The organism is Janthinobacterium glycogeni, from assembly GCF_051380725.1.
Lineage (GTDB): Bacteria > Pseudomonadota > Gammaproteobacteria > Burkholderiales > Burkholderiaceae_D > Janthinobacterium.
Window position 1 is genome coordinate 1 of sequence record NZ_JBNYXP010000009.1, and the last position, 56033, is coordinate 56033.

Annotated in this window: 53 protein-coding genes and 1 pseudogene (1 of these 54 running past the window's edge); 27 read left to right on the forward strand and 27 right to left on the reverse strand. The window is 64.3% G+C overall.

The genetic code is table 11. The annotated features are described in order from the left end of the window. Nucleotides 1–53 precede the first annotated feature (53 nt). Nucleotides 54–1010 carry a transposase gene (locus ACQ4W4_RS20125; RefSeq protein WP_436543450.1) on the reverse strand — a complete coding sequence of 319 codons (957 nt, stop codon included), beginning with the start codon at nt 1008–1010 and terminating at the stop codon, nt 54–56. A 97-nt stretch (nt 1011–1107) separates the two neighbouring features. Between ACQ4W4_RS20125 and ACQ4W4_RS20130 the strand changes: the two genes are divergently transcribed. Beyond that, the gene (locus ACQ4W4_RS20130; RefSeq protein ID WP_436543451.1) at nt 1108–1476 is read left to right on the forward strand and encodes a hypothetical protein; all 369 of its coding nucleotides are present in this window, start codon (nt 1108–1110) and stop codon (nt 1474–1476) included. Between the two features lie 716 nt (nt 1477–2192). Here ACQ4W4_RS20130 and ACQ4W4_RS20135 read toward each other — a convergent pair. Next, nucleotides 2193–2414 (reverse strand): annotated as a pseudogene (locus ACQ4W4_RS20135) (transposase); the annotation flags it as partial. Nucleotides 2415–2549: 135 nt separating this feature from the next. Next, on the reverse strand, nt 2550–4019 hold the full coding sequence (locus ACQ4W4_RS20140; protein WP_436543452.1) for an FAD-dependent oxidoreductase: 1470 nt from the start codon (nt 4017–4019) through the stop codon (nt 2550–2552). Nucleotides 4020–4102: 83 nt separating this feature from the next. On the opposite strand from ACQ4W4_RS20140, the gene ACQ4W4_RS20145 reads away from it, so the two are divergent. Further along, on the forward strand, nt 4103–4780 hold the full coding sequence (locus tag ACQ4W4_RS20145; protein WP_436543453.1) for a TetR/AcrR family transcriptional regulator C-terminal domain-containing protein: 678 nt from the start codon (nt 4103–4105) through the stop codon (nt 4778–4780). Between the two features lie 409 nt (nt 4781–5189). Here ACQ4W4_RS20145 and ACQ4W4_RS20150 read toward each other — a convergent pair whose 3' ends face one another. From ACQ4W4_RS20150 to ACQ4W4_RS20160, 3 genes are all read right to left on the reverse strand, one after another. After that, nucleotides 5190–5723 carry an ankyrin repeat domain-containing protein gene (locus ACQ4W4_RS20150; RefSeq protein ID WP_436543454.1) on the reverse strand — a complete coding sequence of 178 codons (534 nt, stop codon included), beginning with the start codon at nt 5721–5723 and terminating at the stop codon, nt 5190–5192. Nucleotides 5724–5851: 128 nt separating this feature from the next. Beyond that, entirely contained in the window at nt 5852–6454 is a 603-nt protein-coding gene (locus ACQ4W4_RS20155; protein ID WP_436543455.1) for a DUF4291 domain-containing protein, read from the reverse strand. Nucleotides 6455–6840: 386 nt separating this feature from the next. Then, nucleotides 6841–8040, reverse strand: a complete 1200-nt coding sequence (locus tag ACQ4W4_RS20160) for a YbfB/YjiJ family MFS transporter (RefSeq protein ID WP_436543456.1) — start codon at nt 8038–8040, stop codon at nt 6841–6843. A 302-nt stretch (nt 8041–8342) separates the two neighbouring features. Between ACQ4W4_RS20160 and ACQ4W4_RS20165 the strand changes: the two genes are divergently transcribed. From ACQ4W4_RS20165 to ACQ4W4_RS20185, 5 genes are all read left to right on the forward strand, one after another. Then, nucleotides 8343–9017: a CsgG/HfaB family protein gene (locus ACQ4W4_RS20165; RefSeq protein WP_070313143.1), complete on the forward strand. Its 675-nt coding sequence runs from the start codon at nt 8343–8345 to the stop codon at nt 9015–9017. 17 nt (nt 9018–9034) lie between these two features. After that, the gene (locus ACQ4W4_RS20170; protein WP_205602385.1) at nt 9035–9394 is read left to right on the forward strand and encodes a DUF4810 domain-containing protein; all 360 of its coding nucleotides are present in this window, start codon (nt 9035–9037) and stop codon (nt 9392–9394) included. After that, on the forward strand, nt 9391–10053 hold the full coding sequence (locus tag ACQ4W4_RS20175; protein ID WP_436543457.1) for a DUF799 domain-containing protein: 663 nt from the start codon (nt 9391–9393) through the stop codon (nt 10051–10053). Before ACQ4W4_RS20170 ends, ACQ4W4_RS20175 begins: the two co-directional genes overlap by 4 nt. A 299-nt stretch (nt 10054–10352) precedes the next feature. Beyond that, nucleotides 10353–11018: a response regulator transcription factor gene (locus tag ACQ4W4_RS20180; RefSeq protein WP_436543458.1), complete on the forward strand. Its 666-nt coding sequence runs from the start codon at nt 10353–10355 to the stop codon at nt 11016–11018. Then, nucleotides 11012–12322, forward strand: a complete 1311-nt coding sequence (locus ACQ4W4_RS20185) for an ATP-binding protein (protein ID WP_436543459.1) — start codon at nt 11012–11014, stop codon at nt 12320–12322. Before ACQ4W4_RS20180 ends, ACQ4W4_RS20185 begins: the two co-directional genes overlap by 7 nt. Nucleotides 12323–12379: 57 nt before the next feature. On the opposite strand, the gene ACQ4W4_RS20190 is transcribed toward ACQ4W4_RS20185, so the two are convergent. Together ACQ4W4_RS20190 and ACQ4W4_RS20195 are read right to left on the reverse strand one after the other, a co-directional pair. Then, nucleotides 12380–13018, reverse strand: coding sequence for an NAD(P)H-dependent oxidoreductase (locus ACQ4W4_RS20190; RefSeq protein WP_436543460.1), 639 nt, complete (start codon nt 13016–13018; stop codon nt 12380–12382). Between the two features lie 120 nt (nt 13019–13138). Next, nucleotides 13139–14137, reverse strand: a complete 999-nt coding sequence (locus ACQ4W4_RS20195) for an aldo/keto reductase (RefSeq protein ID WP_436543461.1) — start codon at nt 14135–14137, stop codon at nt 13139–13141. A 98-nt stretch (nt 14138–14235) separates the two neighbouring features. On the opposite strand from ACQ4W4_RS20195, the gene ACQ4W4_RS20200 reads away from it, so the two are divergent. After that, nucleotides 14236–15126: a LysR family transcriptional regulator gene (locus ACQ4W4_RS20200; RefSeq protein ID WP_436543462.1), complete on the forward strand. Its 891-nt coding sequence runs from the start codon at nt 14236–14238 to the stop codon at nt 15124–15126. On the opposite strand, the gene ACQ4W4_RS20205 is transcribed toward ACQ4W4_RS20200, so the two are convergent. Together ACQ4W4_RS20205 and ACQ4W4_RS20210 are read right to left on the reverse strand one after the other, a co-directional pair. Beyond that, entirely contained in the window at nt 15127–16209 is a 1083-nt protein-coding gene (locus ACQ4W4_RS20205; RefSeq protein ID WP_436543463.1) for an ATP-binding protein, read from the reverse strand. Next, complete coding sequence (locus ACQ4W4_RS20210) at nt 16209–16958, reverse strand: response regulator (RefSeq protein WP_436543464.1); 750 nt, start codon at nt 16956–16958, stop codon at nt 16209–16211. Before ACQ4W4_RS20210 ends, ACQ4W4_RS20205 begins: the two co-directional genes overlap by 1 nt. Nucleotides 16959–17121: 163 nt before the next feature. Here ACQ4W4_RS20210 and ACQ4W4_RS20215 point away from each other — a divergent pair, with 163 nt between their 5' ends. The 3 genes from ACQ4W4_RS20215 to ACQ4W4_RS20225 are packed head-to-tail and all read left to right on the forward strand — an operon-like array spanning nt 17122 to nt 22811. Further along, nucleotides 17122–18258 (forward strand): efflux RND transporter periplasmic adaptor subunit, encoded by a 1137-nt coding sequence (locus tag ACQ4W4_RS20215; protein WP_436543465.1) that lies wholly within the window; start codon nt 17122–17124, stop codon nt 18256–18258. Between the two features lie 33 nt (nt 18259–18291). Next, complete coding sequence (locus ACQ4W4_RS20220; protein ID WP_436543466.1) at nt 18292–21438, forward strand: multidrug efflux RND transporter permease subunit; 3147 nt, start codon at nt 18292–18294, stop codon at nt 21436–21438. Continuing rightward, the gene (locus ACQ4W4_RS20225; RefSeq protein ID WP_436543467.1) at nt 21438–22811 is read left to right on the forward strand and encodes an efflux transporter outer membrane subunit; all 1374 of its coding nucleotides are present in this window, start codon (nt 21438–21440) and stop codon (nt 22809–22811) included. Before ACQ4W4_RS20220 ends, ACQ4W4_RS20225 begins: the two co-directional genes overlap by 1 nt. Before the next feature lie 3 nt (nt 22812–22814). Here the strand turns inward: ACQ4W4_RS20225 and ACQ4W4_RS20230 are convergent, their stop codons facing one another. From ACQ4W4_RS20230 to ACQ4W4_RS20250, 5 genes are all read right to left on the reverse strand, one after another. Then, nucleotides 22815–23024 (reverse strand): hypothetical protein, encoded by a 210-nt coding sequence (locus ACQ4W4_RS20230; RefSeq protein WP_436543468.1) that lies wholly within the window; start codon nt 23022–23024, stop codon nt 22815–22817. A gap of 44 nt (nt 23025–23068) precedes the next feature. Then, nucleotides 23069–23371, reverse strand: a complete 303-nt coding sequence (locus tag ACQ4W4_RS20235; RefSeq protein WP_436543469.1) for a hypothetical protein — start codon at nt 23369–23371, stop codon at nt 23069–23071. Nucleotides 23372–23503: 132 nt separating this feature from the next. Then, nucleotides 23504–24046, reverse strand: coding sequence for a contractile injection system tape measure protein (locus tag ACQ4W4_RS20240; RefSeq protein ID WP_436543470.1), 543 nt, complete (start codon nt 24044–24046; stop codon nt 23504–23506). Nucleotides 24047–24050: 4 nt separating this feature from the next. Further along, nucleotides 24051–24620, reverse strand: coding sequence for an Hcp family type VI secretion system effector (locus ACQ4W4_RS20245; RefSeq protein ID WP_436543471.1), 570 nt, complete (start codon nt 24618–24620; stop codon nt 24051–24053). Between the two features lie 41 nt (nt 24621–24661). Next, on the reverse strand, nt 24662–24934 hold the full coding sequence (locus ACQ4W4_RS20250; RefSeq protein ID WP_436543472.1) for a 7(1) septoil knot domain-containing protein: 273 nt from the start codon (nt 24932–24934) through the stop codon (nt 24662–24664). Nucleotides 24935–25157: 223 nt separating this feature from the next. On the opposite strand from ACQ4W4_RS20250, the gene ACQ4W4_RS20255 reads away from it, so the two are divergent. The 4 genes from ACQ4W4_RS20255 to ACQ4W4_RS20270 all read left to right on the forward strand — a co-directional run bounded on the left by ACQ4W4_RS20255 (nt 25158) and on the right by ACQ4W4_RS20270 (nt 29075). Next, nucleotides 25158–26438 carry an arsenic transporter gene (locus ACQ4W4_RS20255; protein ID WP_436543473.1) on the forward strand — a complete coding sequence of 427 codons (1281 nt, stop codon included), beginning with the start codon at nt 25158–25160 and terminating at the stop codon, nt 26436–26438. 45 nt (nt 26439–26483) lie between these two features. Then, nucleotides 26484–27113: a Rossmann-fold NAD(P)-binding domain-containing protein gene (locus ACQ4W4_RS20260; RefSeq protein ID WP_436543474.1), complete on the forward strand. Its 630-nt coding sequence runs from the start codon at nt 26484–26486 to the stop codon at nt 27111–27113. 47 nt (nt 27114–27160) lie between these two features. Next, nucleotides 27161–27622, forward strand: coding sequence for a GNAT family N-acetyltransferase (locus tag ACQ4W4_RS20265; protein ID WP_436543475.1), 462 nt, complete (start codon nt 27161–27163; stop codon nt 27620–27622). Between the two features lie 163 nt (nt 27623–27785). Beyond that, the gene (locus ACQ4W4_RS20270) at nt 27786–29075 is read left to right on the forward strand and encodes a glycosyltransferase (protein ID WP_436543476.1); all 1290 of its coding nucleotides are present in this window, start codon (nt 27786–27788) and stop codon (nt 29073–29075) included. Here ACQ4W4_RS20270 and ACQ4W4_RS20275 read toward each other — a convergent pair. From ACQ4W4_RS20275 to ACQ4W4_RS20285, 3 genes are all read right to left on the reverse strand, one after another. Continuing rightward, on the reverse strand, nt 29072–30007 hold the full coding sequence (locus ACQ4W4_RS20275; RefSeq protein WP_436543477.1) for a DUF2145 domain-containing protein: 936 nt from the start codon (nt 30005–30007) through the stop codon (nt 29072–29074). The two genes, ACQ4W4_RS20270 and ACQ4W4_RS20275, sit on opposite strands and share 4 nt — an antisense overlap. After that, on the reverse strand, nt 30004–30435 hold the full coding sequence (locus ACQ4W4_RS20280) for a hypothetical protein (protein ID WP_436543636.1): 432 nt from the start codon (nt 30433–30435) through the stop codon (nt 30004–30006). The genes ACQ4W4_RS20275 and ACQ4W4_RS20280 overlap by 4 nt, the downstream gene beginning before the upstream one ends. Nucleotides 30436–30527: 92 nt before the next feature. Beyond that, entirely contained in the window at nt 30528–31325 is a 798-nt protein-coding gene (locus ACQ4W4_RS20285) for an HDOD domain-containing protein (RefSeq protein WP_436543478.1), read from the reverse strand. Between the two features lie 275 nt (nt 31326–31600). Between ACQ4W4_RS20285 and ACQ4W4_RS20290 the strand changes: the two genes are divergently transcribed. After that, nucleotides 31601–31951, forward strand: a complete 351-nt coding sequence (locus tag ACQ4W4_RS20290; RefSeq protein WP_436543479.1) for a cupin domain-containing protein — start codon at nt 31601–31603, stop codon at nt 31949–31951. Between the two features lie 152 nt (nt 31952–32103). Here ACQ4W4_RS20290 and ACQ4W4_RS20295 read toward each other — a convergent pair whose 3' ends face one another. Then, entirely contained in the window at nt 32104–33201 is a 1098-nt protein-coding gene (locus tag ACQ4W4_RS20295; protein ID WP_436543480.1) for an acyl-CoA dehydrogenase family protein, read from the reverse strand. Between the two features lie 57 nt (nt 33202–33258). Continuing rightward, nucleotides 33259–34044, reverse strand: coding sequence for an AraC family transcriptional regulator (locus ACQ4W4_RS20300; RefSeq protein WP_436543481.1), 786 nt, complete (start codon nt 34042–34044; stop codon nt 33259–33261). A 126-nt stretch (nt 34045–34170) separates the two neighbouring features. Here ACQ4W4_RS20300 and ACQ4W4_RS20305 point away from each other — a divergent pair, with 126 nt between their 5' ends. Together ACQ4W4_RS20305 and panB are read left to right on the forward strand one after the other, a co-directional pair. Next, complete coding sequence (locus tag ACQ4W4_RS20305; protein WP_436543482.1) at nt 34171–34617, forward strand: PaaI family thioesterase; 447 nt, start codon at nt 34171–34173, stop codon at nt 34615–34617. A gap of 23 nt (nt 34618–34640) precedes the next feature. Next, nucleotides 34641–35468, forward strand: a complete 828-nt coding sequence (gene panB, locus ACQ4W4_RS20310) for a 3-methyl-2-oxobutanoate hydroxymethyltransferase (RefSeq protein ID WP_436543637.1) — start codon at nt 34641–34643, stop codon at nt 35466–35468. On the opposite strand, the gene gstA is transcribed toward panB, so the two are convergent. From gstA to ACQ4W4_RS20325, 3 genes are all read right to left on the reverse strand, one after another. Further along, on the reverse strand, nt 35465–36079 hold the full coding sequence (gene gstA, locus ACQ4W4_RS20315) for a glutathione transferase GstA (protein WP_436543483.1): 615 nt from the start codon (nt 36077–36079) through the stop codon (nt 35465–35467). The two genes, panB and gstA, sit on opposite strands and share 4 nt — an antisense overlap. Nucleotides 36080–36223: 144 nt before the next feature. Beyond that, complete coding sequence (locus tag ACQ4W4_RS20320; RefSeq protein WP_436543484.1) at nt 36224–36886, reverse strand: LysR substrate-binding domain-containing protein; 663 nt, start codon at nt 36884–36886, stop codon at nt 36224–36226. 20 nt (nt 36887–36906) lie between these two features. After that, the gene (locus ACQ4W4_RS20325) at nt 36907–37083 is read right to left on the reverse strand and encodes a helix-turn-helix domain-containing protein (RefSeq protein ID WP_436543485.1); all 177 of its coding nucleotides are present in this window, start codon (nt 37081–37083) and stop codon (nt 36907–36909) included. Between the two features lie 118 nt (nt 37084–37201). On the opposite strand from ACQ4W4_RS20325, the gene ACQ4W4_RS20330 reads away from it, so the two are divergent. The 3 genes from ACQ4W4_RS20330 to ACQ4W4_RS20340 are packed head-to-tail and all read left to right on the forward strand — an operon-like array spanning nt 37202 to nt 40088. Further along, complete coding sequence (locus ACQ4W4_RS20330; protein WP_436543486.1) at nt 37202–38737, forward strand: MFS transporter; 1536 nt, start codon at nt 37202–37204, stop codon at nt 38735–38737. A 47-nt stretch (nt 38738–38784) separates the two neighbouring features. Beyond that, on the forward strand, nt 38785–39585 hold the full coding sequence (locus tag ACQ4W4_RS20335) for a hypothetical protein (RefSeq protein ID WP_436543487.1): 801 nt from the start codon (nt 38785–38787) through the stop codon (nt 39583–39585). 53 nt (nt 39586–39638) lie between these two features. Beyond that, complete coding sequence (locus ACQ4W4_RS20340) at nt 39639–40088, forward strand: VOC family protein (RefSeq protein WP_436543488.1); 450 nt, start codon at nt 39639–39641, stop codon at nt 40086–40088. Nucleotides 40089–40215: 127 nt separating this feature from the next. Here the strand turns inward: ACQ4W4_RS20340 and ACQ4W4_RS20345 are convergent, their stop codons facing one another. Next, entirely contained in the window at nt 40216–40461 is a 246-nt protein-coding gene (locus tag ACQ4W4_RS20345; RefSeq protein WP_436543489.1) for a hypothetical protein, read from the reverse strand. Nucleotides 40462–40754: 293 nt separating this feature from the next. Here ACQ4W4_RS20345 and ACQ4W4_RS20350 point away from each other — a divergent pair, with 293 nt between their 5' ends. Then, nucleotides 40755–42155, forward strand: a complete 1401-nt coding sequence (locus tag ACQ4W4_RS20350) for an aminotransferase-like domain-containing protein (RefSeq protein ID WP_436543490.1) — start codon at nt 40755–40757, stop codon at nt 42153–42155. A gap of 42 nt (nt 42156–42197) precedes the next feature. On the opposite strand, the gene ACQ4W4_RS20355 is transcribed toward ACQ4W4_RS20350, so the two are convergent. After that, nucleotides 42198–43259: an NAD(P)H-dependent flavin oxidoreductase gene (locus ACQ4W4_RS20355; RefSeq protein ID WP_436543491.1), complete on the reverse strand. Its 1062-nt coding sequence runs from the start codon at nt 43257–43259 to the stop codon at nt 42198–42200. A gap of 87 nt (nt 43260–43346) precedes the next feature. Between ACQ4W4_RS20355 and ACQ4W4_RS20360 the strand changes: the two genes are divergently transcribed. From ACQ4W4_RS20360 to ACQ4W4_RS20380, 5 genes are all read left to right on the forward strand, one after another. After that, nucleotides 43347–44213, forward strand: coding sequence for a LysR substrate-binding domain-containing protein (locus tag ACQ4W4_RS20360; RefSeq protein WP_436543638.1), 867 nt, complete (start codon nt 43347–43349; stop codon nt 44211–44213). A 739-nt stretch (nt 44214–44952) separates the two neighbouring features. Further along, nucleotides 44953–45801 (forward strand): phage tail protein, encoded by an 849-nt coding sequence (locus ACQ4W4_RS20365; protein ID WP_436543492.1) that lies wholly within the window; start codon nt 44953–44955, stop codon nt 45799–45801. Nucleotides 45802–45907: 106 nt separating this feature from the next. Continuing rightward, the gene (locus ACQ4W4_RS20370) at nt 45908–46915 is read left to right on the forward strand and encodes a tetratricopeptide repeat protein (protein ID WP_436543493.1); all 1008 of its coding nucleotides are present in this window, start codon (nt 45908–45910) and stop codon (nt 46913–46915) included. A gap of 58 nt (nt 46916–46973) precedes the next feature. Next, nucleotides 46974–53183, forward strand: coding sequence for a YDG domain-containing protein (locus ACQ4W4_RS20375; RefSeq protein WP_436543494.1), 6210 nt, complete (start codon nt 46974–46976; stop codon nt 53181–53183). Nucleotides 53184–53190: 7 nt separating this feature from the next. Further along, nucleotides 53191–54885, forward strand: coding sequence for a ShlB/FhaC/HecB family hemolysin secretion/activation protein (locus ACQ4W4_RS20380; RefSeq protein ID WP_436543495.1), 1695 nt, complete (start codon nt 53191–53193; stop codon nt 54883–54885). Nucleotides 54886–55022: 137 nt separating this feature from the next. Here ACQ4W4_RS20380 and ACQ4W4_RS20385 read toward each other — a convergent pair whose 3' ends face one another. After that, a complete protein-coding gene (locus ACQ4W4_RS20385) occupies nt 55023–55823 on the reverse strand; it encodes an alpha/beta fold hydrolase (protein ID WP_436543496.1) in 801 nt (266 codons plus the stop codon). After that, nucleotides 55820–56033, reverse strand: partial view of a M14 family zinc carboxypeptidase gene (locus ACQ4W4_RS20390; protein ID WP_436543497.1) — the end only. Its footprint extends 803 nt past the window's final position; 214 of the gene's 1017 nt are visible here — the last part of the coding sequence; its start codon lies off the right edge, out of view; its stop codon occupies nt 55820–55822. The genes ACQ4W4_RS20385 and ACQ4W4_RS20390 overlap by 4 nt, the downstream gene beginning before the upstream one ends.

Here is a 56033-nt window from a genome sequence, read left to right on the forward strand (position 1 = left end):
ACAGGTCGTCAGGAAGAAGGGCGTTGGCCATGGCGCGCCTCCCGAAAACAATGTCAGGTGGGTTTGACCAACTTCGGGGCCGTTTGTTTCTCTGGACGACGTTTTGTTAGGCGCTCTAAATGCCGATACGGCCTGGCTGACTGTCCTGTTCGATACATGAAAAGCGGCGGCGACATGAGACATGGAAAAGCGGTTGGTAGATAAGCGTATGCCATTGCCTCGTCTCTGCTGCTATAGAGGGCTTGATAGTGCGCTAATGTCAGCCTGACAGCGCGGCGCTGCTGCCTTGGTGTATCTCTGAATGCTGCGAAGCGCTGCGATTGCTGATGTGCTGAAATGAAGGTGTCATCGCCTAGAAGAATCTGGTGGCAGGTGCGTGCGAGCGGGCTCGCCTCGCCCATTCCGGCCGCGATAAACCGGCAATAAGCAGGGACTGCCTCGTCGCGCGTAGTGCCAAACTGGTTCAAGAGCCAGTCACGCGTCAACCAGCATGGAGGTAATGCATCGTCCAAAACGTAGTGATGGCTGCTCCAGTACCAGTCATCGGGGGATGCCACCATGTGCGCCCGGACTGGATTCAAGACGATGTAGCGGGCCAATTTCAACAGGTAGTTTTCTTTCTGCACCAAGATAGCTTTGTAGCGACCTTGCAATACGTGTCCTACAAGCTTGTGGTGCCGATTAAAATGCTGGGTATATAAGCCGTTCAGTTGGCGCATGCCCTGCGACAGATTCGCCTCGACCGTTTCAACGAGCAGATGATAATGATTGTTTATTTGGCAAAAGCTATGCACGACAAAATGGTGCCGCTCACATACCAACGCAAGCACTTCTTGCCAGGCAAGGTGATTGGTATCGTCCAGGTAAATGGCGCCGCGCCGGTCGCCGCGCGCAGTAACGTGGTAGAGGCCACCGGCGAACTCAAGTTGCAGTGGTCGTGTCATGCGGTAGACGGTACCGGAGCTATATACATCGGTACTGAGATTGCGGAGAGGTTTGAATGTCGGCATGGCTGAGGCCGCGTTGGAATGGCGGACCTGACCCCGTCTCTCGTGACCCCGTCTCTCGAAAAACGTCCTCCGTATAATCCAGTAAATCATTGATAATATGAAAATTTCTCTCAGTTTTGCAGCAAAAAACCCTCAATTTTTTAAAAAAATACGTCGCATTAGGGCGCAATTTGAAGGTTTTTTTGATGATTTCTCATTGGTGGATTTAACCAACCCAATTCATGAGACAATATTAATTGGGGTGACTGACTCAAGAGAAGATGATTTTTTTGAAATAATTAAAAATAGAGATGGATATTTTCAAACTCTTGCAGGCTTGTACGGCTTTAATGATGATGAAGCATTGAGGGTGAAATTATTCCTCATAGTATCTAAATCAATATCGGCGTGCCCATTTTCAAATCCTGACAGGGAAAAATTTTCTATTCTTTTGAAAAAATGGGAAGGTGAAATAATGAAAGGTTGAGTTTTTCCGATGATCTAAGATTATCGGTATGCACTGTTAAGATCGTGCCTGAATGGCAGACCTGCCTTTGGCCTGCGCTGTAGGCTAACATCGGCTCGACCGGGAGCCAGGGTCAGCGGGAGCCAGGGTCAGGTCCGGCATTCGTACACGATCTCAGCCCTGGCCGTCGCGCTTTGCAGCATCTTGCGCTTTATCAAATGCCGCTACGGCCCGACTGATTGTTCTGCTAGACACGTGAAAAGCGGCGGCGATGTGGGACATGGTAAAAGCGGTTGACAGATAGGCGCGTGCCATGGCCTCGTCTCTGTCGCTATAGCGGGCTTGATATTGTGCTAGTGACAGCGCGACAGCGCGGCGTTGCTGCCTTGGCGTATCTCTGAAGGCTGCGAAACGCTGCGATCGCTGATGTGCCGAAACGAAGGCCTCATCGCCAAGAAGAATCTGGTGGCAGATGCGAGAGAGAGGATTCGCCTCGCCCATCCCGCCTGCGACAAACCGGCAGTACGCTGGGATGGCCTCGTCGCGCGTAGCGCCAAACTGGCTCAGAGCCAGTCACGCGCCAACGAGCACGGAGCTGGCGCGTCATCCAAAAAATAGCGATGACTGCTCCAGTGCCACTCATCGGGTAACACGACCATGTGCGCCCGGACCGGGTTCAATACAAAGAACCAGCGGTATGCCAGATTCATGCCGACTTCTTCGCACAGCTTCCGCTAAGAACGTATGCCCTAGCAGTAACCAATGATCAGCATGCGGGCCATGAGCTCGGGGTCGACTGATGGCCGACCAGTATGGCGGTACGACTGAGCCAAGTTCTCGCGAAACCCGGTCAGGTCGAGGTACTGGTCCACCGCTCTCAGTAGATGGTCTTCGGGAACGCATTCGTTCAGACTAATCAAGACGAACAGCGTCCGTTTGGTTTCCTGACGTCCCATCATCGCAGCCTCCGTCTTTTCTTTGCTTAGACAGCGGCAAATCGTAAAGGTCGCTTGCTCAACTGGAGTTTTTCAACGCCATAGGATCCAAAGTAGCCATTCATCGCGGATTCGGCGTGACGGTAGGCAGCATACGCTTTACTTATGTGCGACGGCATGATCCACATACCCGTCTGGTCGAATGAGCAAGGCATGCACGCCGGCTGGTGTTGCGTGGCGGTTCACGGGAACCGCCTTGACCGTGCCGATCCATCTAGCATCAAGTTGGGGCATGTAGTTGCCGCCTTCGCAATTCGTCATTTGTAATAGCACCCAACGGCCGGTTCGCAAAAAACTGAATAGCGAGGCCAGGCTACCGTTACTGAGTTGCAACTGCCAGTCGGATAGCCGTCGCCCGGTCCAGTCCGGCAAGACGAGCCACCCTTGCGAAACCTCGGTGAGAGGGGCATCGTATCGAATACCGTAGCCGGACAGATCATGTGCGAGCGCTGCATTGAGCGCAGGGATTTTCATCAGCTCACTGAACATCTCTCGCAGCTTCAGTCCCGGTGCATCGAACGAATTCATCATCAACGCGCTTTGCGCCAAGGTGTTGTCGTACAGTGCCGCTCCCACGGCGTGTCGCTCGTGATGGTAGCTGTCGAGCAGGGAGTCGGGAGCGTACCCTCGCACAACGCCAGCGAGCTTCCAGCCCAGGTTCATCGCGTCCTGCATGCCCACATTCATGCCCTGTCCGCCGGCGGGAAGATGAATATGTGCGGCATCACCGACCAGCAGGAAGCGATCTTTGCGGTAAGCGGCGGCGAGACGGGTTTCGTTCGAAAAGCGCGACAGCCATTGCGGTGTATGCAGGCCGAAGTCCTGACCTGCCACCCTGCGGGCCGAAGTCGATAACTCGTCGAGCGTCACGGGCGTGGCCGCAGGCACACCCATCCGCTCCGCATCGACCACTATCACCCGGTGCATGCCCGTGCTCAATGGGACCACCATCAAGCCCCCTGCAGCGTTAGTCATACTAAGAATTGGTGTGGCGGGCGGCGTACCGAGACAAACGTCGCCCAGCATGGCGGTCTTTGTGGCCGGCAAGCCATCGAACGCGATGCCCGCGTTCTGGCGTACCAGGCTGCGCGCACCGTCCGCACCGATCACATAGCTGCAAGAAAGGCCGAAAGGGCTGCCGCTTTGTCGGCCTTTCACAAAAACGCCGGTCGACGTTTCAACGATGCCTTCCACCGTGGCGTTTCGGCGCACCGCGACGCCAAGCTCATTTGCCCATGCCTCCAGTAATTGCTCCGTCACACTCTGTGGGATGAACAAGGTATACGGAAACGTGGTGTCAAGAACAGAGAAATCGAGGCGAGTGTCAAGACCGGCAAAGTGCCCCATGGGAATCTTTTTCCCACGTTCCAAGAAGCGATCGGCCACGCCCCGCTGTGCCAGCATTTCCACCGTCCTGCCGTGCATGGTAAGGGCACGCGATTGTGCTATCGGCTCCGCACGCCGCTCCAGCACGGTGACATGCAGGCCAGCGAGCCGCAACTCACACGCCAGGGTCAAGCCAACAGGGCCTGCGCCCACCACGATTACATCAGCATTATCAAGTTTCATTTCGCACTCCAATCTAACGTTGTTAGGTAAAAATTTCATGTTAAACTAACGACGTTAGCCTGTCAAACACGAAACTGATAAGTATGAAAATTCAACGTGAAACCGTGATCGCAGCCGCTTTGGATCTGCTCGACGAAGTAGGTATCGATGGTCTTACAATGCGCCGTCTTGCCCAAAAACTAGATATTAAAGCAGCGTCGCTTTATTGGCATTTCACCAACAAACAGGCTTTGATGGATGGCATGGCGGATGCTTTGATGGAAGGGGTCGCCCGCAAGGAATTGGCCGGGCCAGCTCGGTCGCCCAGCTGGCCCGTTGCGGTCAGCGCAACCGCGCACGACATCCGGCGTGCGCTACTCAAGCGACGTGACGGTGCACGCGTCTACGCAGGCACGTATGTCACCACCGACAATGTCTTCCGTGTTGCCGAGGCATTAATCGCCCCTTTATGCGAGGCGGGGGCCTCGACTCGCCTAGCGTCCTGGGGTGCTTTCAGCATCCTCTATTACGTGACTGGTTTCGTAACGGAAGAGCAGCCGCTGGTGCATCTGAAGGCAGAATCCGCGAACATCGAACGGCAACGGGAGCAATTTGCAGCGCTGGCGGCCCATCGCTATCCTCATGCTCTGGCAGCGATGGACGATCTGTTTGATATGGATTTTGATGCACGATTCGAGCTGGGCCTCGATCTTCTCATTACCGGGCTTGACGTCAGGATCAAAGAGGAGAGAAGGGGAAAAACGGAAAAAATAGCCCCCTAAGCCGATGGCGCATCTTTGAAGGGTTTTCCAACCAAAATGACAGGCCGCTTTCGGCCCAAGCTGTGTAAAAACGCAAAGCGGACATCAAGCTGGGGACACTCGACCTCTCAAAGCAGCGGCTAACGTTGCTCACACGGTGAAGGTCTGCTCTTGGCCTTGGTGTCTCCTATCCCGGCCGCGACAAACCGGCAATAGCGGATTTTGCAGGTGAGGGTATTTTTGAGGGTGTCGGCAACTGAATGGTTTGGAAAGCGCTGAAAAATCAAGCGCTTAGCCAGCTCGTTGACCATCGAATGAAATCTCCCATCGGGCACCTTAAGGCAGTGCCGGATCCGTGAGATAGCCAAGCTGCTGATTTTAGCTTTTTAGCTAGGGGGAGTCGCAAAACCGCCGGCGAAACCTGCATCGGCTAAGCCGTCTGTCCCAAGCCGACCAGCCGTGCCAGGGTTTCCTGCGCATTCATGGATTTGGCTAACGAGACGGCGCTCATGCCGCGGCTGTCCACGGCATCGATGCGGGCGCCGTGTTGCAGCAGCAGGTCGAGGATGGCGAGGCGGTTGAACATGGCGGCCATCATCAACGGTGTCTTGCCGTCCGGGCTGGCGCCATCCACGCTGGCGCCGTGCTGGAGCAGCAATTCGGCGATGTCCTGGTAGCCCTTGTAGGCCACGCCGGCCAGCGGCGTCTGGCCCTGGTCGTTGGGCACGTCGGCGTCGGCGCCCGCCTCGAGCAGCAGGCGAGACGTTTCCAGGTGGCCATGGTAGCTGGCCAGCATGATCAGGCTGTCGCCTTTTTCGTTGCGGAAGTTGACCGGGACGCCCTGGGCGACCATGGCGCCCAGTTGCAGCGTATCGCCTTCGCGCACCAGGGCAAACAGGCCCTGGATGAATGCCAATGTTTCGGCATCCATCGTTGGCGGGAGTTTTCGGGTATCGGTATTCATCGTGTTCTTTCCGCGAAGGTGGGCTATGCCTTTAGTCTACTATGCGGTCGGCGCAAACGCATTTTCCGCCAGGCCGGCACGGCGCCGATGACGGAGAACCGCAATCAGCATATAGCTACTGCCGGCGCTCAGGACTGATGGAATGCTGACGAGTACGGTCTCTCTTTCGGCAGCAGGTGCCTAGCTTCCTCTAACTTCTCTTGAATAAGCAATCCGTGAATGGCGTGGGCCAGTGGCGTCACGTCCTCTATCCTTGTAATCCATTTCTGTACATAAAGTTCAACGGCTTCTTTGCCGAGGCCAATCTGAATGGCTCTGTGCAGTTGCGGCTGCAACAGCAGATCCCGTTCCGGATCCCACTGAATGCGCACGGGTGATGCTTCTTTTCTCTCTGCCCATTCATCCTTGCTGATGGACGCGTCTGCGTGACTCAGGCAGCCGTGCTCCAGTGCCCATTCAAATCCTGATCTGCTGATATCGATCGCCAGAATACGTTTTTGTCCGACGTCTTTGAATCCCCATCCGGCGCGATACATCATCCATAAAAAAGATGGCTTAATCCAGGTCATGCGTTCCATCTTAAATGGCGGCGAGGTGAATGTGCCATGCGCCAGAGCCGCCTCTGCGATTACATCGGAATAGGCTTGATATACGCGTATGGTTGCTTCGTCGTAGGCAGCCCTGATCTGACGATGAGGGATTGCTGTTGCCCTTTGACTATGATCTTGCATTTTTACCTCGTAGACACCGGAATAGGCCCGGCAAGTTGAACAATGATGCCGGCAAGGCCGTTGTCCCGTGCGGATGGCTTGGCACACCGTAGTTGCAGCCGAGCCTTCTCCGCTTGACTGACCTTGTCGCCAGTCACCGGGGGACGGCTATTTATTTCTCGTGCGCCTGAAATCGGTGGCGAAATTTGAAATTGGACAGGTTTAATCCATTGATGTTGAAGAATTGGCCCTCAAGTTTTAATCATATCGGTTCGGCTTCTCGGTGCTCCGCCTGATAATGTCCATTATTAAACCATATTGAAAAATACATGTGATTTTTATATCGGAGCCGATGGTGTATGCGGGGGCGTGGGATTCCAACAAGGGCGCCAGATGAAGACAGCCGCTCACACGCCCGCCGCCAGCGCTTTTTGCCGCGATGCCAATGCCGCGCCGATGAACAGGGCGATGGCTGAGGCGATCAAGCCCCGTTCCAGTCCGGCCGGGCCGTCGGCGATCCCGCCGACCACCATGGGGCCGATGATCTGGCCCAGCGCGAACACCGTCGTGTAGGCGCTGATGCCGGCCGTCCAGGATTGCTGCGGCAAATTATGCCGCACCAGGGCCGTGGTCGACGCCACCGCCGACAGGAACACGGCGCCGAAGACCAGGCCGGAAAGGAACACGACGGGTGCAAAGCTCGTCAGTGCGGGCAGGATGGTGACTGCGCCCAGTACGCCATTCAGGATCGCCAGCGATTCGCCGCCTTTGTAGCGGTCCAGCATGCGCGCCCAGATGCGCGACGACGCCACCACCGCCAGCCCCAATAGGGTGTAGAACACGGTGATCAGGTTGGCACTCATGCCTTGCTGCTTGAGCAGGGCGATGACGAAGGTCATGTAGCCGATGTAGCCGACGCCAAACATGAAATAGCCGGCCAGGCTGGGAGAAAAGTCGCGCCAGGCGAAGGGCCGCGGCGTGTCGAGGGCGCGCGGCGCTTCGCCGATCGTTTTGGCTGGCAGGGCCATGAGGGCGGTGGCGGCCAGGCAGGCGAGTCCCAGGGCCAGCCACGGCCATTGCCAGGCATGCGCGGCGCCGTGCTCTTGCGCGGCGGCCAATGCCGCCGGCACCAGCAGGGCCGACAGCGCGATGCCGAAGCCCGTGCCGCCGTAATACAGGCCGATGTAGAAGCCGGCGCGCTGGCTGTGCATGGCACCGAGCCGCGCCGCCAGCACGCCGCCGGCGATGAAGATGAAGGCGCTGGCCACGCCCGCGCACACGCGCTGCAGGAACAGGGCGGCCGTATCGCTGACCAGGCCCGACATCAGCATGAAGACGCTGGCCAGCAGGCAGCCGGCGATCAGCAAGCGCCACACGCCCAGGCGGCGCATCAGCGCCGGCGTGGCCAGGGCGCCGAGAAAATAGCCGAGCGCATTGAAGGTGTTCATGGCCCCGGCCAGCAGGTAGGACCAGCCCAGATCGGCACGCATGGGCGGCAGCAGCAAGCCATAGGAAAAGCGCGACAGGCCCAGGGCGACGGCGGCGCCCAGCGAGAGCGCCAGCGCCGTGGCCAGCGGATGGGACGGGGAACGATCGTATGTCGGCATGGCCTTGGGGTCCATCCAGGTGAGCGTGCGGTGGCGGACAAGGTTCTGTGGCCGGCAGTGGCATGCGGCGCTGACGGCGCGCCGTTGCTGTTTCCTTCTACTTTACTGCCAAGTTAATGAATCGGACCCGGGAAGTCAAGCAGGACCGCGTCTGGAAATGGCGGGAACAATGCGATCTTTGCCATCGTTACTTTTGGAGAGAATTGTGAGACATGCAATCCCATATAATTGCAATTAGGAAATTAACTTGCCAAAATTCAATTTTGCGGGTTGCTCCTGATCCTCCATATCTTAAGGGCACTATGAACAAGAATAAACCTGGCGCGTTGTTGATGGCAGCGCTGATTGGTGCGGCGTTGGCTGGCTGCGCTTCCGAATCGTCGCAAGCCCTGGCTGTTCCCACAGTCGCCAGCGCGGCCCGACCTTACGTTGGTCCACGCACGCTGATCGCTGTCGGCAAGTTCGACAACCGCTCCAACTTCATGCGCGGCATCTTTTCCGATGGCGTCGACCGCCTGGGCAGCCAGTCGAAGACGATCCTGATCGCACACCTGCAGACGTCCAACCGCTTCAACGTCCTCGACCGCGACAACATGGCCGAACTCAAGCAGGAAGCGGACTTCAAGAAGCAAGGCCAGAACATCAAGGGCGCGGACTTCGTCGTCACCGGCGACGTGACCGAATTCGGCCGCAAGGAAGTGGGCGACAAGCAATTGTTCGGCATCATGGGGCGCGGCAAGACGCAAGTGGCGTATGCCAAAGTCACCTTGAATGTCGTCAATATCGCTACGTCCGAGGTCGTGTATTCGGCCGGCGGCGCCGGCGAATACAGCCTGTCGAACCGCGAAGTGCTGGGTTTTGGCGGCACCGCCAGCTATGACGCGACCCTCAACGGCAAAGTCCTGGACCTGGCCATGCGCGAAGCGGTCGAGCGCCTGGTGGCCGGCGTCGAAGCGGGCGCATTGCGCAAACAATAAGGTATCCCATGACAACAATGATGAACAAGGGCGCAGCCCTGCTGGCTATGCTCGCCTGTGCCGCCCTGACCGGTTGCGCCACGCAATCGAAGACCCTGTACCAATGGGAAGGCTACCAGCCGCAAGTGTACGAATACCTGAAGGGCGAAAGCCCGGAGCAGCAGATGGCCGCCATGGAAAAAGACCTGCAAGTGATCGCTGCGAAAGGCAATCACGCGCCGCCGGGCTTCCATGCCCACCTGGGCATGCTGTACTCGATCGCCGGCAAGCCGGAGCAGGTCGCCGCGCAATTCGAAGACGAGAAGAAACTTTTCCCGGAATCGACGCCGTACATGGACTTCCTGTTGGGTAAATTGAAAAAAGGCGAGAAATTATGATGTCGCGCATGTTGAAAATGGCCCTGTGCCTGGGTCCCGCCATCTTCATGGTCGGTTGCGCCACCAAGCAGGCCGCGTATGACTATACGGCCTTCAAGGCCGCCAAGCCCCGTTCCATCGTGGTCTTGCCGCCGTTGAACAACTCGCCGGAAGTCAATGCCGGCAACAGCGTCTACGCGCAAGTGACGTATCCGCTGGCCGAAGCGGGCTACTATGTGCTGCCGGTGGCTGTGGTCGGTGAAACCTTCAAGCAGAACGGCTTGACGAATGCGGCCGATATCCACGGCGTCGATGCCAAGAAGCTCAACGAGATCTTTGGCGCCGATGCCGGCCTGTACGTGACGATTTCCAAGTACGGCACGACGTACACCGTGATCGACAGCGTGACGGTGGTGGCGGTCGATGCCAAGCTGGTCGACCTGAAGACGGGCGCCTTGCTGTGGCAGGGCGCAGCCAGCGCGTCTAGCAACGAAGGCAATAACAGCGGTGGCAGCGGCCTGATCGGCGCCCTGGTGACGGCGGCGGTCAAGCAGATCATCAACACCAGCACCGATGCCAGCCATCCTATCGCCGGCACGGCGAATGCGCGCCTGCTGTCGGCCGGTGTGCCGAACGGCCTGCTGTACGGCCCGCGTTCGGAACGCTACCTGGCGCAGTAAGCGTCCTGCTGCACCCGCGCAGGCCCTGCATCCGCCAGGGTCTGTCGCCGGCCTGCCAGGCCCGTGTCGAAAGGCATGCCTGGCAGCGCCGAACCGTTCGCCTACGATCACCGATCATCATCCCCACCGACATGCGCGCTGCCGTCCCGGACATGCAGTAGTCCACGCTGCCGGTTACGGTCACCGCAAGGAACGTTGCCTTGAGCCGCAAGCGGGGCTTGCGAGACTTCGACCGGCGCAAGCCCACTTTCCCCAGCCACGTTAAGATAGCGGTATTTTCAAGACTGCGAGGGGCCCAGGTGCGCGTGTTGCTGGTGGAAGACGATCCGATGATCGGGGAAAGCCTGGTCGAGGGCTTGCGCGGCGAGTGCTATGCCGTGGACTGGGTGCGCGACGGCCACGATGCGGAGCTGGCGCTGGTCGGGTTCGCCTACGATCTGATGCTGCTGGACCTGGGCTTGCCCGGCAAGCAGGGCATGGACGTGCTGCGCGCCATGCGCGCGCGGGGCGCCGAGTTGCCCGTGCTGATCATCACGGCGCGCGACGGCACGCCGGCCCGCGTGGAAGGGCTCGACAGCGGCGCCGACGATTACCTGGTCAAACCGTTCGACCTCGACGAGCTGCTGGCGCGCATCCGCGCGCTGCTGCGCCGCCGCGTCAGCCGTTCGCGCTCCGTCATCGAACATGGCGCGCTGATCCTCGACCTGGCCAGCCACGACGTCACGTTCGAGGGCGAGCAGATCAAGCTGCCGCCGCGCGAGTTTTCCGTGCTGCGCGCCTTGCTCGACCATCCGGGCAAGGTGGTGTCGAAGCGTCAGCTGAGCGAAAAGCTGTACGGCTGGGATTGCGAAGTGGAAAGCAATACCGTCGACGTGTACGTCTACCAGCTGCGCAAGAAGCTGGGCGCGGACGCCATCCAGACCGTGCGCGGCGTGGGCTACAAGATGCGGGTGGCATCTTGCTGACCATCCGCCGCCAATTACTGCTCGGTTTGCTGGCCGCTACCTTGCTGTGCGTGCTCGGCGCCGGCATTTCGCTGTTCCGCTCGCTGCTGGAAGAAACCAATGAACTGGCCGATTTGCAGCTGCGCCAGCTGGCCGTGGCCTTGCCCGACGAGTTCGAGCCGCAGGCGGGCCTGGCCGCCGCGCAGGAGCCGGAAGAGGCGTTCGTGCTGCAGGCGTGGGACGAGGACGGCCAGCCATTGCCCGTCCTGCAGGGCCAGCCGGCATTGCCGCGCTATGCGCTGGCCGGCTTTGCCGATGTCAGCTTGCACGGCGAGGACTGGCGCCTGTACGGCGAGACGCGGCGCGGCCGCTACGTGCAGGTGGCGCAGGCGCAGGCCGTGCGCGACCAACTGGCCTGGCAGATGACCATGCGCGCCGGCGCGCCCCTGCTGGTGTTCGCGCTGATCCTGGCGCTGCTGATCGTCGCCGTCGTGGGACGGGCGCTGGCGCCGCTGCACCGGCTGGCCGAATCCGTGGCGGGCCGTTCGCCGGACGCCCTGACGCCGCTGGCGGCCGACGACATGCCGCCCGAACTGCGGCCCGTGGCGCTGGCGCTCAACAGCCTGATGGGACAGTTCGAGGCGGCGCTGACGGCGCAGCGCACCTTTGTCGCCGATGCCGCGCATGAATTGCGCTCGCCGCTGACGGCGCTGAAACTGCAGCTGCAGGTGGCCGAACGGGCCGGCAGCGAGGCAGAATGCCGGGTGGCGCTGGCGCGGCTGCATGAACGGCTGGACCGCAGCACGCACCTCGTACGGCAATTGCTCAGCCTGGCGCGCCATGAAACGGCGCTCACGGCCAGCCAGCTGCACACGGTGGACCTGGGACAGTTGCTGGAAGCAGCCGTGGCCGACCACAGCGCCCTGGCCGACAGCCGCGCGATCGACCTGGGCGTAGTGGATGCGCTGCCGGCCCCGGTGCTGGTGCAGGCCGATCCCGATGGCTTGCAGGTCTTGCTGAATAACCTGATCGACAACGCCTTGCGCTACACGCAGCAGGGCGGCCGGGTCGATCTGCAGGCGGCGCTGGAAGGGGGGCGGCCCCTGCTGCGCGTGTCCGACAACGGCCCCGGCGTGCCAAGCCAGCACCATGCACGGCTGTTCGACCGCTTCTTCCGCCCCGACGGCAACGACGCCTGGGGCTGCGGCCTGGGCCTGTCCATCGTGCGCCACATCGCCGAGCACCACCAGGCCGATATCGCGCTGGCCGAAGGCGAGGCGGGGCGGGGCCTGCAGGTAACGGTGCGCTTTCCGCAGGCGGCTTGAACGAAAAAAAAGCGGATGCCGGCGAGGGCATCCGCTTTTCAGTCACGATCGAGGCGCTTACGCCAGCTCGGTGATGAATTGCGCGCGCGCGGGGCGCACTTTTTTCAGGTCCACCAGCCAGTCGCCTTCGTCGGCGCGGTAGCCGAGCGGCAGCATGACGACGGAGCGCAAGCCTTTTTCGCGCAGCTTCAGGATGTCGTCGACCTTGGCCGGGTCAAAACCTTCCATCGGCGTCGAATCGACTTTTTCCTGCGCCGCGGCGATCAGGGCCGTGCCTACGCCGATGTAGGCCTGGCGCGCCGCGTGCTGGTAGTTGGTCTCGGCATCGCGCTGCGGATACGTGGCCAGGATTTGCTGGCGGTACGCTTCCCAGCCTTCATTCCTGAAGCCGCGCACGGTGTTGACCAGGTCAAAGCGGGCGTTGATGCGTTCGACCGTGTAATTGTCCCAGGCGGCAAACACCAGCAGGTGCGAGGCGTCCGTCACTTGCGACTGGTTCCACGCATGCGGCTTGATCTGCTCGCGCAGGGCCGGATTCGTCACGACGAACACTTCATAAGGGTGCAGTCCGCTGGAGCTGGCCGTCAGGCGCACGGCTTCCAGGATGCGCTCGACCTTGTCTTGCGGCACCGTTTTCGTCGGGTCCATTTTCTTGGTGGCGTAGCGCCATTGCAGTGTTTCGAGCAAATCGGACATGTAAATCCCTTTCATAATGAATAGTTCAGATTGGAAATGATAGCGGATTCAGCCATTTCAAGTGCAAAGGGCAAAAGAACTGTCGTTCGTACTCAAGTTAGCGCACTCGAGTACGGTTGTCTACAGGCCAACCATGGCAAGTTCCACGTCCGGGTAGCGCGCGCCTTGCACGCTCGCGGGCGCGATGGCGGCGCCGATGGCGGCCAGCTCGCTTTCGCTCAGGGTAATCCGCGCGGCGGCCACGTTCTCTTCCAGGTGCGCCAGGCTGCGGGCGCCGGGAATCGGCACGATGTCAGCGCCTTGCGCCAGCAGCCAGGCCAGGGCCAGCTGGGCGGCCGTGGCGCCGCGCGCCGCCGCCAGGCGCTGCAGTCCGGCAACCATGTGCGCGTTGGCCGCCATCGCCGGCGGCTGGAAGCGGGGCAGGCTGTGGCGGTAATCGTCCGGCGCCAGCACGGCGCTGGATGCGAGCCGCCCCGTCAGGAAGCCCCGGCCCAGCGGGCTGTAGGGTACCAAGCCGATGCCCAGTTCTCGGCAGGCGGGCAGCACTTCCGCTTCCACGTCGCGGCTCCACAGCGAGTATTCGGACTGCACGGCCGCAATCGGGTGCACGGCGTGGGCGCGGCGCAGGGTGGCGGCCGACACTTCCGACAGCCCCAGGTGGCGCACCTTGCCCGCCCGTACCAGCTCGGCCATGACGCCCACGACCTCTTCGATGGGCACGGCCGGGTCCACGCGGTGCTGGTACAGCAAGTCGATGCACTCGATGCCGAGCCGGGACAGCGAACCGTCCACGGCTTGCACGATGTGTTCGGGGCGGCTGTCGACACCGGCCATGCGCTCGACGCCTGTACCGTGCGGCAAGATCTTGAAGCCGAACTTGGTGGCGATGCTCACCTTGCCGCGCAGCTGTTTCAGGGCGCGGCCCACTAAGTCCTCGTTGGCATAGGGGCCGTACACTTCCGCCGTGTCGATCAGGGTCACGCCCAGCTCCACGGCGCGGTGCAGCACGCGCAGCGAGGTGGCCTCGTCCGCGCCGCCATAGGCAAAGCTCATGCCCATGCAGCCCAGGCCGATAGGGGCGACGCGCAAGCCGGAGTTGCCCAATGTTCTGTGTTCCATTGTCATTCCTTTTCAAAAGAGAGGCAATCAGTATGCTGGAAGGAACTGCGTGCGATAAGATCGCTAATCCTGCATGTATTACTGAATATGGCTCATGAATGATGACTGACCTGAATGAATTGACGGCCTTTGCCGCTGTCGCCCGCCTGCGCAGCTTTCGCAAGGCGGCGCTGGAACGGGGCGTGTCCGCCTCCGCCCTCAGCCACGCATTGCGCGCGCTGGAAGAGCGCCTGGGCGTGCGCCTGCTGAACCGCACCACGCGCAGCGTCACGCCGACGGAGGCGGGGCGGCAGCTGCTGGCGCGGCTGGGGCCGGCCATTCGCGAAATCGACGATGCCTTGCAGGACTTGAGCGCCTTGCAGGATGTTCCCGCAGGCACGCTGCGCCTGAACGTGCCCCGTCCGGCCGCGCGGCTGCTGCTCGCGCCCATGCTGGCCGGTTTTGTCGCGCGCTATCCACGCGTGCAGGTCGAGGTGGTCACCGATGACGGCATGATCGATATCGTGCGCGACGGTTTTGACGCGGGCATCCGCTTCGGCGAACAGGTGGCGGCCGACATGATCGCCGTGCCCGTGGGCGCGCCGCAGCCGTTCGTGGTGGTGGCGTCGCCCGTCTACCTGGCGGCGCATGGGGCGCCAGGCACGCCGCGCGACTTGCTGGCGCACGCCTGCATAGGCCGGCGCTTTCCCAGCGGGCGCCAGTATGCGTGGGAGTTCGGGCAGGATGGGGAAGCCGTCAGCATCGCCGTCGGCGGGCCGCTGGTGTTCGATGACGATGAACTGATGCTGCGCGCGGCCCGCGACGGGGCGGGACTGGCGTATGTGTACGAAGCCGACGCGCGCGCCGATATCGCGGCGGGGCGCCTGGCGTGCGTGCTGGAGCGCTGCCTGCCGCCGCCGTCCCGTTACTTCCTGTACTACCCCGGCCGGCGGCAGATGCCGGCCGTGCTGCGCGCCTTTGTCGACATGCTGCGCGCGCCGGCGATATAGTCAGCCGGCAGGCGGGGCCGCATGCTCGACCGGCCACTTGACGGTAAACACGCTGCCGCCCGCCTTGCCGCGCGTGCAGGCGGCGCTGCCGCCGTGCGCGCGCGCGATGGCTTCGACCACGGCCAGGCCCAGGCCGCTGCCCGCGTTCAGGTCGCCGCCGTCGCTGTCGCCGCGGCGGAACGCCTCGAACACGTGCGGCGCCAGTTCCTTGGAAATGCCGGGGCCCGCATCCTCGACGCTCAGGTAGTACTGGCCGGCCTGCACGCGGGTGCGCACGCGCAGCAGGCCCGGATGCGCATAGCGGCGCGCGTTGTCGAGCAGGGCCAGCACGATTTGCCGGATGCGCGCCGCGTCGCAGCAGACGGGATGGTCGGACAGGTGCAATTGCAGGGTAAAGCCGGCCGCTTCCATCTCCTGCGCCAGCAGGCGGCCCACTTCCTCGATTTCCAGGGTCAGGTCCGTCCACGCCATGCGCAGCTGCATGTGGCCGCTGTCGGCCAGGCTCAGGGTGCGCAAGTCCTCGATCAGGCGGCCCAGGTCCTCGACTTGCGCCAGCAGGCTGGAAAACGGCACTTCCTCGGGCTTGAAGACGCCGTCGACGACGCCTTGCAAGGTGCCGCGCAGGATCGTCACGGGCGTGCGCAATTCGTGCGCGATGGCCGCATTCCACGTTTCGCTTTCCTTGGCCGCCCGCTGCAGGCGCTCGGCCATGCTGTTGAAGTCGTCGACCAGCATGGCCGTCTCGCCCAGGCTGCGGTCGCCCGCGAAGGCGCGCGCGGACAGGTCGCCATGGGCCACGCGGCGCACGCTGTCCATCACGGAATTGATCGGCTTGAGGATGCGCGCAGCGAGCTTGATGGCGGAAAAGGCGGCCAGCCCCAGTCCGAAGACGGTGATGGCGAAGATCCACAGCCATTCGGCCGTCGTCGGCGACCAGTCGTCCGGGTCGGACAGCATGCCGGGATCGATCTTGAAGGCGATGGCGAAGAAGGTCCAGGAACCGATCCAGATGATCAGGATGCCGCTGACCATCAGCACGGACATCGACAGCACGATCTGCCGGTTCAAGCCCGTGAAGCGCATCAGAGCTCGCTTTCCAGGCGGTAGCCCACGCCGCGCAGGCTGGCCGGCATGTTCATCACCCCCGCTTCTTCCAGCTTCTTGCGCAGCTTGCTGACGTGGCTGTCCACCGTGCGTTCCATGGAATTGCTCTCGGGCATGCATGACTCCAGCAATTCCAGGCGGCTGCAGACGCGGCGCGGCGTGCGCGCCAGGTGGGCCAGCAGGCGGAACTCCGTCAAGGTCAGGCTCAAAGGCACGGGCGCGCCTTCGCGCAGCACGCTGGCCACATAGGTTTCCTGGTCGATCTCGATGGGGCCGCAGCGCAGGCGCTGGCCGCCGACGGGGTGGTGGCGCACGCGCGAGCGGCGCAGCACGGCCGCCACGCGCGCCACTACTTCGGCCGGATTGAAGGGCTTGATGATGTAGTCGTCGGCGCCCACGCGCAGGGCGGCCAGTTTGTCGGCATCCTGGTCGCGCGCCGTCAGCATGATAACGGGCGTCTCGCCGCGCCGCCGCACTTCGGCCAGCACGCCCCAGCCGTCGATACGCGGCATCTGCACGTCGAGCAGCAGCAGGTCCGGCGCCAGCGCCAGATGCTGTTGCAGCGCTTCCTGGCCGTCGTGCGCGAAGGCCGTGCGGTAGCCGTCGCGCTCGAGATAACCGGCGAGGATGCGGGCGATTTGCGGTTCATCTTCGGCGATCAGGACGAGGGCGGAAGGGGGCGTGGTGGCAAGAAACGAGGGCTGGCTGGCGCTGTGATGATAGTTCATGCAAATAGTCTAGCATTCTTCGCGCTCTCCATCGAATCTCCACATTTCTTTGACGGAACATCCACGCAGGACTTTTATGCTGCGCCTATCTGTCGACCGGACCGCCGGTTGGGATCCGCCATAGAGAAAAGTCATGCCAGTAAAGTACCCCACCAGGAAAAACATGTTGATCGCCGCGGCACTGTTCAGCCTTGCCGCCTGTTCCAAACCCGCGCCGGAAGAAGGCGCGGCGCCGCCCGCCGCCGTCACTGTGCTGAAGCTGCACGCCGCGCCCGTGGTGCTCAGCGACGAATTGCCGGGCAGGGTGGCGGCCTTCCGCACGGCCGACATCCGCCCGCAGGTGGGCGGCATCGTGCTGCGCCGCCAGTTCGAGCAGGGCGCCGACGTGACAGCGGGGCAGAAGCTGTTCCAGCTGAACCCGGCGCCGTTCCAGGCGGAAGTCGATTCGGCCGCCGCCGCCCTGCAGCACGCGGTGGCCACGGCAAAGCGCGCCAGCAGCCAGGCCGACCGTTTGAAACCGCTGGTGGACGCGGACGCCATCAGCCGCCAGGCGTATGACGACGCCGTGGCCCAGCGCGAGCAAGCCGTGGCCACCGTGGCGCAGGCGCGCGCGACCCTGGCGCGCCGCCGCCTGGACCTGGCCTTTGCCAGCATCGAGGCGCCGATTGCCGGGCGCATCGGCTCCGAACTGGTGACCGAAGGCGCGCTGGTGGGCGTGGCGGACGCGGCGCCCATGGCGCGCATCCAGCAGATCGACAAGGTGTATGTCGACGTGCGCCAGCCGGCCGCCGCGCTGGCCGCGCTGCGGGCCTCGGATTCGGACAGCACGGGCGGCGCCGACAAGCTGCCCGTGACCATTTTAGGCGCCGACGGCCAGCCGCATCCCGTCACGGGGCGCATCCTGTTCTCGGGCATCAGCGTCGATGCGGGCACGGGCGACGCCGTCATCCGCGTGCTGGTCGACAATCCGCAGCGCCAGCTCTTGCCGGGCATGTTCGTGCGCGCCCGCATCGCCCGCGCCGTGCAGGCCAATGGCGTGCTGCTGCCGCAGCAAGCCGTCTTGCGCAGCAGCGGCGGCCAGGCGCAGGCCTGGGTGCTCGATGGCACGAATAAAGCAAGTCTTAAACCCATCAGCGTGGGCGACGTGGTGGAGCACCAGTACGTGGTCAACGGCGGCCTGGCGGCGGGCGAAACCGTCGTCATCGAAGGCCAGGAACGCCTGCAGCCAGGCGCCACCGTCGCACCGCAGCCATGGAAGCCGGCCGTCGTGGCCACGGCGGCTGCCGCCAAGGCGCGTTGATGCGCCATTTGAATCCAATGAAAGTCTAACGACATGCCTCAATTTTTCATCAACCGCCCCGTCTTTGCGTGGGTGGTGGCGGTCTTCATCGTCCTGTTCGGACTGATCGCCATACCGCAATTGCCGATTGCGCGCTTTCCTTCCGTGGCGCCGCCCAGCGTCAGCATCAGCGCCAGCTACCCTGGCGCCACGCCGCAAACCATGAACGATTCCGTGGTGGGCTTGATCGAACGCGAATTGTCGGGCGTCAAGCACCTGCTGTATTTCGAGTCGTCCACCGATACCTCGGGTTCGGCCTCGATCACCGTCACCTTCCAGCCGGGCACGGACCCGGAAATGGCCCAGGTGGACGTGCAGAACCGCCTGAAAGCCATCGAGCCGCGCCTGCCGCAAGCCGTGCGGCAAAACGGCTTGACGGTGGAGTCGGCATCGTCCGGCTTCCTGATGATCGTCAGCCTGATTTCCGAAAACGGCCAGCATGACGAAGTGGCGCTGGGCGACTACCTGGCGCGCAACGTGACGGAAGAACTGCGCCGCATTCCCGGCGTGGGCAAGGTGCAGTTGTTCGGCTCCGAGCGGGCCATGCGCATCTGGGTCGATCCGGCCAAGCTGGTGTCGTACAACATCGCCATGGGCGAACTGACGGCCGCCATCGCGCAGCAAAATGCGCAGATCGCCCCGGGCCGCCTGGGCGATTCGCCCGCCGTGCATGGCCAGCGCGTGACGATTCCGCTGACGGTGCAGGGCCAGCTGCAAACCCCGGCCGAATTTGCCGCCATCGTGCTGCGCGCGAACGCGGACGGCTCGAAAGTGACCATCGGCGACGTGGCGAAAGTGGCGCTGGGCGCGCAAAGCTTCAATTTCAGCATCCGCGAAAACGGGCAAGCCGCGTCGGGCGCGGCCGTCATGCTGTCGCCGGGCGCCAACGCCGTGCAGACGGCCGCCGCCGTGCGCGCGCGCATGGCCGAACTGGCGCACACCATGCCGGCCGGGATCAAGTATTCGGTGCCGTTCGACACGGCGCCGTTCGTGAAGATCTCGATCGAGAAGGTCATCGTCACGCTGTTGGAGGCGATGGTGCTGGTCTTCCTCGTCATGTACCTGTTCCTGCAAAAGATACGCTACACCCTGATTCCCGCCATCGTCGCGCCGATCGCCCTGATGGGGACGTTTACGGTGATGCTGCTGGCCGGCTATTCCGTCAACGTGCTGACCATGTTCGGCATGGTGCTGGCCATCGGCATCATCGTCGATGACGCCATCGTCGTGGTGGAAGCCGTCGAGCGCCTGATGGCCACCGAGGGCCTGTCGCCGAAGGAAGCGACGTCGAAAGCCATGCGCGAAATTACTGGTGCGGTCGTCGGCATCACCTTGGTGCTGACGGCCGTGTTCATCCCGATGGCGCTGGCCAGCGGTTCCGTGGGCGCCATCTACCGCCAGTTCACCCTGGCGATGGCCGTGTCGATCCTGTTCTCGGCGTTCCTGGCCTTGAGCCTGACGCCGGCCCTGTGCGCCACCATGCTCAAACCCATCGGCCCGCACGACCACGATAAAAAAGGGTTTTTCCTGTGGTTCGACCGCCAGTTTGACCGCATGACGGCGCGCTATGAAAAAGGCGTGGTGGCGATGCTCAAACGCGCCGGCCGCTCGATGGTGCTGTACGGCGCCATTGTCGCGGCGCTGGGCGTGGCCTTCATGCAGCTGCCGTCGGCCTTCCTGCCGGAAGAAGACCAGGGCTATTTCATCACCTCGATCCAGCTGCCGTCCGACGCCACCATGGAGCGCACGCTCGATGTCGTCAAATTGTACGAGCAGCATGTGGCGACGCGGCCCGGCATCGAAGTGAACCAGTCCATCCTCGGCTTCAGCTTTTCCGGCGCGGGGCCGAATGCGGGCCTGGCCTTCACCATGCTGAAGGACTGGAAGGAGCGCAACGGCGCCACGGCGCAGGAAGAGGTGGCGCTGGCGCAGGCGGCCATGTCGCAGGCGAAGGAGGGCGTGATCATGAGCCTGATGCCGCCCGCCATCGATGAACTGGGCAACTCGTCCGGCTTTTCCATGCGCCTGCAAGACCGCGCCAGCCAGGGCATCGCTGCCCTGCAGGCGGCGCAGAACCAGCTGCTGGGACTGGCGGCGCAAAGCGCCAAGGTGGCGGGCGTGTATCCGGACGGCTTGCCGCCCGGCGCCAGCGTGCGCCTCGATATCGACCGCACCAAGGCCGAAGCGCTGGGCGTATCGTTTACGGCGATTGCCGACATGCTGACGGCGGCCATGGGGTCGACCTATGTCAACGATTTCCCGAATGCGGGCCGCATGCAGCAAGTGATCATCCAGGCCGATGCGCCGTCGCGCATGCAGTTGAATAATGTGCTGGCCTTGCGCATCCGCAATAACGCGGGCGGCATGGTGGCCTTGGGCGAGCTGGTGCGTCCCGTGTGGAGCGAGTCGCCGCTGCAGCTCGTGCGCTACCAGGGTTATCCGGCGGCGCGCATTTCGGGCAGCGCCGCGCCCGGCGTATCGAGCGGCGACGCCATGCTGGAAATGGAGCGCCTGGTGAAACAGCTGCCGCCCGGCTTCGCGCTGGCGTGGACGGGGCAGTCGCTGCAGGAGAAGGAATCGGCGTCGCAGGCGCCCATGCTGATGGCGCTGTCGATGCTTGTGGTCTTCCTCGTGCTGGCGGCCCTGTATGAAAGCTGGTCGATTCCCGTCTCGGTGATGCTGGTGGTGCCGCTGGGCTTGCTGGGCGCCGTGCTGGCCGTGATGTTGCGCGGCATGCCGAACGATGTGTTCTTCAAGGTGGGCATGATCACGATCATTGGTCTTTCCGCGAAGAACGCCATCCTGATCGTCGAATATGCGCGTCAGCTGCAGGCGCAAGGGCGTGGGCTGGTCGAGGCGACGGTGGAAGCGGCACGCTTGCGCCTGCGTCCGATCCTGATGACGTCCCTGGCGTTCGCGCTGGGCGTGGTGCCGCTGATGCTGGCCACGGGCGCCAGCGCCGAGACGCAGCACGCGATCGGCACGGGCGTGTTCGGCGGCATGATCACCGCCACCGTGCTGGCCGTGTTTTTCGTGCCCGTGTTCTTTGTCGTGGTGCTGGGCGCCGTCGACAGGATGGGCAGGTACTTCAACAAACGCAGTGATCGCATCGCCGTCAAGGCGGTGGAAGGAGAGTTGTAATGCGTGTATTTTTTCTTACGCCCCTGGCCGCGCTGGCCTTGTCGGCGTGTTCCCTGACGCCGCCGCTGGTCAAGCCGGCGGCGCCGATACCGGCCAGCTATGCAGAGATTGCCGCGCCAGCCACGGCCGGCACGGCGGCCGGCCTGGGCTGGCGCCAGATGCTGCTCGATGCGCGCCTGCAGCGCCTCGTCGATATCGCACTGGAAAACAACCGCGACCTGCGCGTGGCGTCGCTCAACGTGGAAGCCGTGCGGGCCCAGTACCAGATCCAGGATGCGGGCCGCTATCCTGCCGTCGGCGCCAATGCGGGCGGCGTGCGTCAGCGCGGCGCCGATGCCAAGGTTCAAAACACGTTCACGGCCGGCATCGCCATGAGCGCGTTCGAGATCGATCTGTTCGGCCGCCTGCGTTCGCTGTCGGATGCCGCGTTTGCCCGCTACCTGGCCACGCAGCAGGGCCAGCGCGCCGCGCATATGGCCCTGATCGGCGCCGTGGCCGACGCCTATCTGGAGCAGCGTCTGGCCGAGGAACAGCTGGCGCTGGCCCGGCAAACCCTGTTTGACTGGCGCCAGGCGCTGGTCCTGACGCAGCGCCTGCACGGCGCGCAGCAGGGCAGCGGCCTGGACGTGGCGCAAGCGCAAGGGCAGGCGGCGACGGCGGAAGCGGACGTACAGGCGCGCGAACGGGCCAGTCTACTTTCGCGCAACAACCTGGAATTGCTGCTCGGTGCGCCGCTGCCAACGGACTTGCCTGCCGGCCGGCCGCTCGCTGGCCAGCCCGTGCTGACGCAGCTGCCGCCCGGCCTGCCGTCGGACTTGCTGGGGCGCCGGCCCGACATCCTGCAGGCCGAGTACGCGCTGGTGGCGGCGAATGCGGAAATCGGCGCCGCCCGCGCCGCCTTCTTCCCGCGCCTGTCGCTGACGGCGCAGCTGGGCCTGGCCAGCCCGGAGCTCGGCGACCTGTTCCGCGGCAGCGCGCGCAGCTGGTCGTTCGCGCCGCAAGTGACGCAGCCGCTGTTCCAGGGCGGCCAGCTGCGCGCGGAACTGCAACTGTCGCGCCTGCGCAAGGACGTGGCCGTGCTGCAGTACGAACAGGCGATCCAGGCGGCGTTCCGCGAGGTGCGCGACGGCCTGGCTGGCAGCGCCACGTATGCGCAGCAGATCGAAGCCCAGCAGCGCGTGGCGGCCGCCGCCGAACAGCGGCGCAAGCTGTCGGCCTTGCGCTATGGCGCGGGCCAGGACAGCCGCCTGGAATTGCTCGACGCGCAGCGCCAGTCGTATGCGGCCCAGCAAGCCCTGCTCGACACGCGGCGCGACCAGTTCAAGTCGGCCGTGGCGCTGTACAAGGCGCTGGGGGGCGGGCTGGAGGAGTAGGGGCTATGCGCGCTTTGGCGACGGCGCAAGGGCCAGCGACCACGATCCCCTGCCCGGACGCAGGGCATAGACGACCAGGGTGCCGTCGCCGCTGGAGTCGGCCAGCACGGCCGCCACGCCGTGAGCGGGATCGCCGGACAGGGCGCGCACGTCGAAGCTGGGCATGACCAGGCGGCCCCATCTCGGCTGGGCGCCCATCTCCAGTATGAACAATTGTTCTTCGCCGTAAGCGATGAAGCCATCCTGAAAATTCCCTGTCACCATCTCGAAGGCGAGCGGTGGCGCCGGCAGCGCCGTCCAGGCGGTACAGGCGGTACAGGCGACGGCCAGCAGCAGGTAGCCCTCCAGGGGGCGCCCGCCAGGCCGGCGATGCCCGTGCCGGCGGGCGGCAAGGCGACGTCCTTCCAGCGCGCCTTCTGCTGGCCCAGGACGGAGAGATAGCGGATGGCCGTGCCATGGGCCACCGTGACGAAGCCCGCGCCGTCGCCGCGCAGGCAGGCAAACGCAGTTTCGCCGGGCACGAAGCGGCGGCCTGCGGGGACGCCATCCACGCCGACCATGTTCCGACCTGGCCCAGGCTGCGCACCGCGCCATCGTCGCCCAGCAGCACGATGCCGGTTGCGGGGTTGCCGGCGATGCGGATGTAGTTGCTCATGCGGGTTTCCTCGTGGAAGTATCGGTCTGGTACGGGGCTACCATGTCACATGCAAGGGCTGGGGCATCCATGGATGGAGGATGATGGTCAGGGACCATGGCAGCTGGCGCATCAGCACATCGACCGTCCTGCGCTGCACGGCCAGGGTGGCGTCTGCGTCGCGCCATTGCAGCCGGCCTTCGCGCTGCAGGAAGGTTGCGCGCAAGGCCGTGATCGAGACAGCGCCAATGGCGGGCCAGTTGACGATGACGGCATGCAGCAGCTGGTCGCATAGCGCCAGTTCGTCCTGGCCAAGGTCGACGGCCGCGGCGGGGAAGTCCAGGGGCAGGCCGCACAGCAGCTTGTTCAGCGACAGTGCCTGCTCTTGCTCCTGTTGCGGCGCGTCGCTGCTGCCATCGACCAGGTATTGCAGCAAGCGCACGGCGCGCGCGCCGTGTTCGCCGCGCAGCTGCGGCCTGCCATCGCCGCCAGTGGTGAGCAGGTCCAGTCGCTGGAACATTGGCGGCAGGAAGGGGTGGAGCAGCGCCAGCCCGGCGTTGCCGATGCAGGCGATGTCAGGAGAAGGTGCCGCGTCGTTCATGGGCTTATCCGGTAAAGGACGAAATCGGCCGGTTGCGCGCCAGGCTCCAGCCCGTCGCCTGCTGGGCGCCCGGCTGGCCGTCCGCCTGCTGCACGCTGTGCGTCCAGAGGATTTCCGTGAAGTTCAGCTTGAACTGCTCGGTCGGCATGTCGTCGGGATGGGTTTGCAGCTGGATTTCGCTGATCAGGGCGTCGCGCAGGGCAATGGTGATGAGGTTGACCGCCTTGCCGCCCGTATTGCGGGCGATGTACAGCCTGGTCGGCTGGGCCGCGCCCGAGCCCAGCGGCTTCGCCAGCAGGCACAGCTCGTACAGCTTGACCGAGGTCGCATCGACATATTTGACGCAGGTAAATTCCGTGATCACGGGCCGCCCGGACGTGCGCGCCGAATTGCTGACGTCCGTCGTCACCTGCTGTTTCATACCCTGGTGCAGCGAGACCAGCTCGATGCACGGGCCCAGGTCCTGCAGGGCGCCGGCATCGCGCCAGATGGCGTCGATGCCGGCGCTGCCACCGTCCGGCGTCTTGCCGAACACGAGTTCCCCGTTGCCGGGTTCCAGCAAGATCAAATCCATGGTTGTCGCTCCTGTCATCGGGAAAACGGCGTGGTGCCTTCCTATAGCCGGCCACGTAGCGGATGCGGCTTTGTCCAGCCCGCTTCGCCATGGTTGTCGACAAAGCACACTGTCAGCTGTGCCATGCCCTGCGACGTGAAGTACGCGTGGACATTGGCGCTCTGGCGTTCGCGCGTGATGAACCACAGGGCGTCGCCGTGCGCCAGGCCCCGGCTGCCCACCCGGTGCACGAGCAGGTCGGCGCTGCCGCGCTCCACCAGGGCCACGCGTACGCGCGCCTCGCCCATTGTTGCTGTCTGATATACGGTTGCCACCGGCGCCTCCTTTTTGACAAGCAGTGTTGCCGTGGGACTATACACCGGATTAGTTACCTAAAGATAATGCCAGGACCGGATGGCGCGAGTATTTTTTCCGTTTGCATGCCTGTGACATGGTTTTGCATTCATTCAACAATTCCAGTATTATGGAATTATTTTTGACATTGACAGGCTGCGGCGCATGGTGCCCGCGTCGCCGCATCGAACGGAACCTCGCCGCATGCTGACCGCTTTCCTCATCTTCCTCGCCACCCTGACCCTGGTCATCTGGCAGCCGCGCGGCCTGGGCATTGGCTGGAGCGCCGTCATCGGCGCCGGCGTCGCCCTGCTGGCCGGCGTGATCCACTGGGGCGACATCCCTGTCGTCTGGCATATCGTGTGGAACGCCACCGGCACGTTTATTGCCGTCATCATCATCAGCCTGCTGCTGGACGCGGCCGGCTTCTTCGAATGGGCCGCCTTGCACGTGGCGCGCTGGGGCGGCGGCAGCGGTACCAAACTGTTCGTGCTGCTGGTCTTGCTGGGCGCGCTGGTGTCCGCCGTGTTCGCCAACGATGGCGCCGCGCTGATCCTGACGCCCATCGTCATCGCCATGCTGCGGGCATTGAAGTTTTCCGCCAAAGCCACCCTGGCCTACGTGATGGCGGCCGGTTTCATCGCCGACACGGCCAGCCTGCCGCTGGTGGTGTCGAACCTGGTCAATATCGTCTCGGCCGATTTCTTCAAGATCGGTTTTGCCGAGTACGCTTCCGTGATGGCGCCCGTCAACGTCGTCGCCGTGCTGGCGACGTTGGGCGCCTTGCTGCTCTTTTTCCGCCAGGATATCCCGCGCGACTACGATGCCTCGCAGCTGAAACGCCCGGACGCCGCCATCCGCGACTTGCCCACCTTCCGCGCCGGCTGGCTGGTGCTGGCGCTGCTGCTGGTGGGCTTTTTCTCGCAGGAAGCCCTGGGCGTGCCCATCAGCCTGATCGCCGCCGTGGGCGCCGCATTGCTGCTGGGCGTGGCGGGCAAGGGGCACGTGATTTCCACGCGCCACGTGCTGCGTCATGCGCCATGGCAGATCGTCGTCTTTTCTCTGGGCATGTATTTGGTCGTGTATGGCTTGCGCAATGCAGGCTTGACGGCTTACCTGACGGGCATGCTGAACTACTGTGCCCAGTACGGCGTGTGGGGCGCGGCCATGGGCACGGGCGTGTTGACGGCCTTATTGTCGTCCGTGATGAACAACCTGCCGACGGTGCTGGTGGGCGCGCTGGCCATCGACCCGACGACGGCGCAGGGCGCCGTGCGCGAAGCGATGATTTACGCCAACGTCATCGGCAGCGACCTGGGCCCGAAGATCACGCCCATCGGCAGCCTGGCCACCTTGCTGTGGCTGCACGTGCTCGACAGCAAGAATATCCACATTTCCTGGGGTTACTATTTCCGCGTCGGCATCGTGCTGACCGTTCCCGTGCTGCTGCTGACGCTGGCGGCGCTGGCGCTGCGCCTGTCCTGAGTTCCGTGTATGGTGTGATTGTGAGCAACTTTATACTGGGAAACGATGAAACTATTGCTCGTGGGCGCTACCGGTCTCGTCGGCCGTGAAGTGCTGCGCCTGGCGCTCGCCGATGCGCGCGTCAGCACGGTGGTGGCGCCCGTGCGCAAGGCCTTGCCGCCCCATCCGAAGCTGTCCGCGCCGCTCGTCGATTTCGACCACTTGCCGGCGGATGCGCCCTGGTGGCAGATGGACGCCGTCATCTGCACCCTGGGTACGACCATGAAGGCGGCCGGCACGCGGCAGGCGTTCCGGCGCGTCGACCACGATTATCCGCTGGCCGTGGCGCGCCTGGCGCTGGCGGCCGGTGCGCGCGCGTACGCGCTCAATTCCGCCGCCGGCGCCAACGCCGGCTCGCGCTTTTTCTACAACCGCGTCAAGGGGGAGCTGGAACGCGACCTGGCGCAGCTGGGTTTTGCGTCGCTGACCTATGTGCGCCCGGGCCTGATCGGCGGCGAGCGCGACGTGGCGCGCGCGGGCGAGGGCGCCGCCTTGCGCCTGCTGCGCGTGCTGGGTCCCGCGCTGCCGCGCCGCTGGCGCATCAACCCCGCAGCGCGCATCGCCGGCGCCCTGCTGGAAGCGGCGCTGGCCGCCGCACCGGGCGTGCATATCGTCGGTTCGGAACAGCTGGCCTGAGTGCACAGCCCTTATAATTGGCGTTCATGTTCTTTTGAGTACAGAAAATGCAAACAGTACGTCCTTACCGCGCCAGCGACCGCGACGCTTGCCTGGCTCTTTTCGACGGCAACACGCCGCGCTTTTTCGACCCGTCCGAGCGTGCGGCCTTCGTTGCCTGGCTGGAAGAGTCAACGCAGCCGTATCTGGTGATCGAACGTGCGGTCGAGGGAACAACGCGCATCGTCGCCTGCGGCGGCCATGCCATCGAGGCGGACGGCTCAACCGCCAGCCTGTGCTGGGGCATGGTGGCGCAGGACGCGCACGGCCAGGGACTGGGCCGCACGCTGACGCAGGCGCGCCTCGATGCGATACGCGCCGTGCCGCAAGTGGTCAAGGTGGGCATGAACACCAGCCAGCACACGCAGGGCTTTTATGCGCGCTTCGGCTTCGTGCCGGTGAAGGTGACGCCGGATGGCTTCGGGCCCGGCATCGACCAGTGGGACATGGTGTTGCAACTCCCGGCGTAGCCATTGCAGGCAGCCATGGCGTCAAGCGGCGCTCAGCTATTGATTGAAATGCTGACCGTCATCGCCTACCATCGTTGGACGTTTCAACTAGGAAAGATTCCCATGCACCCTGCGTTCTTGTCTGATTTTGCACCGCACAGCTTTGCCAGGCACGGAGGGCGGCATGGCTGATGGCAACCACCCGCCTGCGCCGCTCGTCATTGTCGCCAGCAACGGCACCGGCGGCGACATGCAACCGTTTATCGCGCTGGCGCAGGGCTTGCGGCAACGGGGGCGGCGCGTGCTGCTGCTGGTGCCGGCCTGGCAGGAAGCGGCGGCGCTGGCCTCTGGGCTGCCGTATCGCACCTTCGGCAGTGCGGCGGAGGGCCAGGCCATGCTGGGCGACCCGGGCCTGTGGGATGAGCGCAAAGGCTGGGGCGTGGTGTGGCGCGGCCTCGTGCCGCACCTGGGCGCCGTGCGCGACGTGGTGCAAGGCTTGCCGGACGGTGAGGAGTGCGTGGTGCTGTGCCATCCTTTCCTCGTGCCGATGGCCGCCCTGGCGCGCTCGGCACGCCCGGACCTGCGCATCGTCGCGGCCTATCTGGCGCCATCGAACCTGTGCAGCAGCCATGATTTCCTGGCGGCCGGCTCGCTGCGCATTCCCGCGTGGGTGCCGCTCGCTTGGCGCCAGGCCCTGTGGCGGCTGATCCACCGCAGCATGGTCGACCCGGCGCTGCTGCCCGGCCTGAACGGCGCGCGCGCGCAGCACGGACTGCCGCCCGAAGCGCATTTTTTTGCGCACATGCTGGCCGCGCCGGATGCCTCGCTGGGGCTGTTTCCCGCCTGGTTCGCCGCCCCGCAGGCGGACTGGCCGCCGCACTTCGTGCAAGCCGCTTTCCCCTGCGCCGCCCCGCATGGCGTCGCGGCGCTGCCGCCGGAGCTGGAACGCTTTCTGGACGAGGGCGAGCCGCCCATCGTCTTTACGCCCGGTACCGGTCACCAGCACGCGCAGCGCTATTTCAGCATCGCCCTGGACGTGTTGCGGCGGCTGGGACGGCGCGGCCTGTTCCTCACGTCCCATGCGGCGCAGGTGCCGCAGCACTTGCCCCCCAGCGTCATGTGGCAGGCGTACGTGCCGTTTGCGGCGCTGCTGCCGCGCGTGGCGGCCGTGGTGCACCATGGCGGCATCGGCACCAGCGCGGACGCCTTCCGCGCGGGCATCCCGCAACTGATCGTGCCGTTCGCGTACGACCAGTTCGACAACGGCTGGAGGATCAAGCGGCTCGGCGTGGGGGATGTCTTGCTGGCCAGGCGTTTGTCGGCCGGGCGCATGCGGCGGCAGCTGGCGCGCCTGCTGGCCGCGCCCGCCGTCCAACTGGCGTGCGGCGAGGTGGCCCGCCGGATGGGGCAGGGGCCGCAGTCAGCGCACTTGCTCGATCAGGTCGAAGCGACGCTGGCCGCCTGGACTGCCTAGGGCGTATCGTCGAGGGCGATGACGCGGTCGTTCGCGCCAGGAATACAGCCGTCGGCGACCGGTTCCCAGCCCCGGTGCACCACCACCTGCCTGCCGTCGTGGCAGATTTCCACGCGCTCGCTGGCGGGCAGGCGCTGGCGCGCGAACGCTTCCAGGCTGGCCGGCAGGCTCACTGCCAGCCGCATCGTGCCGATGGCTTCGGGCGGATGGTCGTCCATGTGCACGAGGGGCACGAAGATGGATCCCAGCATCAGCCAGCGGGCGCCCACGTCGACGGGGGCGGGCGCATATTGGGCGGCGCGCAGCCAGTCCTGGGCGCGCGCGCGCAAGTCGCCGCCCGCGGCCAGTTCACCCCAGGCGGCGGCCAGCATTTCCGCCACCCACTGATTGCAGTTCTGGTATTTCAAATTGAAGGCGTACGCATTGGCACTGTAGCGGCCCGCCAGCAGCTCTTGCACGCGCACGGGATCGAGCAGGGCGCGGCGCAGGGGCGGCACGGTTGCCGCCGGCAGTTTCACCAGCGAGATGTAGCCGAGCGCAGGATTGGCCGTGCCCATGGCGAAACCGGCCGTGCCCTGGTCGAAGATGCGCGGACGGCCTTCGTCGCAGGCGTAGTACAGCTGGCGCGCGGACCAGCCGCTGTCGTTGTCGTGGCGCCAGGCCAGCGCCGCGTGCGAATAGCGGATGCCGAAGCGGGCCAGGTCCAGGCCGGAGCGGCTGATGAGGGCCACGCTGCCTTCGCTGGCGGCCAGTTCCTCGCGCACGACGGCGGCAAAGCGCAGCAGCCGGTCCTGTTCCGTCGCCGTGAGTTCCTGCGCGCGGTCGCAAAAGCGCGACGAGGCGAGCGACGTGCCTGCCTGGGCGGCGCCAGCGCTGAAGACGGCGCAAACGCCCAGCAGCAGTGCCGGGCGGTGCAGGAGAAAACGGATCAAAGGCTGACGGGACGCGTGGCCAGTTCGCCGTACCAGTCGTCGGCCAGCACGAGGAAGAAGGCGGCGCGCGTGTCGTTGCGCGAGAATTCGATGCCGTAGGCGCGGTTTTGCGCATGCACCACGTCGCCCTGCGCCAGCTGCTGCTTGTCGAGCGCCGCCTGCGGCAAGTCCAGCACCAGCGGCGCGGCCGTGGCCTCGGCCTGCATGGTCAGACGCGTCATGCCGTCGCGGCCCGGCACGGCGGCCACGTCGATGATGCGGTAGGGGCCATTGGCCACCTTGTTGTCGCGCGAGGAGCTGTTGCTCGAACCGTTGAGCGAATCGGAAATGCTGCCGCTCGACTGGGAGCCGGCGCTGGAGGCCGAGGAAACGAAGCTGTCGGCGTTGGCGTTGCACGCCATGGTCAGAGCTGCGGCCAGGCCGAGCATGCGTAGGGAGGTAGTCAAGGCAGTTTTCCAGTGCACATCAATGAAAGCGGGCCGGGTCCGTCCGGGCCTGCGCCATCATAGCAGATCGGCCGTCAGCTAAGCAGCACCTTGATCAGGGCCTTCGCTTCGGCCGACGGCTGCGTGCGCAGCGCCTGCAGCACGGGATCGTGGTCCAGGTAGGCCTGCAGCGGCGCGCTGACGGTGACGTAGGCCTGCGGCAGCGGCGAAGGAATCGGCGCCAGCGCCTTGGCCAGCAGCAGGGTGTCGCGCAAGCCTTCGGGCGGCAACATGATGGTCGAGCCGGGCAAGGCGTTGACGGCATCGGCCACCGACAGCGGCACGCCCAGCTGGCGCATCAGCGCGCGGCCGATCACTTCCAGGGTGGAGGCCATCTGCGTTTCCAGTTCGGCGTACAGACCCGGGGTCTTGTCGGCCTGGGCCAGCAAGTAAAAGCCGGCTACTTCATGCACGATACCGGCGAACAGCGCCGTATCGGCATCCGTCTGCGTGACGGCGCCTGCCAGCGCATGCGCCAGCGCCGCCACATGCACGGTGTGCGCCCACAGCTGGGTGGCGCGGGCGCGCAAGGCTTCGTCGCGGATGCCCGCGTTCAACTGGCGGATGACGGCCGCCGTCGCCAGCGCATACAGGTTGCGGTGGCCCAGCCGCTCAACGGCGGCGCGCACGCTGGTGATGGCGGGCGCCTGGCCGGACGCGAACATGGCCGAATTGGCCAGCGCCACGGCGCGCGCCGACAAGGTCGGTTCGCACAGCAGCAGCCGGCTGATATCGGCCGAGTGGCAATCCGGGTTGGCCAGTTCCTTTTGCAGGAGCAGGGCCGTATTGATGCTGGTGGGAAAGGCCAGGGTTTCCGTTTCGGCGCTGGCCAAAAGCTGTGCCAGGCTGCTGAGCGTGTTGACGTGCATGGATAGGGGAGCGAATAGTAGCGATGCCCCATATTATCAGGCAATCCGGCCCGCGGGGCGTCCGCCTGCCTTTCTTGCGAAACAGGCCGTGCATCGGCTCATTCATCAGCCCAGCTTATAGGCCTTAGCGGGTTTGCGCCGCTAATCAGCGCGGGCCAGCGCTGTTAAGCTCGTATCTCGGGACAGGCGCCGCCGGCTGCCCGTGGGATCAATCATACCGGCAAGAAAGGAAATCACCGATGCACCGATACGCCGCGGCACTCTTGCCGCTTTGCCTGCCCGCCGGGGCCGTCTCCGCCGGGGCCGGCGTCATTTCCGCGCCGGCGGCCGTCACCGTCACACGCGCCGCCGCCATGGCCGCCATCACCGGCGACGCCGCCTATTTCACGGGCAAGGTCGACGTCGACGCCAGGTTCCTGCGGTTGGCGCCCGCCCGCGTGGGCGGCGCCACCGTTACCTTCGCGCCCGGCGCCCGCACGACCTGGCATACGCATCCGCTGGGCCAGACCCTGGTCGTCACGCAAGGCCGGGGCTGGGTGCAGCACTGGCAGGGACCGCTGCAGGCGCTGGCCGCGGGCGACGTGGCGTGAATACCGCCCGGCGTCAAGCACTGGCATGGCGCCACGGCCACATCCGCCATGCAGCATGTTGCCATTGCGGAAGAGCAAGATGGCACGGTGGTGACGTGGCTGGAACAGGTGGCCGATGACAGCTATCCGCGCTAAGGCGCCGGCCAGGCAGCTCAGGGCAGCAGCAGCGCATGCTGGCTGGCCGTATGGAAATCGCGCCAGACGCGGTTGATGGCGCTGTCTTCGCGGGCCGCGTACAGGCCGCAGTACGGATACAGGCCATCGACGGCCGCGCGGCACGCGGCCACGAGGGCCAGCGAACGGTCTTGCACGGCCTGCATGGCGTGCGCGTCGAGCGCCGCGCCGCCCGCCACCTGCGCCCAGCTGTCGTCCAGCACGGCGTAAAAACGCATGCGGGCGCCGGCGAACGCGTCTTGTCTGTCTTGCAGCGTGGCGGCCACTGCCGGTACCTCCAGCAGGGGCAAGCCGGCGCGCGCATGGCGGCGGTGGCGCATGCATTGCTCGGCCAATTCCATGAAATGCGCGGCCATGCCGGCCACGTTGGCGGCCAGTGTCGCGTAGGCGAGCGAATAAAACGGGTAGCGGTACAGGGGACCGTCGGCCGTCGCGGCGGCCGCATCGATGGTGAAACCGTGCTTCTTGGCGAGCCACTGGCCGTCGATGCGGTAGCTGTGCGAGGCGCTGGCGCGCATGCCGATGCTGTTCCACGAGGGCACCAGCTGCACCAGCGCAGCGGGCACGAGGAAGGCGCGGATGCGCGGCTGGCCTTGTTCGTCGAGCAGGGGCTGGCCATCGCGCCGCAGGCGGGCGTTCAGGGTGAAATGGGTCGCCATGGGCGCGCCGCTGGCGTAATCCCAGCTGCCCGTGATGCGGTAGCCGTCGCCTTCCTCGTCCGCGTAGCCGGTGGCCGCGCCGCTGCCGCCGAGGCAGGCGCGCGGCGTGCCGATGATGGCGCGCGCCATGTCGGGCGCCAGAAATCCCGCGAACCAGCCCGCGCCCGCGCACAGGGTCAGCACCCAGCCCATGCTGCCGTCAACGGCGGCCACGGCTTCTTCCAGGCGCACCACGTGCGGCAAGGGCAGCTCGGCGCCGCCCGCGCTGCGCGGCGCCAGCATCGTCAGCCAGCCGCGCCGGTGCAGCAAGGCTTGCTGGGCCGGGTGCAGGAAGCGGGCGGCGTCGGCCGCCGGCGCAAGGCGCGCGATGCGCCGCGCGTCGCGTGCGGAAAGGGTAGCAATGGTAGCGTGCGGCATGGGTAAAGTCCGGCAATGGCGAAGGCGGGCATTTTCGCACAGCGGGCACGGTTGCGACTAGGCGCTGCGGCGCCGGTACTCGTCCGGCGTCTCACCCGTCACCTTGCGGAACATGGCAATGAAGGCCGAGGAGCTGGCATACGCCAGGTCGAAGGCGATGCTTTCGACCGTCTGGTCCGCTTCCAGCATGGCCATGGCCTTGATGACGCGCAGGCGCGCGCGCCATTGGGCAAAGCTCATGCCCAGGTCGCGCTGGCAGCGGCGCATCAGCGTGCGCTCGGTGGTGTTGACGGCTTGCGCCAGCGCGGCCAGCGGGCGGTGGTCGCCGGGGGTGCTGTCGAGCATCGCCAGTACCTTGCCCAGCATGGGGTCATCCGAGCTGGGCAGGTAGCTGCCCACGGGCGTGGCGCGGGCCAGCTGGTCCAGCAAGACATGCAAGAGGCGCTCTTCATGGATGGTCTGCGGCAAGCCGGGCGGGTGCGCGCGCAAGTGCTCGTGCATGGCGCGCACGAACGGCGTGACGGCCAGCGCGCACGGCGCGGCGGGCAGCTCCCGACACAGTGCTTCGCTCACATATAGCGAGCTGTGGAAGGCGGGATGGCGGTTTTGCCCCGTGTGCATCACGCGCGGCGGCAGCCAGATGCCGTACTGGGGCGGCACCAGGTAGTGTTTTCCTGCCACCAGCACCTCTACTACGCCACCCAGCGCATAGACGAATTCACCCCAGGAATGGCTGTGGCTGGGATACATGGCCGCAGCGGGCATGGCGGCGCTGCGAAAGCAGATGGGGGCGGGCAGCACGCCGCTGTAGGGCGCCGTCAGCAAGTGTCTGGTCGTTGACATGGGAATGTTCGCAGGTGGCGGTATTGCATGAGATGCTGTCGGTTTTTCACTATATCAAGAAAAGCTGCATCCTGCATACTAGCGTGCTGGCGTTTCCCCCCGTCCCCCTTGAGAAAGCAATCCACCATGACCCGACTTACCGACCCGCAATTCGCCGACCGAGTCCGCGCCAGTTTTGCGCTGCAAAACGCGATGACCCTGATCCAGGCCAGCCTGCCCGTGGTCAACCACGGCAGCACGGAAATCCACGTGCCGCACTGGAGCGGCATCGAGCAGCAGCACGGCTTCGTGCATGGCGGCGTGGTGGGCATGATCGCGGATTCGGCCGCAGGTTACGCGGCCATGAGCATGGTGCCGGAAGGCGCGTCCGTGCTGACGGTGGAATACAAGATGAATTTGCTGGCGCCCGCCGACGGCGAGAAATTGATTGCACGCGGCAAGGTGGTGCGGCCCGGCCGCACGCTGATCGTCACGCAAGCCGAAGTGTTTGCCGTCAAGGATGGCCAGGAAATCCTGTGTGCACTGATGCAGCAGACCATCATGGTGATGCACGGCAAGTCCGAGAAAACTTAACTTAACGAAATGAAATGAAGACCATGCCCACCCCGGACCACACTGAACATTTGCCGCGGAGCAAACCGTTGACGGTACCAGCCTTGCTGGGCATGCGCGATGCGGGGAAAAAGATTGCCGCCCTGACTTGCTATGACGCCAGTTTCGCCACCCTGATGAATGCCTGTGGCGTGGAACTGCTGCTGGTCGGCGATTCGCTGGGCAATGTGGTGCAAGGGCAGGGTACGACCTTGCCCGTCAGCGTGGCCGACATCGCCTACCACACGGCCAGCGTGGCGCGCGGCAACCGTACGGCCGTGCTGGCGGCCGACATGCCGTTCGGCAGCTATGCCACGCCGCAAGCGGCGTATGACAACGCCGTCCAGCTGATGCGGGCGGGCGCGCACATAGTCAAGCTGGAAGGGGGCGGCTGGCTGTGCGAAACCGTGCGCTTTCTCACCGAGCGGGGTATCCCCGTGTTCGCCCATCTGGGCTTGACGCCGCAGTCCGTGCACCAATTGGGCGGCTTCAAGGTGCAGGGCAAGACGCCGCAAAGCGCGGCCTTGTTGAAAGCCGATGCGCATGCCCTGCAGGCGGCAGGCGCGTCGCTGTTGCTGCTCGAAGCCATACCGGCCGCGTTGGGCCGGGAAGTGTCGGCACTGCTGGCCATTCCCACCATCGGCATCGGTGCTGGCCCCGACTGTTCAGGTCAGATACTCGTCATGCACGATATGCTCAACGTGTTTCCTGGCAAGAAGGCGCGCTTCGTGCGCGACTTCATGACGGGGCAGGCCAGCATCGGCGGCGCGTTCACGGCCTATGTCGGCGCCGTCAAAGAGCAGTCTTTCCCGGCACCACAACACTGCTTTTAAGACGCCTTGGCCAGTCCTTCCGCCGCCAATGCCGCCTTGACGCTGTCGCGCTGGGCCATTCTGCCGAGGAAGGCCTGCACATTGGCTAGGCCCGACAAATCCACGCCTACGCGCGGCGCCCAGCCCGCGATGACGAACAGATAGGCGTCGGCCACGGTGAAGGTGTCGCCGGTCAGGTAAGCCTGGCCTTGCAGGCGGCTGTCGACCCACTTGAATTTCTTGCCCAGTTGCTCGATGAACAAGGCCTTGGTGGCGGCGTCGTAGCGGGGATCGAACAGGGGACTGAACGATTTGTGCAGCTCGGACGTGATGTAGTTCTGCCATTCCAGCACCTTGTAGCGGGCAAAGCTGCCCCCCGGCGGCAATAAATCCTGCCTGCCCGCCTGTTCGGCGATGTACTGGGCGATGACGGGGCCTTCGCTCAAGGTGCTGCCATCGTCGAGGGCCAGCAGCGGCACCTGGCCTTTCGGATTGAGTTCATAGTAATTGCCGCCTTCCTGCGTCTGGTGCTGGCCCAGGTCGACCTTCACCAGGGTGAACGGCGTGCCCGTTTCGCGCAGGATGATGTGCGGTGCCTGCGAGCAGGCGCCCGGCGAGTAAAAGAGTTTCATGGCGATCCTTGAACAGGTGGGAAAGCAGCCACTATAGTCCTGCGCCGCCGCACGGTAAACGCATGTTCGCGTGGCGACGATGTCTGCCCGGTCATGCGGCCCATCGCCCGGTACCGCGCCATGCCGCCCTCGCTGCTGGTGCTGTCATGCCGCCGCCCCGGCGGACCACTCGCGCAGCAATAGCCCGAACGCGTCGGCCGCCGCCGTGCTGCCAGCGGCGCGCCAGACGAGCTGGAACTGGGCGGCGGGCAGGGCGGGCAAGCCATGCTGGCCATCGATGACGATCATGCCCGGCTCCAGGTCGCCCTGCGGCAGGGCCGTGATCGCCAGCCCGGCCAGCACGGCGGCGCGCAAGCCCTGCTGGCTGGGCGAGGTGAACGCCACGCGCCAGTCGAGGCCGGCGCCGTCGAGGGCGTCGACGCCCACTTGCCGGTGCATGCACGGCGCCGGGGAAAACGCCAGCGGCAGCGGCAGCGCGCCGTCGTGGCGGAAATCGTGCGCCGCCGCCCAGACGAAGCGCGTGCGGCGCAGCACGGCCGTCTCATCGCCGCTATCGGCCAGAACCATGACGACGGCCAGGTCCAGCGCATCGGCGGCGATGAGTTGCTGCAAGTCAAGATAGGTGCCCACCGTGACATCGAGCCGCACGGCGGGAAACAGGTGCGCGAATTGCGCCAGCAGGGCGGGCAGGCGCGCGCCCATGAAATTTTCCGGCACGCCGAAGCGCACGGCACCGGCAATCGAGGAACGCCGGAAGCGCCGCGACAGCGCATCCTGGGCCGCCAGAATCTGCCGCGCGTGGCGCAAAAAATCCTCGCCGTCTTCCGTCAGGCTAAGGCTGCGCGTCGTGCGCTGCAGCAGCGCCGTGCCCGCCTGTTCTTCCAGGCGGCGATCTGGTGGCTGACGGCGGACTGGCTCAGGTGCAGCCGTTCGGCGGCACGCGTAAAGCCGCCCGTGTCCGCGACGGCGACCAGGGCGCGCAGCAGGGCGGTATCGAAGTCCATGGGGTTCCCGTGATTCATGATGAAAATGAATGAATTGTACAAAATTTTATCATTTCCCTCATGAGTTGCGGCTTTCTAGAATGGCGGCTCGCCGTGCGCCGCCTCTACGCGCCCCTCCATGACTACCGACATCAAGGCTTCGATGCACCTGACTACTTCACAACAAAACTCGCTGACCCTGGCCGCCGTGTGCCTGGCCTCGCTCATGTTCGGACTGGAAATTTCCAGTGTGCCCGTCATTCTGCCCACCCTGGAAACACTGCTGCATGGCGACTTCAAGGACTTGCAGTGGGTCATGAACGCCTACACGCTGGCCTGCACCACCGTGCTGATGGCCACGGGCACCCTGGCCGACCGCTACGGCCGCAAGCGTTTGCTGCTCGCCAGCCTGGCGCTGTTCGGCGTCAGTTCCCTCGCGTGCGGCTGGGCCGGCGGCACGGGCGTGCTGATCGCCGCGCGGGCGTTGCAGGGCGCGGCCGGCGGCGCCATGCTGATTTGCCAGGTGGCCGTACTGTCGCGGCAGTTCCCGGCCGGTGCGGCGCGGGGCAGGGCGTTTGGCGCCTGGGGCATCGTGTTCGGCCTGGGCCTGGGCTTCGGACCCATCATCGGCGCTGCCATCGTCGCGCTATCGAGCTGGCAATGGGTATTTCTCGTGCACGGGCCGCTGGCCGTCGTCGCACTGCTGCTGGCGGGTCTGGGCGTGACGGAATCGCGCGATCCGCAGCGGCGCAAGCTGGATGTGGCGGGCATCGTCACCCTGTCGCTGGCCGTGTCCAGCCTGGCCTGGTGCATCACGCAGGGGCCGGCGCTGGGCTTTTCCGACCCGCGCACCGTGGCCAGCCTGGCCGCGGCGCTGCTCAGCCTGATGCTGTTTGCCGTCATCGAACGTCGCCAGCCTGAACCGATGGTTGATTTTGCCGTCTTTCGCATCCGCCGTTTCTCGGGCGCCTTGCTCGGCTCGGCCGGCATGAACTGCAGTTTCTGGCCCTTCATGATCTATCTGCCCCTGTACGTGCAGCATGGCCTCGGCTACAGCAGCCTGGGCACGGGTCTGACCCTGCTGGCCTACACCTTGCCCACCTTGCTGATGCCGCCGCTGGCCGAGCGGCTGGCGCTGCGCTACCGCGCCGATGCGGTCATTCCCGCCGGCATGCTGGCCATCGGCGCGGGTTTTCTGCTGATGCTGTGGGGCAGCCATGCGGATGCCGCCAGCTGGCTGACGATCCTGCCCGGCTGCCTGCTGGCCGGCACGGGCCTCGGTCTGACGAATACGCCCGTCACCAATACGACGACGGGCGCCGTGCCGGGCGAACGGGCCGGCATGGCGTCCAGCATCGACATCAGCGCGCGCATGATCAGCCTGTCCATCAATATCGCGCTGATGGGCTTTATCCTCGTCGGCGCCATCCAGTCCGCCTTGCGGCCGCATCTGCCTGGCGGGCTGGACGCGGCCGCCTTGCGCGCCATGGCCGAGGATTTGTCGGCAGGCAAGGGCGCCGGCGCGCTGCCGGCCCGCGTGGCCCAGCTTGCGCTGGCACAGGGCTTTGGCGCCGTGATGCTGTACGGCGGCGTGGCCGCCTGCCTGTTTGCCGCGGCCAGCTGGCTGGTGTTCGGCGCCGGGCGGGTGGGTGCGTTAAGGGCGGGAAGGCTATAATCGGGGCACGTTGACAAGTGTTGCTCAACGTCATTACGAGGCCGCCCATGCATAAACTGATTTCCGAACTCACCCGTCTGTACCTGTTCGAGGAACAGCAGCAATACGTCGATGCGCAGGGCGGCGCCCAGCCTTTGATGCCGGCCGTGCTGGCGCGCCACCTGTCGGGCGAGCGGACGGTGGCCGTGCAACTGGTGAGCGGACACGGCCTGACGCGCGCGCTGGTGCTGGAGTTTGGCGGCAAGGGCTGCGGCGAAGCGCACTGGAGCGCGCTGTGCATGATCGCCAATGCCGTGCAGCACGAGCTGGACTTGCCGGCGCCCGCCGTCAGCATCTCGGGCACGGCATTTCAGCTGTGGCTGTCGCTGGCCACGCCCGTGCCCGTCGCCCAGGCGCGCCAGTTCGTGCAGCTGCTGCGCTCCACCTTTTTACCTGCTTCGACCGACATCCTCGCCGTTGCGCCGCCGGCCGACGTGGAACAGGTGGCGCTGCCGCCGTGCCTGCAGCCATCGGGCAAGTGGGCCGCCTTCATCCACCCCAGCATGGGCGCCGCCTTCGTCGACGAGCCGGGCCTCGATATGCCGCCGCCGCCCGCCGCCCAGCTGGGCTTCCTGGAAAGCTTGCGCAGCATCACTGCGGGACAATTCGCGCAGGCGCTGGCGAAGCTGCAGGGACATGCGGGGCCGGCTGATACCGTGCCCGCTCTCGCGCCCGTCGCCGTGCCATTACCGGCGGTAAAGCCCGTTACGCAGCCAGGCTTGCTGCTGCAGGACGCCACACTGGAGGACATCGTACGCTGGCTGCATGCGCGCAATATCGAACCGACTTTCCGGCACAGGCTGCCGTAGCGGGGCGCTCCTTCTCCCTGACGGCGGGCCAGGTTAGACTCCCAGGAGGCAATATGACAGTCAAGCGCATGGACAACGTCGGCATCGTCGTGGAAGACATCGAAGCCGCCATTGCGTTCTTCTCCGAACTTGGTCTCGTTCTCGAAGGGCGCGCCCCCATTGAAGGAAACTGGGCAGATGGCGTCACCGGTCTGCACGGCATGCGCGTGGAGATCGCCATGATGCGTACGCCGGACGGTCACAGCCGTCTCGAGTTATCCAGTTTCCTCGCGCCGCCCGTGGTCGCCGATCACCGCGACGCCCCAGTGAACGCTCTTGGTTACCTGCGTGTCATGTTTACCGTCGAGGATATCGACGATACGCTCGGCCGGCTCGTCACACGCGGCGCGAAGCTGGTCGGCGAAGTAGTCCGGTACGAACACATGTATCGGCTCTGCTACATCCGTGGTCCCGAAGGCATCCTCATCGGACTTGCCGAACAGCTCCCGCAGAAGGCGTCCTGAGGGAACCCACCGGACGTTGAAAACCCAAGGCGCGCCGTCTAATCCGTTGCTGAGGCAGGCCTGCGCGCAACGCCGCGGCGGGAAATTGCCGCCGCATCGCGGGATATCGGCTGGCGACTGCCTGTCATCATGGCATGGTCATGTCCAGACCGGCCATCCTGACGACGAAAAAGGTGACGATCCCCAGCGCCAGGAGCAATAGCGCGAAGATCGCGACCACCTTGCCGCTCGCGCGCAGCACCGCGCGATTCTGCTTCGCCTTATCCTTATCCTTCTTGCCTTGGTCGTAATGCCACTTAATGGCGAAGAACATGCCTGTGGCGAGCACGAGCGCCTTGAATGTAACGAAGACTATAGGGGTCCAATCGATCATTTTGCGTATTTCCAGTCTATTACTTGATTACTTGACACTATCCGTCGTGAGGCGCACTGCCTCAAAATGCTGTTTCAGCAGCTTCTGTTCCCACTTTTTTCAACTATCCCCCCCACGCATCCTGTTTGACTCTTTCATTATAGCTAGCTCTGAAATAACGACGGTATCGCGCGCAGTGATGTGCCGCATGCGGATGAGTGAGGAGAAAACGCCAGCGACGGCCATGCAAGGATGGTGTTGCTGCACGTTATGAGGCATACTACCTTAAAACAATCTCCATACATTGAGACAAAATGTCCCAGTTAAAAACCATACAAGATGAAAATTTGACGAGCTGGTTGCCGCGATTGGCCGGGAACAAGGGGCCACGTTTTTTGCAAATTGCGGATGCCTTGCAGGTGGCGGTGGCAGACGGCTCGCTGACAGCCGGCGACCGTCTGCCGACGCAGCGCCAGTTGGCGGCACAGCTGGGCGTCGACCTGACGACGATCACGCGCGCCTACGACGAAGCCAGACGCCGCAACTTGCTGGAGGGGCGCGGCGCTCGCGGCACGTATGTCGCGGCGCCGAAGGTCGAATTGACCGCTATCCTCGACCTGAGCATGAATACGCCGCCACCGCCGGATGGCGTGGACTTCGACGACATGTTGCGACAAGGTTTGTCTCAAGTGCTGATGCGCGCGGATAATGAGTTACTGATGACCTATCACCTGGGCGGGGGAAGCGACTCCGACCGCAAGGCCGGAGCCAGGTGGCTGGAACCGATGTTCGGCCCTCTGGATGCAGGGCAGGTGGTTGTCTGTCCCGGTGCGCAAGCGGCGATCGCCGCATTGATCCTTGCCCTGACGGAGCCTGGCGATGTGATCCTGGCCGAGCCGACGAGTTATCCGGGCTTGCGTGCCGCAGCGGCCCAGTTCGGCCGGCACGTCATCGCGGTGGGCGCGGACAAGCACGGGATGCTGCCTGATCTGCTTGAGGAAGCGTGCCGCCAGCACAAGCCCGGGCTGGTCTACCTCAATCCGACATTGCAGAACCCGACCGCCATCACCATGCCGGAACGCCGGCGCAAGGAGCTCGCCGGCATTGCGCAGCGCTGCAATGTACGCATCGTCGAGGACGATCCCTACTGGCTTCTTGCCGATGCGCCGCCGCCGCCCGTTGCCGCGTTTGCCCCGGCACAGGTGCTTTACATCTCCACGCTGTCGAAATGCCTGACGCCCGGCTTGCGTGTCGCCTTCGTGCTGATACGCGACCCGGCGGAGCGCGAGCGTTTTCTGGTCGCGCTAAGATCATTTGCGCTGATGGTCGCTCCTCTGACGGCCGCCCTGGCCACGCAGTGGATACTCGACGGCTCGGCTGACAGATTGATGGAAGGCGTACGCAAGGAGGCGCGCCTGCGCCACCGGATGGCGCGCGATGTTCTGGCGGGACGCTACAGCGGCTTGGGCGACGGTCTGCATGTATGGCTCGAGTTGCCCGCGTATTGGCATTCCTCGCAGCTTGCGCTTGCAGCCGCCAGCTACGGCATCGCCGTCACGCCGGCGGAGGCATTCGCAACGGGCAGCGCATCCGTGAACGCCATTCGGATCTCTTTGGGCTGCATCAAGGACCGTGGACGCCTGCAGGCCGGTCTTCAACGACTGTCTCATCTGCTTGCGCGGCGGCCCGAGTCGTTCAGTGCCGCCGTGGTTTGACTGACCGGGATGCGCCTCCGTATTGCCAGAAGCATCCTGGCGTCAGGCCGCCATTTCCCTTGCCAGTGCCAGCACCAGTTCCTCCGCCCCCATTTCCCGCGCCAGCGGCGCCCCCTGGCCGGCCCAGTGCGCGCCGAATGCGCTGTTGCCGTGCTGGCTGGCCAGCGCGTTCAATCGTTTGGCGGCATCGTAGGCGACGGGATAGTCGGCCGGCGGCGGGCTGCCCGGCGCTTCGGCGTATTCGATGAAGCGGTTGACGATGCCGCGCGCCAGCCGGCCGGAGAAGGTCGCCGTCAATCGCGTGCTCGCCGCCCGTTCGCTTTGCAGCGCGGCGCGGTAGCGCGCGCTGGCCGCCGATTCCGGGCAGAGCACGAACGCCGTGCCCAGCTGGGCGGCCGCGGCGCCCAGGTCCAGCGCGGCGCGGATGCCTTGTCCATCCATGATGCCGCCAGCGGCGATCAGGGGCAGGGCGGTGCGGCCGGCCAGCAGGCGCAGCAGGACGCCGGTGCTGAGGCGCTCGTCCGGCGCTTGCGGGTCGAAAACGCCGCGATGTCCGCCCGCTTCCACGCCTTGCGCCACGATGGCGTCGACGCCCGCCGCCTCGATCAGCGCCGCCTCGTGCAGATTGGTGGCCGTGGCCAGAGTATAGATGCCGGCCTGGCGCAGGGCGGCGATCTGCTGCCGCGTCGGCAAGCCGAAATGAAAGCTGACGACGGCGGGACGCAGTTCCAGCAGCAGGGCGAACGCTGCCTCGTTGCCGAGAAAGGTTTGGTAGATCTCGTCGAGTTCCGTAGGCACGGCCGCGCCCAGTTCCGCGAACAGGGGCGCCAGATGGGCCAGCCAGGCCGCTTCGCGCCGCGCATCGCGTACCGCCGGCGCATGGCAGAACACATTCACGTTGAAGGGGCGGTCCGTCAGCGCGCGGGTTTCCTCGATCATCTGGCGCGCCTGCGCCACGGTGCCTGAGCCGATCGCCAGCGAGCCGAGGCCGCCAGCGTTCGAGACGGCGGCGGCCATGCGCGGCGTGGAGACGCCCGCCATCGGCGCCTGGATGATGGGGAACCGCAGGCCGAGGCGGTCGAGGAAGCGCTGGATTGACGTCATGATGATTCCTTCATGAAGTTGAGATTGATGTATATGATTCTTTTTTTGAGAATATAATAGCACAATCATTCAAAAAGAAAGAACATGATGGAGTTGGAGTCCTTGACGATTTTTTGTGCCGTGGCCAGTGAACTGAGCGTCACCCAGGCCGCGGCCCGGCTGGGCCGCGCGCCGTCCAGCGTCACCACGCGCATCCAGCAGCTGGAAGCCGACATCGGCGCCGCACTGTTCGTGCGCACCAATAAACGCATGGCCCTGACGGCGGCGGGCGAGCGCTTTCTCGAGTATGCGCAGCGTTTGCTGGCGCTGGCGGAAGAGGCCAGGCACGTCGTCACGGGCGGGCGCGCGGGCGGCACCTTGCGCATCGGCAGTATGGAAAGCACGGCGACCAGCCGCCTGCCGGCGCTGCTGGCCGCGTATCACGCCCGCTATCCGGACACGCGCCTGGCGCTGAGCACGGGGCCGTCGCGCCCCCTGATCGAGCAAGTGCGCACGGGTTTGCTCGACTGCGCTTTCGTCGCCTTGCCGCCGGCCTTTGGCGGCGCCGCCGCCCTGGCGGAGCTGGGCCTGGCATCGACGGCCGTGTGGCGCGAGGAGCTGTGTCTGCTGCTGCCGGCCAGCGAAGGGCGGGCGCGCCACGCCATCGACGTGCGCACGCGCTCGCTGGCGGCCTTTCCGCAGGGCTGCACCTACCGCGGCATCGCGGAGGACTTGCTGGGGGTGGCCGGCAGCACGCAGTGGCGGGTACAGGAGCTGAGTTCGTATCACACCATGATCGCCTGCGTGGCGGCCGGCGCCTGCGTAACCGTGCTGCCGGCCAGCGTGCTGGCGCTGTCCGATGCGCCGGCCAGCTTGAAAACGCTGCCCGCCGGGCAAGCCGACACGGTGCTCGTGTGGAGAGTCGGATTCGACGTGCCCGCTTTTCAGCATTTGCTGGCGCAGATAAATAAGTAACCCCCAATAAATTATTGTGATTTCTGTTTTTCATAACCGGCGCTCTGCATCGCAACGGGCGCCTTGCATGGCATCCGGTTCTGTTCTTTATATATTCACAATCATTTCCTGAGGATTACTTAGGTGTGAAGTTGCAAGAGCTTATTCGGACTGGATCTGAACCGTGACATCAGGGCTTTGCCAGCAATGCGCTGATGCGGCCGGTGCCAGTTGTCATGATGATTTTATTCCTTGAACATGTGGGCACATTCCAGCGAGTTGTTATAAATGAAGCCGCAAGCCCATTCACGCAAAACTGACTGGATGACGCGTTCGGCCTTGTCATTGGTCCGCCGCCGATATGGCCGTGTAAAGCGGTGCTGCTCTGCTATCTGACTGCAAGCAGCCTTGAATGACCTGCACCAAGAGGCTGAACCGTTGTCGGTTAACAAGGCTCCGGGGCGCCAAGACTTGCGTCTCGCCAGGTGTGTTTATCGGCCCGGGCGGTCGACCGGCGCGGTGATTAATTGAGCACCATGGTAATGCTCCGAGACGCAGCGCTTCTTCAAGTTCATGCAGGCATACCTTTCGGATATGATGCTTTAATGTAACGAATAATGAAATAAATATAGGCACGGCCACGTATTCTAAATTATTATTGGCAACAGTTAATTTACTGGTTTCTCAAATACCGCGCGGATAGAAAGTTATTAAATAAATCATAATCACCCAGGCCATCTATCATAACAAGGAGAGCAAGTTGAAATCACTCGTCAGAAATCGTGTTTCTAACGTCGCGCTGTTCGCTGGTGTGCTTGCGGCGGCCTGGAGTCCTGCCAGTTTCGCCTGCTCCGATACGCCGGTGCTGGCGAGTATTTGCATCATGGCCGTGCCGTTCACGTTCGGTTCTTTTAATCGCCAGTATATTCTCGCCGCCGGGCAGGATTTATCGATTAATAACAATACGGCGCTGTACTCCCTGATCGGTATCACTTATGGTCAATCCAATAGTACGACCTTCAAGGTGCCCGACCTGCGCGGCAAGTTCGTGGTCGGTGCCGACGGCGTCAATTACAACACGGGCGCTACAGGCGGGAAAAATGCCATCACCCTGACGACACCCCAGTTGCCGGCGCATTTGTTCACCTTGAACGCGCTGCCGGTTGCCCTGGGTGCGGTGACCGTTTCCACGGCATTGCCTACGCTGAGCGCCACGGTCAATATCGCCAGCAGCGTCGCCACCGGCACGGTGTCGGACCTGAAACTGAACGTGGTCGGTGGTTCGGGCGGTGCCACTTCGCCATCGGGTAACTATCTCGGCAAGAGCACCAGCCCTCTCGTCAACGTCTATTCCAGCGCGACGCCCGATGCCACGCTCAATGCCGGCGCCATCAGCGGCGGCACGGTGTCGGTAACGGTCCCTGCCAGTTCCTCAACCGCTACCGTGGCGGGCGGCGCAGTCATGGCAGGAACCGTGGGCGGCACGGCGACCGTCAGCGGCAACACGAATGTCATCGGGACGGGGGCGCCGATTGATATCAGGCCGCCGTATATCGCATTGACGTATTACATCGCGGCGCAAAATGGCCTGTATCCGAGCCGCGACTAAGACTAACTAAGTAATGCTGATGCTGTGCTGGTCGGCAATGAGGCGCACCAGCAGCGCCTCATTGCCTGCCGGGGCAGCGTCTGCGTCCGTCACTGGAGATGCTGCAGTGGCTGAGCAGGCCACCAATAACGACTTTAGCTGGGATGCTGCTTTGCGTAATGTTGATGCAATGATCACTGCCGCGCTGTTTGCGGTCACACTGAACGCGGGCGCCGCTCCGCGCGACCTTTCTGCCGAGTTAAAGCGCGCTAACCAGGCCCTGGCAGCGCACGATTATGGTCTGGCGTACAAGGAGTATGCGCGTGTTGCCGCGGGCAATCCTTTGGCGCAATTTAACCTTGGACTGATCGAACGCGAGGGCTGGGGACGCCCACGTGATGCTGTCGCAGCCTGTGCCTGGTTCGGCAAGGCGGCACAAGGCAATATCCCGGCGGCGCAACAGTTTTTCGGCGATTGCCTGGCAAGCGGCACCGGGCGTGCGGCCGACGGCAAGGCTGCGCTGGCCTGGTATCAGAAGGCCGTGCAATCAGGCATCGCGTACGCGAACTGCTCCGCTGGCGAACTGTATATTCGCGGCCAGCTCGTCGAGAAGGATGTCGCGCGCGGCCTGGCCCTGTGCGCGCAAGCGGCGCAGGCCGGTTCGGCGCCGGCCATGTTGCGCCTGGGCGATTACTACAGGAACGATCCTGATGTGCGGCAAGATTTGGCGGCTGCGCGCTCCTGGTATCAGCAGGCGGCGGAACACCGTATGGTGGTGGCCCAATACCGCCTCGGTGTGATGCTGGGACAGGGCGAGGGCGGCGCCGCCAACCCGGCGCTGGCCTTGTTCTGGCTCGAGCACGCGGCCTCCGAGGGGTATGCGCCCGCTTATTTGCCGGTGGCCATCTTGTATGGCAACAGCGCGCCGGACCCTGCCACCGGCGCGCTCACGCCGGACAGCCTGGCAAAGATTTACATGTGGAGCCGCGCGGCCAAAGCCACCGCCAGCAACCCGTCCGACATCGCTGAAATTGACGGTATTGAACAACTGCTGCAGCAAGTGATGCCACCGCAGTGGAAACCCGAGCTCGACCGCCGCGTGGCCGAGCATCTCGGCAAATTGACAGTCAACTAGCATAGACACAGGCGGCGCCATTGCTGGCGCAGCGTGCCGATCACCAAGGAAAACCACCATGCATGCTTCCATGAACCGCATTTACCGACTCGTCTGGAGTCATGTCCACCAGACCTGGGTGGCCGTCCATGAACGCGCCAGGGGCAAGGGTAAGTCGGCCAATCGCCGCCTCGTCGCCAGCGTATTGCTGGCGGCCTCACACGCGGCCATGGCGGGGCCGACCGGCGGCCAGGTTACGGCCGGCAACGGCACCATCAACCAGAACGGCGCCACCACCACGGTGACGCAAGCGAGCCAGAACCTGTCGTTGAACTGGCAGTCGTTCAACACCAGCAGTGGCGAAACCGTCAATTTTGTCCAGCCCTCGGCCAGCGCCATTGCCGTCAACCGCATCGGCGGCAATAGCGCCACCCAGTTCTACGGCGCACTCAACGCCAACGGCCAGGTCTACCTGATCAATCCGAACGGCGTGCTGTTTGGCGCCGGATCGCAAGTCAACGTCGGCGGCCTGGTGGCGTCGACGCTCGATATCGGCGATGCCAGCCTGAATAGTGCTACGCGCAATTTCCGCGGCGCGGGCAGCGGCAGCATCATCAACCAGGGCGCCATCAATACCGGCAACGGCGGTTATGTTGCCTTCATCGGCAAGCAGGTCAGTAATTCGGGGACGATCAACGCCAGGGCGGGGACGGTGGCGCTGGGCGCGGGCAGCGACGTCACGCTGTCGTTTTCCGGCGATAGCCTGGTTCAGCTGCAAGTGAACCAGGGCACGTTGAACAACCTGGCTGAAAATGGCGGTCTGATCAATGCCGACGGCGGCGCGGTCTGGCTGTCGGCCGGCGCCAGGGATACTGTGCTGGCCAGCGTGGTCAACAACACGGGTATTATTCAGGCGCGCAGCGTGCAGAATGTCAACGGGGTGATTGTGCTGGAGGCCGGCAGCGCTGGCGCCGCTGGCAATAGCGGCACCCTCGATGCATCCGGCCTCGGACACGGCGAAACGGGCGGCGCCGTGAAGGTGCTGGGCGGCGCCGTCACACTGGCGGCAGGCAGTCTGACCGATGTTTCAGGCGACGCCGGCGGCGGCACCGCACTCATTGGAGGAAATTTCCTCGGCGCCGGCGCCGAGCAAAACGCGCACACCACGACAGTCGCAGCGGGCGCCTCGATCAAGGCCGACGCCATGACCGCAGGTGATGGCGGAAGTGTTGCGGTCTGGTCGGATGGCGCCACGCAGTTCGACGGCAGCATCACGGCACGCGGGGGCAGCACTGCCGGCAACGGCGGCCAGGTGGAAACTTCCGGCAAGAACTTGAACATCAACGTCAGCGCCGCTGTCAATACAGCGGCTCCCCATGGCGTGGCAGGCGACTGGCTGCTGGACCCCGATGATATTACGATCGGCAATAACAGTATCTTTAATAGCGGTTTGAATAGCGTTTCCTACCCGATCAATGTCGATACGCGGGTTTTGTCGGCTGCGCTCAATCATGGCAACGTGACCATCAAAACCACCGGATCTTCGGCCAGTTGCACGGGCACGCCGCCGTGTACGGGAGCGCCCGGCAATGGCGATATCATCGTGCTCGATCCCATTGGTTCCGCGACGGATTATGATGTGTCCAACAATCCAGGCGTTAATTGGGACTTCGGTAACAACACGCTCACGCTCAGTGCCTATCGCAACATTGATTTCAAAGTAACCAATAACGTGAAGTATAAAGGCGATACCGCCGGCGGGACGATTGGCGGAAACATCTTGGCTTACGGCGCCGGCAACGTTGTGCTGAGGGCAGACAATACTGCCAAGGGCACAGGCACGGTCAATTTTGACGATCCGGGTCAAAATTATGTCCTGTTGGTCAATAGTGGAAGCACCCTTTCCATCTTTTACAATCCGACCAGCTATAACTCGCCGACCGACTTTACCGCCTACATGCAATCTGACCTCAGTCAGCTGACGGCCTATATGGCCATCAATGTGAGCGGCACGGCTGCCTCGAAGATTTACGACGGTTCCACGACGACGTCGGTGTCAGGGTTGAATTCCGCAGTGGCCCTGCCGTCCGGATTGACGCTCAATACCGCCAGTGCGCAGGGCACCTTTGCTGACAAGAATGTCGGCGCCAACAAAACCGTCACCATCACCGGCGTGACTGCGAGCGGCAGCGGCGCCGCCACCAGCACCACCAGCGATGGCACCACCGTCATCAGCTACAACAACAACAAATACTTCATCAGCGGTCTCGACAGCAAGACCGCCACGATCACGGCCAAAACCGTCAACCTTACCGGCCTGACGGCCAACAGCAAAACCTATGATGGCACCACTTCGGCCACGCTGTCCGGCAGCGCCAGTGTCGCCGCCGGTATCGTCAACGGCGACAGCGTCACGGTCGCCGGTACCGGTGTCGGCAGCTTTGTGAACGCCAATGCCAGCGTTGGCAAGGCCGTTACCGTCACCGGTTTTACGCTGAGCGGCACCGATGCCGGCAACTACGTGGTTACCCAGCCGAGCGGGCTGACCGCCACCATCAACAAGGCTGATCTGACCTTGGCGGGAACCAAAACCTACGATGGCACGACATCGGTGGCGGGCAGTACCTTGACGGCGACCGGTGTGGCCGGCCAGACTTTCACCGTCACCGGGGCCGGTAACGCCTCGAATTTGAGCAGCAAGAATGTGCAAAGCGGTGCGGCGCTCGCCAGCGCCACGGGCCTGAGCCTGGGCAGCAGCAGCAACGGCGGCCTGGCCAGCAACTACAATGCGCTCAGCGCTACTGGCAGCAGCTATACGGTCACTGCCAAAGAGATTACGCTGACCGGCATCAGCGCGGTCGATAAAATCTACGACGCCACTACCACGGCCGCGCTCAACGCCGCCAGCGTCGGCTACTCGGGCCTGATCAACGGCGACACGGTGTCGCTGGCCGGCATCGGCACCGGCAGCTTTGCGGATAAGAACGCAGGTGTCAACAAGGCCGTCACGGTGAGCGGCTACACGCTGTCGGGGCTAGATGCCGGCAATTACGTGGTGACGCAACCGACCGGCCTGACGGCCAGCATCAGCAAGGCCAATCTGGCGGTGTCGGGCATTGCGGCCGCCAATAAAACGTATGATGCCACCACCGGCGCGACCCTGAGCGGCGCGGCCAGCGTGACCGCACTGGGCAGCGACATCGTGTCGGTGGCGGGCACCGGCACCGGCAGCTTTGCCGACGCCAATGCCGGCAGCAACAAGGCGGTCAGCGTGACGGGCTATACGCTCACTGGCGCTGACGCCGGCAACTACAACCTGGTGCAGCCGAACGCGGTGAGCGCCACCATCAACAAGGCCGATGTCATCGTGTCCGGCAGCAAAACCTACGACGGCGCCACGTCGGTGGCGGGCAGCACCTTGACGGCGACCGGCGTGGCCGGACAGACCTTCAGCGTCACCGGCGCCGGCGACGCCTCGAACCTGAGCAGCAAGAATGTGCAAAACGGTGCGGCGCTCGCCAGCGCCACGGGCCTGAGCCTGGGTAGCAGCAGCAACGGCGGCCTGGCCAGCAACTACAACGCGATTGGCGTGGCCGGCAGCAGTTACACCGTGTCCGCCAAAGCCATCACGCTGACCGGCATCAGCGCGGTCGATAAAATCTACGACGCCACTACCACGGCCGCGCTCAACACCGCCAGCGTGGCGTACTCGGGCCTGGTCGGCGGCGACACGGTCACGCTGGCAGGCAGCGGCACGGGCAGCTTTGCGGACAAGAACGCCGGCGTGAACAAGGTGGTCAGCGTGAGCGGCTACACGCTGTCGGGCGCCGACGCCGGCAACTATGTGGTAACGCAACCGAGCGGCCTGACGGCGACCATCGGCAAGGCCAGCCTGGCGGTGTCGGGCATTAGCGCCGCCAACAAGACCTATGACGCCACCACCGGCGCGACCCTGAGCGGCGCGGCCAGCGTGACCGCACTGGGCAACGACATCGTGTCGGTGGCGGGCACCGGCACCGGCAGCTTTGCCGACGCCAATGCCGACAGCAACAAGGCGGTCAGCGTGACCGGCTATACGCTCACTGGCGCTGACGCCGGCAACTACAACCTGGTGCAGCCGAACGCGGTGAGCGCCACCATCAACAAGGCCGATGTCATCGTGTCCGGCAGCAAAACCTACGACGGCGCCACGTCGGTGGCGGGCAGCACCTTGACGGCGACCGGCGTGGCCGGGCAGCAGTTCAGCGTCACGGGCGCCGGCGACGCCTCGAATTTGAGCAGCAAGAATGTGCAAAGCGGTGCGGCGCTCGCCAGCGCCACGGGCCTGAGCCTGGGCAGCAGCAGTAATGGAGGATTGTCGAGCAACTACAATGCGCTCAGCACCACTGGCAGCAGCTATACGGTCACTGCCAAAGGGATTACGCTGACCGGCATCAGCGCGGCCGATAAAACCTACGACGCCACCACCACGGCCACGCTCAACACCGCCAGCGTGGCGTACTCGGGCCTGGTCGGCGGCGACACGGTCACGCTGGCAGGCAGCGGCACGGGCAGCTTTGCGGACAAGAACGCCGGCGTGAACAAGGTGGTCAGCGTGAGCGGCTACACGCTGTCGGGCGCCGACGCCGGCAACTATGTGGTAACGCAACCGAGCGGCCTGACAGCGACCATCGGCAAGGCCAGCCTGGCCGTGTCGGGTATCGCCGCCGTCGATAAAACCTATGACGCCACCACCGGCGCGACCCTGAGCGGCACGGCCGCCGTGAGCGCGCTGGGCAGCGACAGCGTCACGGTGGCCGGTAGCGGCACCGGCAACTTTGCCGACGCCAATGCCGGCGTTGGCAAGGCCGTGACCGTCACTGGCTATGTGCTGGGCGGACATGACGCGGGCAACTACAACCTGGTGCAGCCGGCCAGCGTGACCGCCACCATCAACAAGGCCGATGTCATCGTGTCCGGCAGCAAAACCTACGACGGCGCCACGTCGGTGGCGGGCAGCACCTTGACGGCGACCGGCGTGGCCGGGCAGCAGTTCAGCGTCACGGGCGCCGGCGACGCCTCGAATTTGAGCAGCAAGAATGTGCAAAGCGGTGCGGCGCTCGCCAGCGCCACGGGCCTGAGCCTGGGCAGCAGCAGTAATGGAGGATTGTCGAGCAACTACAATGCGCTCAGCACCACTGGCAGCAGCTATACGGTCACTGCCAAAGGGATTACGCTGACCGGCATCAGCGCGGCCGATAAAACCTACGACGCCACCACCACGGCCACGCTCAACACCGCCAGCGTGGCGTACTCGGGCCTGGTCGGCGGCGACACGGTCACGCTGGCAGGCAGCGGCACGGGCAGCTTTGCGGACAAGAACGCCGGCGTGAACAAGGCGGTCAGCGTGAGCGGCTACACGCTGTCGGGCGCAGACGCCGGCAACTACGTCATCAATCAACCGAGCGGCCTGACGGCGACCATCAACAAGGCCAGCCTGGCCGTATCGGGTATCGCCGCCGTCGATAAAACCTATGACGCCACCACCGGCGCGACCCTGAGCGGCACGGCGGCCGTGGCGGCACTGGGCGGCGACAGCGTGTCGGTAACGGGTGCGGGCGTGGGCAGCTTTGCGGACAAGAACGCCGGTGCCAACAAGGCGGTCAGCGTGAGCGGCTACACGCTGTCGGGCGCAGACGCCGGCAACTACGTCATCAATCAACCGAGCGGCCTGACGGCGACCATTGCCCGTGCAGCGCTGACGGTCAGTGGCATCACTGCAGCCGATAAAGCGTTCGACGGCAGCACTGCCGCCACCGTCAGCACCGCCAATGCGACACTGGCAGGCAAGTTTGGTTCGGATGACATCACGCTGGCGTCGACCGGCCAGTTTTCCGACGCTGCCGCTGGCGTTGGCAAGACGGTCAATCTGAGCAGCATTTATGGCGGTGCCGATATCGGCAACTACGTCGTTACCGGACAAGCGCAGGCAATTGCCAGCATCACGGGAGAGCCTGTCGTTGTGCCCGGCACACCGACGCAGCAAGTTCAGAGCGCGGTGACGCAAGTACAGTCGGCCTTGCTGCCGCCGCAAGCCTTGGCGCAGCCGCAATTATTGAGCCTGTCCACGACCTTGGTGGTGCAGCGGTTGACTGACTCCGGCAGCGGCAACAGCAATGAGAGCTCGAAAGAAACGATGGGCCTGCCGTTGATCAATACGGCAACAGGATTTGGCACGCCCGCGCCGATACTGAAAATTCAAAATGGCGGCATGCAATTGCCGCTCGTTGCGACCAGCAGCAAAGAGTGAAGAATATATGCATACCCTATCCAAACAGCCTTTCCTGATGAAACCCTTGTTCGCCGCGTTGTTGCTTGCGTCGCTGGAGGCCCAAGCTGCGGGTCAGCAAGTGCCTCCCGACGCCGGATCGATTCTGCAACAATTGCAACCACCAATTCCCAAGGCGGCGCAACCGATGGCGCCGATCCTTGAGGTGAAGCCGAAAATCGATGCCGGCATGCCGCCATCGCAGCCGTTCCACGTGAGCAAATTGCGTATCACAGGCAATACTGCGTTCGCTACAGCAACGCTGCATGCATTGATCGCCGATCAGGAAGGTAAAGATCTGACGCTGGCGCAACTCGAAGAGCTCGCCGGGCGCATTACCGCATACTATCAAGCGCATGGATTTCCAATTACACGCGCCATCATTCCGGTGCAGTCGATTACCGACGGCGTCGTTATTATCCAGGTCGTCGAGGCGCACTATGACAACGTCCGGCTCAGGAATCAAAGCGAGGTGAGCGACGATTTACTCCAGGCCTTTCTGAAGCCGCTCGCTACAGGAAAATTAATTGTCGATGACGAACTCAACCATGCTTTGCTGCTGCTGTCGGACGTGCCAGGCGTGGGCGTGAATGCGGTGCTCAAACCGGGAGCGGCCACCGGTACGTCCGACATCGATATCGAGACGCGCCACATTCCGGCGACGCTGGCTAACTTGTCGCTGGATAACTACGGTAACCGCTATATCGGCCGCACGCGCCTGAGCGGCAATGTCAATATTGTCAATCCATTCCATGCCGGTGACACACTGAGCGCCAACATGACCACCACCGGCGAAGGCATGAATTATCTGCGGGCGGCATACGACACGCTGCTCAACGGTCAGGGGACCCGGATCGGCACCGCATATTCTGCACTGCGTTACAAGCTCGGCAACACTGCCCGCGCCCTTGATGCGAATGGCACGGCGGCAGTCGGCAGCCTGTGGGTAAGGCATCCGTTGATTCGTACCATGCAATATAACCTCTATGCCCAACTGCAATATGAAGCCAAGACGCTGCATGATCGCGTCGATCTCACCGGCATCCGCAATGACCGGCATCTCGGTAACTGGATAGCCAGTCTCAACGGTGATTATCGCGACAGCCTGCTGGCAGGCGGCATGAGCACAGGATCGCTGAGTTGGACCAGCGGACGTACCAGTTTTGACGATGCCGGCGCCGCCGCATCGGATGCCGCTACCGCGCGGTCGAGCGGTACATTCTCGAAGTGGAATGTCAATCTCGCCCGCTTGCAGGGACTGACGCCGCGCGACTCGCTGTATCTCAGTTTTGCCGGGCAATGGGCGGACCGCAATCTCGATTCCGCCGAGAAGATGGCTATTGGCGGCCCTTACACTGTCCGTGCTTATGACATCGGTGCGCTTTCAGGCGACACCGGCTATGCCGCCAGTGTGGAAATACGTCATGAGTTGGGACGGCTGTTGTCAGGATCATGGCAGGCGCAGGTGTTTATCGACAATGCTTATATCAAGGTCAACCGCCAGCCTTGGACCGTGACGGTGAACAGTGCGACCTTGTCCGGCGCCGGCGTCGGTCTGAGCTGGGTCGGGCCCGACCTGTGGCGCGCGAGCGCTTCCGTGGCAACCCGCGTGGGCGCGGTGCCTGCGCTGTTGTCCGGGCAGTCGTCGACGCATGCCTGGCTGCTCGTAGGCAAGGCATTCTGACCTGGCCGCCATCGTTGGCTTAGCCAAGCGCCGGCCCTGTGCCGAGCGACATCATGGCCCGCCTGCGTGAAAAAAGCCATGATGAATTTCTCCTTGTAAGGACTTTTCTGATGCATGAGTCATGCAAGGAGCAGCGGTCAGTTTTTGTCAGTGGCGGGCGGGGTGTTGCCTGGCTGCGGGGCCATCCGCCCCAGCCATTGCACCAGCGTGTCCGCCACCCAGTCCCCCTCATCGAGCGGCAAGTCGTGGCCGGCGTCGCCGTGGATCAAGCAGTCGGCCTGCCAGGCACGCGCCAGGCGCTGCGAGCAGCGGTGGTCGACCAATTGATCGCGCGCGCCAGCCATTACCAGCACGGGCATGGCCGGACGGCTGGCGGGGGCGCGGTAGCGGGCGGCCGCCAGCAGCTGGCGCAGCGCATTGCACCGGCTGACCGGATATTGCTGCTGGTAACGGAGCCAATCGGCCAGCAGCACCGGATTGCTATGTGCGTGTCTGCGGCTCGTCAGGCGCAATATCAGCGCTTCCTGGCTGCGTGCATCGCCGACCAGCAACTGGCGCAGCAGGGCGCCGTAGTTTTGCCAGCGCAGGCGAAGGTAAAACGGGCTGTATGGCCGCATGCTCGTGTTGACGAGCACGCAGCGTGCGATTTCCTGCGGATAGCGGCTTGCCCATTCGACGGCCACCATGCCGCCCAGCGACAGGGCCAGCAAGTGGTACGGCGCGGGGATGCCGCGCGCCAGCAAGTCTGCGCGGCAGCTTTCCACCATGGCGGCCACGCGGGTGGCGCTGTCCTCGTCGTGCCGCGTGCCGTTGCCGGGCAAGTCGGGCGTGACGATGCGGGCGCCGGGCAGGGCGCGCGCCAGGGTGGCGGGAAACTCCCCCCAGTGGCGCTGCTCGCGCATCAGGCCGCGCAATAAAAGCCAGGTGGGCGCCGTCATGATTCGTACCATTGCACCAGAGCGCGCCGGCGCTGCGCCTTGCGCAGCAAGCCTTCCGGCATCCAGCGGCCGTGGCTGCTGGCGGCGCGCATGAGGAAATCGAACCACACCAGATGCCGGCGCAGCACGCGCTGCAGGCGGTGCGCGGCCGTGGGGTTGAAGATGCTGACCCGGTTGAACAGCTGGCGCGGATTTTTCTTGACCCACAAC

Bases quoted from the DNA above. Each gene is read 5' to 3' on its own strand.
- ACQ4W4_RS20125 (WP_436543450.1), bottom strand. From the start codon at position 1,010: ATGCCGACATTCAAACCTCTCCGCAATCTCAGTACCGATGTATATAGC.
- ACQ4W4_RS20130 (WP_436543451.1), top strand. From the start codon at position 1,108: ATGAAAATTTCTCTCAGTTTTGCAGCAAAAAACCCTCAATTTTTTAAA.
- ACQ4W4_RS20140 (WP_436543452.1), bottom strand. From the start codon at position 4,019: ATGAAACTTGATAATGCTGATGTAATCGTGGTGGGCGCAGGCCCTGTT.
- ACQ4W4_RS20145 (WP_436543453.1), top strand. From the start codon at position 4,103: ATGAAAATTCAACGTGAAACCGTGATCGCAGCCGCTTTGGATCTGCTC.
- ACQ4W4_RS20150 (WP_436543454.1), bottom strand. From the start codon at position 5,723: ATGAATACCGATACCCGAAAACTCCCGCCAACGATGGATGCCGAAACA.
- ACQ4W4_RS20155 (WP_436543455.1), bottom strand. From the start codon at position 6,454: ATGCAAGATCATAGTCAAAGGGCAACAGCAATCCCTCATCGTCAGATC.
- ACQ4W4_RS20160 (WP_436543456.1), bottom strand. From the start codon at position 8,040: ATGCCGACATACGATCGTTCCCCGTCCCATCCGCTGGCCACGGCGCTG.
- ACQ4W4_RS20165 (WP_070313143.1), top strand. From the start codon at position 8,343: ATGAACAAGAATAAACCTGGCGCGTTGTTGATGGCAGCGCTGATTGGT.
- ACQ4W4_RS20170 (WP_205602385.1), top strand. From the start codon at position 9,035: ATGATGAACAAGGGCGCAGCCCTGCTGGCTATGCTCGCCTGTGCCGCC.
- ACQ4W4_RS20175 (WP_436543457.1), top strand. From the start codon at position 9,391: ATGATGTCGCGCATGTTGAAAATGGCCCTGTGCCTGGGTCCCGCCATC.
- ACQ4W4_RS20190 (WP_436543460.1), bottom strand. From the start codon at position 13,018: ATGTCCGATTTGCTCGAAACACTGCAATGGCGCTACGCCACCAAGAAA.
- ACQ4W4_RS20195 (WP_436543461.1), bottom strand. From the start codon at position 14,137: ATGGAACACAGAACATTGGGCAACTCCGGCTTGCGCGTCGCCCCTATC.
- ACQ4W4_RS20200 (WP_436543462.1), top strand. From the start codon at position 14,236: ATGATGACTGACCTGAATGAATTGACGGCCTTTGCCGCTGTCGCCCGC.
- ACQ4W4_RS20205 (WP_436543463.1), bottom strand. From the start codon at position 16,209: ATGCGCTTCACGGGCTTGAACCGGCAGATCGTGCTGTCGATGTCCGTG.
- ACQ4W4_RS20210 (WP_436543464.1), bottom strand. From the start codon at position 16,958: ATGAACTATCATCACAGCGCCAGCCAGCCCTCGTTTCTTGCCACCACG.
- ACQ4W4_RS20215 (WP_436543465.1), top strand. From the start codon at position 17,122: ATGTTGATCGCCGCGGCACTGTTCAGCCTTGCCGCCTGTTCCAAACCC.
- ACQ4W4_RS20220 (WP_436543466.1), top strand. From the start codon at position 18,292: ATGCCTCAATTTTTCATCAACCGCCCCGTCTTTGCGTGGGTGGTGGCG.
- ACQ4W4_RS20225 (WP_436543467.1), top strand. From the start codon at position 21,438: ATGCGTGTATTTTTTCTTACGCCCCTGGCCGCGCTGGCCTTGTCGGCG.
- ACQ4W4_RS20235 (WP_436543469.1), bottom strand. From the start codon at position 23,371: ATGGTCGGCGTGGATGGCGTCCCCGCAGGCCGCCGCTTCGTGCCCGGC.
- ACQ4W4_RS20240 (WP_436543470.1), bottom strand. From the start codon at position 24,046: ATGAACGACGCGGCACCTTCTCCTGACATCGCCTGCATCGGCAACGCC.
- ACQ4W4_RS20245 (WP_436543471.1), bottom strand. From the start codon at position 24,620: ATGGATTTGATCTTGCTGGAACCCGGCAACGGGGAACTCGTGTTCGGC.
- ACQ4W4_RS20255 (WP_436543473.1), top strand. From the start codon at position 25,158: ATGCTGACCGCTTTCCTCATCTTCCTCGCCACCCTGACCCTGGTCATC.
- ACQ4W4_RS20260 (WP_436543474.1), top strand. From the start codon at position 26,484: ATGAAACTATTGCTCGTGGGCGCTACCGGTCTCGTCGGCCGTGAAGTG.
- ACQ4W4_RS20265 (WP_436543475.1), top strand. From the start codon at position 27,161: ATGCAAACAGTACGTCCTTACCGCGCCAGCGACCGCGACGCTTGCCTG.
- ACQ4W4_RS20270 (WP_436543476.1), top strand. From the start codon at position 27,786: ATGGCTGATGGCAACCACCCGCCTGCGCCGCTCGTCATTGTCGCCAGC.
- ACQ4W4_RS20280 (WP_436543636.1), bottom strand. From the start codon at position 30,435: ATGCTCGGCCTGGCCGCAGCTCTGACCATGGCGTGCAACGCCAACGCC.
- ACQ4W4_RS20290 (WP_436543479.1), top strand. From the start codon at position 31,601: ATGCACCGATACGCCGCGGCACTCTTGCCGCTTTGCCTGCCCGCCGGG.
- ACQ4W4_RS20295 (WP_436543480.1), bottom strand. From the start codon at position 33,201: ATGCCGCACGCTACCATTGCTACCCTTTCCGCACGCGACGCGCGGCGC.
- ACQ4W4_RS20300 (WP_436543481.1), bottom strand. From the start codon at position 34,044: ATGTCAACGACCAGACACTTGCTGACGGCGCCCTACAGCGGCGTGCTG.
- ACQ4W4_RS20305 (WP_436543482.1), top strand. From the start codon at position 34,171: ATGACCCGACTTACCGACCCGCAATTCGCCGACCGAGTCCGCGCCAGT.
- panB (WP_436543637.1), top strand. From the start codon at position 34,641: ATGCCCACCCCGGACCACACTGAACATTTGCCGCGGAGCAAACCGTTG.
- gstA (WP_436543483.1), bottom strand. From the start codon at position 36,079: ATGAAACTCTTTTACTCGCCGGGCGCCTGCTCGCAGGCACCGCACATC.
- ACQ4W4_RS20325 (WP_436543485.1), bottom strand. From the start codon at position 37,083: ATGGACTTCGATACCGCCCTGCTGCGCGCCCTGGTCGCCGTCGCGGAC.
- ACQ4W4_RS20330 (WP_436543486.1), top strand. From the start codon at position 37,202: ATGACTACCGACATCAAGGCTTCGATGCACCTGACTACTTCACAACAA.
- ACQ4W4_RS20335 (WP_436543487.1), top strand. From the start codon at position 38,785: ATGCATAAACTGATTTCCGAACTCACCCGTCTGTACCTGTTCGAGGAA.
- ACQ4W4_RS20340 (WP_436543488.1), top strand. From the start codon at position 39,639: ATGACAGTCAAGCGCATGGACAACGTCGGCATCGTCGTGGAAGACATC.
- ACQ4W4_RS20345 (WP_436543489.1), bottom strand. From the start codon at position 40,461: ATGATCGATTGGACCCCTATAGTCTTCGTTACATTCAAGGCGCTCGTG.
- ACQ4W4_RS20350 (WP_436543490.1), top strand. From the start codon at position 40,755: ATGTCCCAGTTAAAAACCATACAAGATGAAAATTTGACGAGCTGGTTG.
- ACQ4W4_RS20355 (WP_436543491.1), bottom strand. From the start codon at position 43,259: ATGACGTCAATCCAGCGCTTCCTCGACCGCCTCGGCCTGCGGTTCCCC.
- ACQ4W4_RS20360 (WP_436543638.1), top strand. From the start codon at position 43,347: ATGGAGTTGGAGTCCTTGACGATTTTTTGTGCCGTGGCCAGTGAACTG.
- ACQ4W4_RS20375 (WP_436543494.1), top strand. From the start codon at position 46,974: ATGCATGCTTCCATGAACCGCATTTACCGACTCGTCTGGAGTCATGTC.
- ACQ4W4_RS20380 (WP_436543495.1), top strand. From the start codon at position 53,191: ATGCATACCCTATCCAAACAGCCTTTCCTGATGAAACCCTTGTTCGCC.
- ACQ4W4_RS20385 (WP_436543496.1), bottom strand. From the start codon at position 55,823: ATGACGGCGCCCACCTGGCTTTTATTGCGCGGCCTGATGCGCGAGCAG.